This window comes from Algoriphagus sp. 4150 (assembly GCF_031457395.1).
Taxonomy (GTDB): domain Bacteria; phylum Bacteroidota; class Bacteroidia; order Cytophagales; family Cyclobacteriaceae; genus Algoriphagus.
In genome coordinates, this window is sequence record NZ_JAVDWS010000026.1 from 1 (window position 1) to 57671 (window position 57671).

Here is a 57671-nt window from a genome sequence, read left to right on the forward strand (position 1 = left end):
CCGATTGATTTTTACGAGAAGGATTGATGCTGGGATATAATCATTCCCCTGTGTGTCGTCCGCCCGTCATGGGTATTTCATCTGTTTATATTTTGTTTTAAGAGGTCAGATAGCCTGTCCCGTCCGCCGCGGCGGACGGGAGAATCTCGCAAGATCTATAATCATCCCGGTGTGTGATCCCGTAGGTACGGGATCACGCTCGATTTCATGTGTTTATAATTGATCTTATCTCTATTTTTTATTCAATGGTTCCGGTTATTATCGAAGCATTTCACTCCTGCTCCGGCAATAATCGGATGGGTAAGAAGGTTATTGGGTTGGTCGCTCCCGAATTCTTTAGACCTTAATGCAGGTCTTAAAATATTACCGGAAGCTAAAGGAGATTTTGGAAGAATACGTAGTATTCCCGGGATGGTTTTCTCTACCATCCCAACTCCCTATAATCGGGCTAGATTTGGAGATGGACAGTTCTTTTGCCAATTCCCCTGAAAACGACAGATTTGAGAATCCGGCAAATCCAAAATTGCAATCCAAACGGGATCGTGATGTCCCGGTGCTTTGGCAAATTTTGCCATTTCTTGTTTCCCGCCGGTGAAATAATCGGTTTTGATAATGCTTGGCATATTTTGTCAAAATTCTATGGGCGCAAACATACGAACATAGAATCAAAACAAGTCATTCATCGCACTAATTATCAGGGTTCGGAAGTACTTTGGCAACAAGCGGCTGCTCCCTTAAGCAAGTCAAGTAAAATGTCTTGGGTCAGCAAAGGAAACAAACTTACTTAAAAAGCATACGATCAAAGGAAAAGTATCAAATACAAAGTTGCCTTTCGGCAGATTAGTACCCACTCTTTTTAGGGTTAATCAAGTCCGTCAAATCACAAAAATTAATTATGAACTTAACTAAACTAATCTTATTTTAGGAGTGTCATACCCCATCGGAATAGGTATAATCGGACAGCTATGAAGCTTGAATCAGTTGAAAAACACGATGAAAGCCCACGCTTGGAAAACCAGCTCGCCAACAACCTAAATCACATACAGCTTGACCATATAAAACCCCGAATGCGAACATAAAACAGTAGTAACAATATAATTTTAACTTAATAGGAAATGAGAAAAGAATCGATTCATTTAATCTTAGCGACATTATTTTTATGCTCCTTTTTTACGCTTAATAAAGCTGTCGCTTGTACGAGGGTTGTTTATCAGGGTCCCAATGGAACCACAATTACCGCCCGATCCATGGACTGGAAAGATGATATTCCTGCAAATCTATGGGTTTTCCCCAGAGGTATGGAAAGAAACGGTGAGGTAGGCACCACTTCAGTAAACTGGAAATCAAAATATGGAAGTGTAATTACCAGCTCTTGGGACATTGCCTCTTCGGATGGTATGAATGAAATGGGGCTTGTTGCCAATATACTTTGGCTGGTAGAATCACAATACCCGGAATTCGAAAAAGACAAAAGCACGCCTGGCGTGTCCATATCACTTTGGCTGCAGTATGTATTGGACAATTTTTCAACGGTGGAAGAAGCCGTTGCAGAATTGGGCAAGGAAGAGTTTGTCATTGTCTCTTCCACTATCCCGGGTACGGACAAATTCACCACCGTTCATTTAGCTATTTCTGATAAAACAGGAGACAATGCAATTTTCGAATACATAGACGGAAAGCTGGTTATTCATCACGATATGTCCTATGCGACAATGACGAATTCACCAATTTTTGAAGAACAGTTAGCCATCAACTCTTACTGGAAAGGAATTCCGGGGACAATTATGCTGCCCGGTACAAATAGAGCTGCGGATAGATTTGTACGCGCATCCTACTACATCGATGCCATACCGAAAACTGACAATACAAGGATTGCTATTCCCAGCGTTTTCAGCGTTATCAGAAACTGTTCTGTTCCATTGGGAATTTCTTCCGCTACAGAGCCAAACATTTCCTCCACCAGATGGAGAACGGTAGCCGACCAGAAAAATCTAGTTTACTACTTCGACAATGTTCTGAATCCCAATGTAGTATGGGTTGAATTCAGTAAACTTGACTTTAGCGAAAATGGCGAAGTCAGAAAACTCAGTTTAGACAAAGACGAGAACTATTCAGGCGAATCGTCGATGAATTTTAAAAGCAGCCAACCTTTCAAATTTGTAGGATTGGAATAGACGAACTATTCATTCTCTGATTGATTTAACACTCGCGGCGATAAGGCCTCTACGGTAGCACACTAGATCCCAAGGAAGAATTTACGGTAGCCATCAGGAGTGCTTTGATCCCTTCTCTCCCGAACCTAGAAAGCCTGATCCAAGTTAAATGCACAGAAAGTAGCCAGCCACTACCCTTTTTCCTTTTCTGAATCTCTCCAACTACCGGTAAGAGCCGGATCATAAGAACCCACATATTATACCCCAAGCAAACTAAACTATAACTAACCAATAAAAACAATTCCAAAAAATGGAACGAATTGAACAAATCAACTACATCAAAACCCCTATTTCGACAGTTTACGAAGCTCTTACTTCAGAAGATGGATTAGGGAACGTCTGGACAAAGAAACTGAAGGTAAAAGCTGAGCTGGGTTTTATCAATGAATTTGACTTTGATGAAGGATATCTCACCAAGATGAAAATCACTGAATTGCAGGAAAACAGCAAAATAGTCTGGGAGTGCATAGCATCTGATAAAGAATGGATAGGGACGGGAATTTCTTTTGAACTCTCAGAGAAAGACAATATCACAACCGTAGTTCTCAGACACTTTAATTGGAGAGAATTAACCGACTTTTATCGTTGGTGCAGCTATAACTGGGCAATGTTCTTATATAGCCTAAAGACCTACTGCGAAAATCAACAAGGCCTTCCGTATCAGGACAGGAAATTCTAATTGTAGGCAAAAGCCAAAATCAACTAATAAGAGGCTTTATCGGTCTATTCTTCCTTTCAAAAGGAAGAATAGACCGATACTGTTATTGACGGAAAATGAAACTTACTCCAATTTCAAAACAGATTCTACGGCAGCACAAAGAGTCAAAACAAGTTGTTACACTTCCTCCTCCAATTCCAGCAGTCTTTCCTTTACGAATTCGGAATGAGCCATCCCCCAGCTGTCAATCTGAGCTAGAATAGGAAGTAAACTTTTGCCAAGCGCTGTAAGTTCATATTCAGATTTTTTGGGATAGACGTCTTCCGAGCATTTGTCCACCACTCCAAAAAACAACAATTCTGCCAGCTGTATTTCTATAACCCGCAGCGAGGAGTCAGGAATATTTTTGTGAATTTCCACTGGACGGACGATGCCTTTATTAATCGCATCGATGATACAAAGTTTCCATTTGCCTCCAAAAATTTTTAGAGCTACGCGGATACCGCAGTCCAAATCTTCATCAATTTTTCTTGTGTACATGCTTTCCCAATCTTTTAGCTTAAACCCGAAATATGCATTAGCAATTCTATTACAGCCATTAATTGCTTCAAAATCAGCCATTACATTGCTGTTTTCAACTTCACCATAGCGGTGCTATGCCTCAGTCTCCAAACAGCCTGATTTTCTTGCAATTAATGCCCTCATAACGAAACCTAATGCATAATCCAGGTTAAAAATAACCAAAAAAACAATGAGTTTGTCGGTAATCGACATACCGAATCTTTTTTCGGTTATTGGCAGCCTTATTTGCTTGTAGGAACTTTGTAGCAGAAAATTTAAACAACTATAAACTATGAAAACTACAGACAAGCCAATCAAAATATCCATACTTGGACTGGGGCAAATGGGCAAAAAATTAGCTCAACTTTATGTTGATGCAGGTTTTGAAGTTACTGTATGGAATCGCTCGATTAGCAAGGCATTAGATTTGGAAAATGTGAAAATTGCCAATACCCCACTAGAGGCGATCTCAGAAAGTGCATTTAATGTGATTTGCGTTTCTGACAACAATGCTGTTCTCCAGATAATCAATAGCTTAAGTAAAGAAACATTTGCGGGAAAAACACTTCTCAATCTCACTACGGGAAGTCCAAAAGAAGCAGGCAAAATAGAAGCAATAATCCACCAACAAGGCGGCAACTACATCAATGGGGCTTTACAGGTTGCTCCGGATCAAATGGGGCTCGAAGGCACTACAGTTTTACTTTCTGGACTCCGGGAAGCTTATTTGCAAAACAAATCCTATTTGGATATTCTGGGAGGAAACTTAAAGTACTTGGGTGAAAGTGCCTCTGCATCATCCGCTATGGATCTGGCTACTTTGACCTGGCTCTATGGTTCTTATATTGGCCTAATATATGGGGTGAAATTATCCCAAGAATATGGTTTGCAGCTGGAAGACTTCAGTGAAATTGTGGGAGAGATCACTCCGGGATACACCGAGTTTTTCAAGCATGAAATCGATGTTATCAATCGTGGTGACTTTGGTATTTCACAAAGTCCATTGCCTATTAGTGTATCAGCAACCAAAAGAATCGCTGAAAGCTTCGGTGAGCTTAATGTCATCCAAGAATATCCAAACCTTCTTGCAAAAATTTTGGCTGAAGCCGATCAAAAAGGATTGCACAATGAGGAATTGGCAGCAATCATTAAGGTCATAGGAAAGCAAATTACCTAATAGTGCTATTGCGAGTGAGGTACGCCCGTCATCGGCTCAATGCAAGAGGACAATTGGGATAAAACAGTGGTTCGAGCTGTGCCCAAGCTGCGATGTTGGCATGTGAAAACAAAAATTCAATGTCTTCTTCTAGTCCGGCTCCATTGACAGCACTCATTTTATAGAAACGAGGCTGTCTCATAACTCATAATTGTCACATTGAGCAGCCAGTCTGCCGAAGGCATGAAAGTCGAAATGGGCTTAATTAGCACATAAAAGGCTTCGACTTCGCTCAGCCTGACAAGAAAACATGATAATGAGACAGCCTCTTTTTAATAGTAAATCTTGTCCTGACTAATCAGAACTAGGATAATAACTTATTTATCAGAAGCATAAGTCTTAGCCAGATAGGATTTCAGATCAGTTGGCCGTCTGCCCAGTAAAGCCTCCAAATCAGATTTCTCCGTTTCAAATTCACCTTGCTTGATCGCTTCGGCAAAACTGACAAACATCCCGATATACTCTGCAGGAACACCTGCTTTTGTAAGGGTGTCTGAATAGACTTCGCTGCTTGGACTTACATAGGCAATGTCCTTGCCTGTCAATTCAGCCAATTCATCCGCAATGGTTTGGAAAGTATAGTTCTCGTCATTGCTCATTGTATATTCCCTGTTCTCATGCCCAGCACCGAGGAGCACGTTGGCAGCTGCTTCAGCGAGATTGTCACGGTCAGCAAATGCAACTTTCCCTTCTCCGGCAGGGAAAAAGATACCGCTGTCCAAAACCTGCTCGCCTACAAACATCGGGATTACTTCCAAGTAGAGGTTGTTTCTGAAAATGGTATAATTCAAGCCGCTTGCCTTCAGGGCTTGATCAGTTTCTATATGTGATTGGCCCAAAAAAGCCATAGGAGAATCAGCACCTTCATTTTTGCGCTCAAAGCTCGTGTACAGTACATGTGCTACTCCGGCTTCTTTAGCAGCATTGATTACATTTTTGTGTTGGGCAGAGCGGTTTGCCAGATCAGTCCCTGAGATCAGCAAGACTTTTTCAGCCCCCTGAAAAGCAGCCACCAATGAGTCATAGTTATCATAATCCCCTATTTTGATGCTGACCCCTTGTGCGGTAAGGTCTTTTGCCTTAGACTCATCTCTTACCAAACCTGTAATTTCAGACGCTTTAACTCCCTTTTCGATAAGGAAGTCAACGGTGGCTTTCCCGAATTGGCCCGAAGCCCCGGTGATTGTTATTTTGCTCATGATTCTATAGTTTAAATTGTAATGTTGATTACTTTAAGAATTTAAGTTACTTTTGGTAACTCAAAGGTACTATCAAACCAATAGCCACACAAGAAGGCACGGCAGAGTCACTCAGTTACCTTTAGGTAATTAATACTGAAAATCAATGAGATAAAATGGGAAAAATATTAGAATTATATCAAAATACATTAGACTGCCCGGTCCGTACGGTGTTGGATCGCATCGGTGACAAATGGTCCATGTTGGCAATTCTAATTCTGGGAGAGGAAGAAACGATGAGATTCAATGAATTACAAAAATCCATGAAAGATATTTCCCAGAAAATGTTGACCGTAACGCTGAGAAAGCTTGAATCGGATGGGCTGGTGAATCGGACAATTTTCCCGGAGATTCCTCCCCGGGTAGAATACAATCTTACCGAGAGAGGTCATTCACTTTTGCCCCATATACATGGTCTGTCTACATGGGCCAATGAAAATATTGCAGGAATTAAAGAATCAAGGGAAAAGGCTACAAACTAAAAAGCTCTATTTTACGTTTGCTGTAATCAAGTATACTTGAAAACAGAAAATGAGCAAATTAAATCACTCTCGGTCTACTGAGAAATCACACATTCTCTTTTCCTATCTAACCCCTAGCTTTCAGCAGTGAAAAAATTCATTATACCGGCTATTGCCACCCTTATTTTTATTGGAGGACTTGTGTCGATGGTGCTGCCATTTGTGCCTCTGGGTTGGCTTCTGATATCGCTTGCATCCTTACTAATGGCACCTTACCTCAAATTCATGCGAAAGTTCATCGCTTGGCTCGCAAAAAAAGACACCACTGGTTTTGTGGAAAAAGCAGGTGAGAAAGCCTCCAAATTATATGAATGGGCAGGTGATCATAAAAGAGCGGAGAAACTGGAATCAATTATCGAAAACAGCAATAATCCCGAAGACTCAAAAAACACAGAGGATAAAAAGTAATGTGATTATCCGCAATGATGCCAGTAGCTATATTTTCTTTGCTTTGCCGGACGGAAGACCCGACGCAGCGGGCAGGCTGAAGTGGCCTTTACGCCAGTGTTTTCCAAATCCTATGATGCTTTTTTGTTTTACCGGCAGAAAAGCGGATATACCTAAAAAGTGATTGAGTCACAAAGTGGTTTTATTCCACCTTTATACCATATTTTTTTCTGAAAGTCTTTTTTAATCGCTGAGGGCACGGTAGTTCGGCAAGCTTACCAACCTAGGCTTTCACAGAGCTCACGGTTTAGAATTAATTTTCTGACGATGTCGAAATTTGTCAGACTGAGTAAGAAAAATTTAAGATTTACAAATGAATAATGACGGAAAGTGATGTAGAAATAAAGTTGGGTCACCCTGAGCACCTGACCGACGAGAGTCGGGAAGTACGAAGGGTCCTCGACTCCGCTCGGACTGACACAACATTTGCACGCTTTTTTGAATTCCGTCATTGGTAGCGTCCACTTCCGGAGACAGGAAGTCGAAGCCTTATTTCCCAAACACACTTTCATTCCCTCTTGTGCTTGCTGTATGTATGGCCAGCCTCAATAATTGACAGAAAGACTCAAATCACAAAAGTCTTTTTCATGGAAGATGCAGGGTAAGGTTTTAAAGGGTAAACATGTAAATGAGAAACACTACTCGACAGAAGGCATAAATTTAATGCAATATTGTTGCATTTATTGCTGATCCGGACTAATTTCATCTTTTCAAGAATCATCAAAGCCTTACGACATCTGCATCTAAATGCTCTTAACCGGCCCCCTCACAATCGATAAATTTCAACATAAAATGAATCAATCCCTGCTGCTGGGGAGCTGTGGCAAAACAGAGTTTTCTAGAACAAAAGAATAATGGTACCCTTAGGATATCGTCTATTTTTCAACTCAACGAAACCTATTATTTATAAACCATATGCCAAAATATGTACCCTATTTCACGGTGACCTTGTTGTTGCTGTGCATTTATTCTTCCGTTTTCTCCCAGCAAACTCTTAGAGGCATAGTACTGGATGAGAAAAGTCAAAAACCGATTCCCGGAGCTCATTTATCGGTTCGGGGGACGGCTCAGGGTACTGTTTCAGATGAAAATGGAGTCTTTGTCCTTAACGTAAGCAAACAAGATGTCATTCTGACCATCTCATCGGTTGGGTATGAAGTCAAAAATGTATCGGCAAAAGCAGGCGAAAACCTCACTGTGCTATTGAAGAACCTTGAATTAATGCTTAACGAAGTGACTGTCTCCGCTTTTGAGGCTGAAAGAACATTACTGGAAACTCCCGCCTCGGTAGGAAGGATCAGTGCAAGAGACATTTCCAGATTTGGACTGCTATCTCCCCAGCAATCTCTCAGCACAATACCGGGCGTAAAAGTGGAATCCACCACAATCGGAAGATACAGTCTTCGCATCCGGGGAGGAAACCTGGGAGTAGTCGCACATACCGACAATTACAAGTCCTATTGGAACGGTATCCCTATCACATTTGCTGATGGCTTTAGTCCTTTGGCTTATTTTGATTTTGGAAGCGTGAGCAGTGCTTCTATTATCCGTGGACCCTCGGGGAGCATCTACGGAGCCGGACTCAGCGGGGTAGCCCTCTATGAAAATAAGACCCCGGCAAATCTGGAAACCAGTTTACAGACTGAAGCACTTCTTGGTTCTTATGGAGCGTACCGCTATTCCCTGACATTGGCTACAGGCGGAGAGAAAGGCGATCTGCGTCTGCAATATTCCAAAATCCACACAGATGGATATCGGGAGGAATCCGCCTCTGACAACCGGTTTGTCAATCTGTTTGCCAGAGTATTCCCCAGTGAAAAGCAAACCATATCATTTACCGCCAATTACATGGAGAGGGACTATGGCATTCCAGGCAACATCAATGCAGAGCAGGTAGCCGAAAATCCCCGGCAGTCCCGTAATTCCCCGGAGTTCGACAATGGGATCACTGGACACAATTTAATGATTGGTGCAGCCCATGAGTACCGCTGGAATACGCAGTGGGAAAATACCACTTCCTTCAGTTATCAGATGTACGAAGGCACTTTTTTGATCGGTACTCCATTTTTCAAGATAGCAGACCGGGGGATCACGACTACTTTTTCGATGAGATCTGCCACTGCTTATAGCTTCAAAGCCTTCTCAGGGTTTCCCGCCAGATTTGTATTTGGGGGTGAATTTACAAGGGGAATCAATGAGATAAATGACTATTCGGACGGCTTTGAAAGCACGATCTTCAGTTCCAGAGGGACAATTGACCGATCCGCTCTAGCATTTGCCCAACTGGAGATGGAACTTCCCGCGGCCATGACCATGACGTTAGGCGGAAGCTTTAACAATTTCTATGTTTCATTTGAGGAGCGGCTATTGGAGACAGGCATTCCCCGCTTCACCAAGGAAGTCAATGACCTTTCTCCCCGTATTGCCTTGGTCAAGAAGCTGAAGGAAAATCTCTACTTGCAGGGGAACATCAGTAAAGGGTTTAGTCCTCCACCCCGTGGGGCTATAGACAATGACGGATTCAACACCAACGAAAACCTGGAATCAGCGAAAGGACTAAACAAAGAAATCGGAATCAGGGGTACATTCATGGAAAATAGGATTAGCCTCGATTTGGTCTATTATCACTTGGATGAAACGGACGTCATCGTCCCCAGAATCACTTCCAACGCTGACGGATTAGACCGGATTATGAATGAAAACGCGGGAGCTATACGTCGTCAGGGAATAGAGTTGAGTACTGAGTACATGATACAAAATGACCCTTCCAAAGCGCTTTCTTTGGCCAAGATATGGTCAAGCTATACCTACATGGACCATCAGTTTGAAACTTATAACACCATCGTAGTCAATGACAATAATGAGTCGTTCGAAGTGAGCTATAACGGAAAGAATATTCCGGGTATCCATCCACACACTGTGGTATTGGGATTGGACCTTTACAGTCGGATAGGGTTTTACATCAATAACACTTTTAGCTATTACGGATCCATTTATCTCAACAATGCCAATACAGATAAAGATGATGCTTACAACCTCTTGGATATTCGGGCGGGATATCGGCGTGTGTTGCCAAAAAATATGCAGCTAGATATCTATGGAGGAGCAAACAATATCCTCGATGATGATTACAACTCCATGCATGGCCTCAATGCTTCTTTCGGAGCTTATTACGATCCAGCCCCCAAGAGAAATTTCTATGGCGGGGTCAGTGTGAAATACAATTTTAAATGATCCAATCAGGCAAATACGTTATGAAGAACAACCACGCTCATCTATTTCTACTCCTGTACTTACTGGCAACCTTCTCCTGTCGCCAGGCCCAGTCTGATAAAGGACAGCTTGGTTCCTCCGTGAATGAAACATTTGATCCCACGGCTGACTATTTCCCCGACAAAGCGACATTTGAATTTGCCCGGCATGTAGAAGTGGAGTACCATGGACACTACAAGGTGGTAAAAACCTCCTCAGTATTGGCTAGCTGGAGCGGTGGAGAAAGCAAACAACAAAACGATGTCATGGTGCTGGTACAGCGTGGTACACCTGCTCCTGAGCTAAAAGACGGACTGGCTGGGGCTGAAGTCATTCAGATTCCTGTGGAGCGGGTAGCGCTGAATGTGGTCAATGCCGAGAGCTTTCTCCAAAACTTGGAATTGACCAAATATATCGTAGCAATAGGAGGATTGGGATCCTACCAGGACACACTTAGGGATGCCGCATTGACCGGGAAGCTGGGGCAAGTCGGATATAGCTGGCATCAGCCTCCCCAAATGGAAGTCTTGCTGGAGCGTCGTCCAGACGTCTTTCTTATGCAGCTTTCCAACCTCGATTACCAGCAACACCTCCGCAAGTGCCGGGAAATGGGAATACCTACAGCTACAGTATTTGAATGGGCGGAAGAACATTACCTTGGAAGGGCGGAATGGATAAAATATTTTTCTCTCTTCTTTAATGAAGAGGCGAAAGCCAATGAAGTGTTTGATGAAGTGAAGCAGGGTGTTGACATCCTCAAGCAACTAGTACAGACGAGCTCAGGGCAGCCCACTGCCATTTGGGGATATTATGCGGGCAAAGACCGCTGGTGGTTGAATACAAACAATATTGAAGCTCAGCTCCTTCAGGATGCGGGAATTACCAATGTATTTGAAAACAAGAAAATCAGCACCGCAGAGGAAGGTCAGGAATCCGTATCCAGTGAAACCCTACTCCAAAAAGGCCGCGAGGCAGAACACTGGATTATAGGCGATATTCACTCAGTGGCACTCCCTCCCGAAAACTTCATGCAGTCATTCAACGCGTGGAAGAAAAACAAACTCTATCACAATATGAAAAGGAGCAAGATGGAAGTCAATGCATTTGACTGGTACGGCACTGCTATTGTACGTCCTGACTGGGTCTTAGCCGACTTGGTAGGACTTATCCATCCTGAGTTGCTTCCCGGACATAGTCCACGCTTCCTCGACACCTTCGAAAAAAACACAGTTCTACCTATCCTCAGGGATAATTAATTATAAACACATGAAATCGAGCATGACTCAAAAGTCACACACTGGGATGATTATCTGTTATGCGCGATTCCATATGGCCTTTTAAAGACTAATTACAATCATATGAAATCGAGCATGTCGAGAGCGACACACACTGGGATGATTATAAGCCATGCGAGATTCCATCCCGTTTCCTTCGTCACGGGACAGGTTATGACCACTAAAAAACAATTATAAACACATGAAAAGAAGAAATTTCATCCATTTGTCAGCCATTGGTTTAGGAGCATCCATCATCCCATCCCTGAGCCCTCTCCCGGTAAAGGCCTCCGGCATCCCCATTTCCAAAGCATCACCCGAAGTCCTAGTCATCGGAGCAGGTGCATTTGGAGGATGGACAGCTTATCATCTCAGGAAGAAAGGCATCTCAGTGACACTGCTGGATGCTTATGGCCCCGGCAACTCTAGGGCCAGCTCGGGTGGAGAGACTCGCCTGATGCAAGTAGATAACGATAACCATGTATATGTAAAGAGCGGGATCCGGGCTTTTGGCCTATGGAAAGAACTGGAGGAAGTTTCGGGCCAAAAGCTGGTATTGCCTACGGGAAGACTGGCCATGTCTACAGAAGAGTCTTTCAAAGCCTTGGCAATGAGCCGCAAAGAGCAGCTACAAAAGTTTGATATTCTGGACACGGAAATTCTGGATCAGGATGAAATCAGACGAAGATGGCCACAAATCTTTACGGACGACCTTCAGTCTGCCCTATACAACTCCGGCGGTCCTGCAGGAAGCACGCTGATGGCACGCAAAGGATGTCAGACTGTCGCTTCAGAATTCACCAAATTGGGCGGAAAGTTTCAGATCGCCCAAGCGATGCCTCTGATTTCTTCCTCAGGTGAAATAGAAGGGATAAAATTGGCCAATGGAGAGGTGCTTCGTGCGGATCATTATGTCTTTGCCTGTGGCCCTTGGCTAGGGAAGATTTTTCCAGATTTACTGGCAAAAAGGCTGCAGGTACAGCGTCGAGACGTATTGTTTTACGGATTGCCTCCCGGAGACGCACGCTTTGCTTATCCCAATTTCCCGGAGTGGAGTGTACAGGGATCAGGATGGTATGGATTTCCGGACATTGAGAACCGCGGCCTGAAAGCTGCCCCCTACCCTGACCACAATTCAATCGACCCGGATACCGACGAACGGATAGTAACTGCCCAACAGATTAAGCGGGGGCACGATTTTCTCCGTCACCGCTTTCCCACTATGGCCAATATGCCCATCACTGAAACCCGTGTATGTCAAGTCACAAACAGTACCGATTCCAATTTCATCATTGACAAGCATCCGGAAATGGATAAAGTATGGATTGCAGGAGGAGGTTCGGGGCATGGCTTCAAACATGGGCCATCCGTCGGGGAATACGTCTCCCAAAGAGTGCTGGGGGAAGCAACCCCTGAAGATTACGACAATACCTTCAAACTAAAAGAAGAGACGTTTTAGAATGAAAAGTCCACTGCTCCCGGCTTCTTACTGCATCTGGCTTTGTATAGTGGCCGCATGTACTCAAGCACATGAGAAGAATATTTCCGGTGAAAAGGTTGTACAGAATACCCGGGAAGGACGTATCTATCCTAATTACCTTCGAAGCAAACCGGAAGTAGATGCCTGCGAGTGGTATGCCTTCGGTCCTGCCAGACCGGATTGGATCCTTGCTGACCTCATATCCATCATCCACCACCATTTATTGCCGGAGCACCGGCCGGTATTTATGGGAGATTACCAGCCACCTAAACCATAAAACCCATGTCGAATTCTACTGCAATTATTCCAGACACCAATTCATATTCCAGCGTTACAAAAATTAATTGGATACGGATTCTCTGGTTTATTCTGTCCGGATTGACCGTGTTGATTTTGTTTGTTTTGGAATTGAGCATTGGCACAGTCTCACTTACACTATCGGAGATTTTACATGCCTTATTTGCCACTGGAGGACATCAGGATATCAACGAAAAAATCATTTATCAACTACGGCTCCCAAGGGCCCTTGCGGCTATTTTGGGTGGTGCTGCCTTAGGAGCGGCCGGATTACAGTTACAGACACTCTTCCGCAATCCTCTGGCGGATTCCTGGTCCTTGGGTCTGATGGCCGGATCCCAGCTGGGTGTAGCCCTGGTAGTGGCGACTACTACTGTGGTCGGCTCTGCTCTTTTGGAAAAGCTGGCATTTTTGAGCCATTTGGGGATCGTGGCCGGATCCAGTCTGGGTTGTCTATTGATATTGCTCCTCATGATGTCGATCTCCCGCTATGTAAGCACCATCACCTTGCTGATCTTTGGTCTAATGCTCGGATTTTTGGCTCAGGGGCTGATCAGTGTAGTGCTTCATTTCACGAATGTCGCTCAAGGAAAAGTCTTTGCGGGATGGAACGACGGTAGTTTTGCCGGTGTCTACTGGGAGCATTTCCCGGTACTGGTTCCTTTGGTGACTGCAGGTCTGGTATTAAGCATCCTGATGGTCAAACCCCTCAATGCGCTACTCTTGGGAGAACAGTATGCCGGGAGCTTGGGAATGAATGTAAAAAGATCACGCTTGATCATCATGGCTTCAGCCGTCCTATTGGCAGCCCCTGTTACAGCCTACTGCGGGCCGATTCTGTTTCTGGGACTTGTGATTCCCCATCTGTGCCGCGGGCTTTTCAATTCCTCCGACCATAAAATACTTATGCCCGGCGTGATGCTGGTAGGTGCATCCATCGCCATGGCTGCCGACCTGATCATCAATCTCCCCTGGGAACGGCATTTTCTACATCTCAATGCGGTCAATGCCATTATTGGCGCACCGGTAGTGATGTGGGTGATCTTACGCAATAAGAGCATGCGCTCATTTCGGATTTAAAAAAAGTATCAGATGAATTCTATCATACAACTTGAAGCGCTCTCTATAGGATATTCTCTCGAAAAGAATCAGAAGAAAGTGATCGCTGACAATATCAACATTGATCTTTATAAGGGAGAATTGGTATGTCTGCTTGGTCCTAACGGAGCAGGTAAATCTACCCTAATGCGGACGCTTTCAGGCATGCAGTTTCCTTTGGAGGGCAAAGTATTTTTGGGAGGAAAGGATCTTCACAAAATTCCATCTTCCGATCTTGCCAAGCAACTCAGCGTAGTGCTGACTACCCGGGTGGACACAGGTTTGCTTACCGCTTATGAAGTGATCTCTCTGGGAAGATACCCCTATACCAACTGGTCTGGCAAGCTTAGCGCACATGACCATAGTGTAATCCAACGGGCAATAAAAATGACCGGTGCCGGGGAGCTGATCCAACGGCCAATCCATGAACTCAGTGATGGAGAGCGACAAAAAATCATGATGGCCAGAGCTCTGGCCCAAGAGCCCCAAGTGATGATTCTCGATGAGGTCACCGCATTTTTGGATCTTCCCAGAAGGGTTGATTTCATGCAAATGCTAAAGAAAATGGCTAGGGAATCCGATTGTGCCATCCTACTTTCGACCCATGATCTCGACTTGGCCCTAAGGGCTGCGGACCAGATATGGCTGCTCCCCAAAACTGGGGAATTCATCGTAGGATCTCCCGAAAGCCTGGTACTCAACGGAGCCTTCGAAAGAGCATTTGCCAGCGAAGGAGTTCAGTTTGACCGTCAGTCAGGTTCCTTTCATCTCAATACTTCATTCCACGCTGAAGTCCAGATCAATGGGGAGAAAGATGAGCTGGTATTCTGGACACAGCGGGCTTTGGAAAGGTATGGGTTCAAAACAGTCAGTGCCAATGCCGGTTTCAATGTAGAGGTTAAGCATAATCAGGGGAAACCGGTGTGGATATGGCAAGGCCAGGGAGATCCACGATCCTTTGACCATCTGGAAGAAATGATTGCCGTGGCCAGAAAAATCTGTCCTCCCATCACTGATTAGTTCAGGGAACACTAGTATGCTTCGATTATAGATGCCGGCTAAGCCCCCGAAGCCAGAGGTAGAATCTTGCCATCCACGTCTTAGTTAGATAAAACCATCACCACCCTTCTGTTTTTTGCCTTTCCCTCTTCAGTAGAGTTACTTGACATAGGACTAAGTGGACCAATTCCAAAGGCTTTCATCCGTGATTCAGTGACTGAGTGCTTTTCTATAAGAGTTTTGACTACTTCTTGAGCTCTCAGTTCGGATAGTTTTTGATTATGCTCCAAGCTCCCCGTCAGATCTGTATGTCCCACAAAAAAGACTGTATGTTTGGGGTTTGAATTTAGATACCCGGCTATTTCTTTTAGTACAGCCTCAGATTCAGGTTTAATATGGGATTTATCTATGTCAAAGTAGATCCCATAGAAATTCACCTGCCCATCTTCTTCCATTAATTTTTGGATAGTGGCAGCAGTCATAAACACCTCCTGATCAAGTGGAGCTTCTTTGAGCGTAATGACCTCATAGGTTCCGCTATAGTCTGTATTAACCTGAATATAAAAAGTGTACCCACCTTTTTTTAAGTGAAAATTGACCTCCGTATAATTATACAGCACTTCTCCCCCAGCTTGAAGAACAGCATTTTCATAGTTTTTGAAAATCTGCTCCTTGGATGGTCGCTGCTCAAACTCACCCTTCCAGGCATAAGATATCTTGGTATACTCTCCTGATTTGGAATAGCTTTGGGTGTTCCCATTGTCATCTACATATCTAAAATCGTAATTATCAAATGCTTTTTCTTCACAAAAAGAAACCTTATGATTGGAAAGTGGAGAAAAAAGCGCCTTTTCCTCACAAGATGAAAAAAGTGACATAGCATAAGAAGTGGTATATAGAAGGAAAATTGCAAGGAGCGAAAAAATCATTTTTTTCATAAACCGGAGAATTTATAGGTAGCACAATTGACGTACTAAATTAAAGTCTAATTGGACAAAATAGATCTATCCCAATTTAAAATATTTGCATTCGCCAATAGGAGAATTCCAACGGAAGTAAATTGAAACTGAAATAGTGCCTAACTGGAGATTGCCTAACTTCCAGGTAGCAGACCCCTTCTTTCCCTACATTAATGTCGGATAAGACAAATCTAGACTCGTCTCTCCTTTAGGGGATCGGGTCTGCCGGAAGATTATTTCTAGACTGTAGTCTCAGAGTTACCCTCCGTGCCCCCTGTGGTTTTACAGAATTTCAAAAAAAAAAGCAAAAAATTATGTAGCTAAATAACTACACGTATATTTGTAGTCAAATAGCTACATAATGAATTTAAGAAGAGACGTATTTCAGGCAATTGCAGAACCTACCAGAAGGGCGATCCTCCTACTCTTGGCCACCCAATCACTGACAGCAGGAGCTATTGCTTCAAACTTCGACACTGCCAGACCTACTGTATCAAAGCATCTGCAGATCCTCAACGAGTGTGAATTAATCAGGCAAGAACAACAGGGAAGGGAGGTTATCTATCATTTGAACCCTATCAAAATGAAGGAAATAGCTGACTTCCTAGAGCCCTTCCGCATGATGTGGGAGGAGAGATTTGACCGATTGGAGAATATGATGAAGAAGCATAAATAATACATAACCAATGGAACAAAAAACCAGAATAACAGCCTTGGATGGACAACAGGAGTTGTTCATTACCAGAGAATTTGACTTGCCAATAGCGTTGCTTTTCAAAGCCTACGTCGTCCCGGAGCTGGTAGCAGAATGGATGGGGACAAAGGTTTTGAAATTAGAAAGCAAAAGACTTGGCGCTTATCAATTCGAAACTACCGATCCAAAGGGAAATCTTCATCGATTCAATGGAGTCATTCATGAATTCGAAACAGACAAGAAAATCACCCGAACTTTCGAAATGGAAAACACGCCTTTTCCTGTTCAATTGGAATTTCTGGAGTTCACTCCACTGTCAGATAGTAGAAGTAAGCTCACTATGCAAGTCATCTACAAGTCTGTAAAGGATCGGGACGAGCACTTGAAAATGCCATTTGAATACGGTATCAATATGGCCCACAACAGAATTCAAGAAATCTGCAATACGTTAAAAACAATAACTCATGACTAAGCGAAATAAAATTATCTATTGGGTAGCTACCTGCTGGCTAGCCTTGGGAATGGTATCCACAGCAATCGTACAACTGATAAAAATGGAAGAAGAAGTAGAGAAAACAAGCTTGCAACTGGGCTACCCTACTTACTTCCTCAGCATCATCGGCGTATGGAAGTTGCTTGGAGTCATCGCTATCCTTATCCCAAAAAACCCTCTGGTGAAAGAATGGGCCTATGCGGGCTTTGCATTCCTGATGACAGGAGCAATATTTTCCCATTTAGCGGTGGGTGATTCAGCCGCTGAATATTTTGGTCCCGGACTTCTACTTGTGCTGACTGTTGTATCGTGGTATTTCAGGCCGGCAGAAAGAAGGCTTACTACAGTAAATCAGGCCTCGTGAACTAATTGAGGCTAGCTAATATGTTGACAGAAACAAATGGTAAGATAGATGACCATTACTTACATGGACCATACCTTACTCTTTGTTTTTGTCACGCTCTTCATTGTCCACTGTTTCTTCCTGAGCATCATTCTTCTTATCGTTTTCCCGTTCGATTTTCTTAAAATCCTCCTTTTTCGGAGGTTTGGCATCTCCGGAGTCATTCGGTGTTTTTCGGGTAGTTCCTTTGTCTACCGCATCCTTCTTTTTCCCGAAGGAAATGAGAGGAAGTGTAGCAGAAAGATCAATTGATATCTGTAACATGCTAGGCTATTTATAATTCTATCCCTTCAATTTCCTCTATCGGTACGCGCTTGATAAACTCATCGTAATGCTGATTGTCCTCATCGGAATAAGTGCCATAGGCATTTAGAATAAATCCTTTTTCACCCGATTCGCTATGGATCAGGTAGATTATCGCCATATCTGCCGGATCCGATTCCCCTTCGAATCTGTAGGTTTTCACGATTTTGAGCTGCTCTGGCTGATAGAGTGTTTCGGATCCATCAAAGCTGGCTCCAGCACGTTTGATATTCAACTCATTACCATAACCTCTATCAGGAAGCAGGTTCAGTACCTGTGAGTAAGTAGTCATTGATTTGGAAGTGCTCATGGTTTCTTAAGTTTTGGTAAAAAAGCGGAATGCTTCCACTAACCTTCACCATGCAAGTCCAAGACCAATGAGTGTATAACTAGTCAAAAGTTATTATAATCCCTTCACAATTGTATCTAGGAGACATTTTGGCAAAGCCACTACGTTTTGCCGATCCAACGAAATCATTAAAATGCGGTAAACTTGCCCCCAAATGGGCAGTGCCCTAATGATTACCCGTGAAGCCTAAGTATGCTGAAGACTAAAGCAAAGAGCTACATCTTCTCCTTTGTAATCTTATCCACCACCAGCGCAATTGCCCCGTCCCCAGTCACATTGCAAGCTGTGCCGAAGCTGTCCATAGCAATATAAAGTGCAATCATCAAGCCTATCATTTCTTCGCTGAAACCCAGCATAGACTGCAGCACCCCAATCGCCGCCATGATAGCACCCCCAGGCACACCCGGAGCCGCGACCATAGCAATACCCAGCATGAAAATAAATCCCGCAAACATTCCAAAGTCAAAAGGCACCCCTTCCAAAATCATCAAGGCCATGGCACAGGCAGTAATCTTCATAATACTTCCGGAGAGGTGGATGGTGGCACAAAGCGGAATCACAAACCCGGCAATCTTAGGCGAAACACCGTTTTTCTCAGCTTGCTCTAAGGTCACGGGAATCGTAGCGGCAGAAGACTGAGTACCCAATGCCGTAAAATAGGCCGGCATCATATTTCCCAACAGTCGCAAGGGATTCTTCTTCACAAGAGCTCCCGTGATTATATATTGGAGCAACAGCAGGAAAATATGCATGGCGAAAATCACTCCGATGATATTAAGGAATACAGAGAGTATGGAGTATACCTGACCACTGAAAGCCATATTAGCAAAGATTCCCAAGATGAAAATCGGCAATAAAGGAATAATTACATGTTCGATCACCTGCATGATGATGGCCTCAAAATCCTTTACGACCTTCTTCAAGGTGGAATTCTGCTGGAAAGAAAGGCCCAAACCGATTACAAATGCCAAAACTAACGCTGACATCACGTCGATCACCGCAGGTATCGTGATACTGAAATAAGGCACAAGGTCTTTACCACTCTCAGCAATCTCCGCCGATTTATTGATATAGGAAGAAAGAAGGGATGGGAAAATAGCAGCGGATGTGAAGTAGCTCATAAAGCCCGAAAAGAGTGTGGAGCCGTAGGCAATTGCCGCGGTAATCAGCAATAATTTCCCAGCGCCCTTGCCCAAATCGGAAATTGCGGGCATGATCAAGCCCAAAATAATAAGCGGAATAGCGAAGTTGAGGAATTGCCCAAAAAATGCATTGAATGTAGCAAAAATCCTATTGATTGATTCCGGCAAGTAAAGACCGAAGACAATGCCCAAAACAATGGCAATAAATACTTTGAATAGTAGATTGGAGAATAATTGCTTCATTTCTTAGCTATAATTTGGGTTTTAAAGGCAATTTTGCGCTTTGTTAGATTTTAAGATCGCTAAGATATAAGGAATGAAGTCTAAGAGCTTGATGCTTTTGAAAAAAAAGAATATGATTACCTGCTATAATGCCAATTGCCTTAAAAGAAGATAATGAAAACCGGAAAAGCTCTATTAATTATTGACATGCAGAAAGGTTCGTTCACTTCAGAAACACCTAGATTTGATACGGCAGGAGTTGTGCAGCGAATAAATGAACTTTCAAAACTGTTCCGCAAAATGGAAAATCCTGTATTCTATATACAGCACGACGGAACGGGCAGTGGGGAATTTGAAAAAAATTCAGAGGATTGGGAGATTTTGGATGACCTTATAGTAGAATCCACTGATATTAGAACTGATAAGTGTGCAAACGATGCCTTCTATAAAACTGACCTACATTCAAAACTGATTCAATTAAATGTAAATGAGCTATTTATTACGGGCTGTGCAACGGATTTCTGTGTAGAATCAACTATTCAATCGGCATTGACGAAGGAATATCAAATTACAGTTGTGGAAGATGGACATACAACAGGGGAAAGGCCAAATCTAAAAGCAAAACAAGTTATTGACCATTACAATTGGGTCTGGAAAAATATGATACCGATAAATGGACAAATCAAGGTTGAAAAAACCAAGCATATAAAAACGATTTTCCAGCACAGCATATAATCTTATAACTATAGAAAATGTTGGATTAGCGTTTCATCTTAACCCCGAAGAGCCTGTCCTTTGAATTTGTAGGTGAAATAATCTCAAATGCGGTTTCCCTCTACCTACCAAGGAAGTATAGAAGGGATTTAGTCTCCCCGGCGGCGTAAGCTACGGCTAAGCCTAAAAAACAAATTCAAACCGGTGTGCTCTGCGCAACCGGCTGCAATCTTTGTGGCTAAAGCAGACTTTCATAAAAAAATAGAGACTGTCTCATAACTCATAATTGTCACATTGAGCGAAGTCGAAATGGGCTTAATTAGCACATAAAAGGCTTCGACTTCGCTCAGCCTGACAAGAAAACCTACTTATGAGACAGTCTCTTCATATAGGCATGGGTCTATGAAAGTACAGACCACAAACATAGTTACTGCCAGGGAAATCGCTTTTAGGCTTAAAAACCCTTCGAGGGTTTAGGGATTAATAAAATGAAATTGGAAAATCAGTTAAATATGTTTTAAAGAGACCAACCCTCGAAGGGTTTTCCATTTCCAGATTGTTAAAAGCGATTTCCCTGAGTTACTGCCTCATTTTTTTATAAGCATTGATCAGCCCATTGGTAGATCCATCGTGGGCGGTGATTTCTTCATTGCCACGCAGCTCAGGCAGGATGCCGTTTGCCAAGACTTTGCCTAGCTCTACTCCCCACTGGTCAAAGCTGAAAATATCCCAAATCACTCCCTGTACAAAGATTTTGTGCTCATACATCGCGATCAATGCGCCAAGCGTATAAGGCGTGATTTCCTTTACCAAAATGGAGTTGGTTGGTCTGTTGCCTTCAAAAACCCGGTGCGGAGCTATTTTTTCAATCTCCTCATCGGACTTGCCGGCAGCTTTCATTTCAGTCTTCACCTCTTCCAGAGACTTCCCTTTCATCAAGGCTTCGGTCTGTGCGAAGAAATTGGACAGCAACTTCTGATGATGATCTCCGATAGGATTATGCGATATCGCAGGAGCGATAAAATCACAAGGTATCAAATGCGTGCCCTGATGGATCAACTGGTAGAATGCATGCTGACCATTGGTCCCTGGCTCTCCCCAGATAATCGGTCCTGTAGTATAGTTTACTTTTTCTCCTGAGCGACTTACATATTTACCGTTACTTTCCATATTTCCCTGCTGGAAATAGGCCGCAAACCGGTGCATATATTGATCGTAAGGCAAAATTGCCTCAGAGCTCGCTCCAAGGAAATTGGTGTTCCAGATACCTATCAGTGCGAGAACCACAGGGATATTTCGATCAAACTGCGCATGACGGAAATGCTTATCCATCGCATGGGCACCGGCAAGCAATTTCTCGAAATTGTCGAAACCTATGGTACAGGCTATAGGCAAACCTATCGCTGACCAAAGCGAGTATCTTCCGCCAACCCAATCCCAGAATTCAAACATGTTGTCCGTATCAATGCCAAATTCGGAAACAGACTTGGCATTCGTGGAAAGTGCCACGAAATGCTTTGCAACCGCCGTGTCTATTTTGGCATGCTCCAAAAACCAAGCTCTGGCAGTATGCGCATTGGTCATGGTCTCCTGAGTGGTAAAAGTCTTGGATGCGATAAAGAAAAGCGTGGTCTCAGGATCTACTTTTTTGAGCGTTTCGGCGATATGGGTTCCATCTACATTCGATACGAAAAAGCACTCAATATCCGGATTCTGATAAGGCTTCAATGCTTCCGTCACCATCACAGGACCAAGATCAGATCCTCCTATACCTATATTCACCAGAGATTTGATAGGCTTACCGGTGTAGCCAAGCCATTCTTTGTTCTGGATTTTGTCAGCAAAGGACTTCATCTTTTTCAAGACAGCCGTGACATCTTCTGTAATATTGTCTCCATCCAGAAATGCTGCTTCATCAGCCGGATTTCTCAGTGCAGTATGCAATACCGCTCTTCCTTCTGTTACGTTGATTGGCTTGCCGGAAAACATGTCTTCCACAGCTACATGGAGTTTGCACTCTCGCGCCAGATCAAAAAGTGCATCCAGTATATCCTGATTTAGCCTATTTTTAGAATAATCAACAAGGATATCTTCCAGAGAAAGACTCAACCGATCAAAGCGTTCTCTTTCGTCGAATTGAGAAAGAATAGTCATGTCTTTATGATCTTCGGCAAGTTTCTGTAACCTTGCCCAAGCCGGGGTTGTGGTAGGATTGATTGCGTTCATTGGTTTGTTTGATAGGAATGAGCCACAAAAATAAGGTTTATCTTGAGGGATAAAAGTTAATATGATTATTCACATCCGAGAGTTCTTGGATGATGCCGGCAGACATGGAAGACCGCTACTTCGACTTCGCTCAGCACAAGTGACGGATGACCGAAGTGGACCTTGCCGTCTCTCATGTTTTTTTTTAAAATTCCAACCAGCTAAAAAGCGGATGTACATTTAATTAACCATCATTATATAATGCCCCAGAATGAAAGAGGACAAAAAATTAAATCAATATGAACTAAGGAGATTAATAGTTAAACAGCGAGAGCGATCAAGGAAAAATGAATCAATTGCTTTAACTATTCTTACGGTTGCTTCCCTAATACTAGTAATTCTATGGGGCATACTACGGACTCAATAATTTCAAGCGAAACAAATAGCAAAACCCGCCATCTCTGACGGGTTTTGTGTAGTTAAAAAACCGACACGATAGGCAATGAGATTGCTTCGTGCCTCGCAATGACGTCACCACACCTCAACTTCACTCGTAGCCCGCATCGGTCACCCGGCACTAAACATCCAACTTCTTATTCCTTCAAGAAATCCCTCAATACATAATTCAAAATTCCTCCGTGCTTGTAATAAGCGATTTCAACCTCAGAATCCAATCTGGAAAGAACTTCGATTTTCTTCTCCTGTGATTCAGTTTTCACTAGCACTTCGAATCTCTGAGACGGACTTAAACCTGATTCAATTCCCACAATACTGAATTCTTCTCTGCCTGATAAGCCCAAGCTTTCAGCATTTTGGCCAGGCAAATACTGTAGTGGAAGTACTCCCATTCCCACCAGATTACTCCGGTGAATACGCTCATAGCTCTCAGCCAGCACCGCTTTGATCCCAAGTAGATTGGTTCCCTTTGCGGCCCAATCACGGGAAGATCCCGATCCGTATTCCTTTCCTGCCAATACTACCAAAGGCACATTTGCAGCCTGATATTTCTCAGAAGCTTCAAATACGCTCATTTCTTCATTACCGGGTATATAGGTCGTAAAACCACCTTCCTGTGTACTGAGCTGGTTTTTGATCCGCACGTTGGCAAAGGTCCCCCGCACCATCACCTCATCATTTCCTCTTCTGGAACCGTAGGAATTGAAGTTGGGTCGCTGCACCCCTCTTCCATTCAGGTATTTACCGGCAGGTGTATCCGGTCTGAAAGATCCCGCAGGCGATATATGGTCTGTTGTGATGGAATCGCCGAGTTTCAAAAGAACTCTGGCATTTGTAATATCTTTAGGCTCGGGAACTTCAATAGAAATCCCTTTAAAAAACGGAGCCTCTTTGATATACGTACTGCTCTCATCCCATGGGTAGATCTCCCCTTCACCGGATTGGAGTTCTTTCCAGATGTCATTTCCTTCAAAGATCTCCCCGTAGCTTTTCTGATAGTCGTCCGGAGTAAGGACTTTTCTCGCTACTTCTGCTATTTCCTCATTGGTGGGCCAAATGTCCTTCATATAAACGGGCTCCAGATTCGGATCATAACCCACCGGCTCATTATACAAATCCACATCCACACGCCCCACAAGAGCATAAACTACCACAAGCATCGGTGACATAAGGTAATTCATTTTCACCTGTGGGTGTACCCGCGCTTCAAAATTTCTGTTTCCTGAAAGCACCGAAGCCACTACCAAGTCATTGTCTTCTACCGCCTGAGCGATGTGTCTGGGAAGAGGTCCGGAGTTACCTATACAGGATGTACATCCATAACCTACTGTGTGGAACTTCAAGGCTTCCAGATCTTCCAGCAAATTGGATTTCTCCAAGTAATCTGTCACCACTTTCGAGCCCGGCGCCAAGGAAGTCTTCACCCATGGCTTCACGTCCAGACCACGCTCACGGGCTTTTTTGGCTACCAGTCCCGCCCCGAGCATCACTGAAGGATTGGATGTGTTGGTACAGGAAGTAATTGCTGCTATAACTATAGAACCATCGTACAGTTCAAATTTTTCATTGTGAAGACTTACCGAAACGGTTTTTAAGCCATTTTTAATTCTAGTCTTGATCTCAGTCTCAGCAGGGGCTTTTGCATCAGACTGATCCTCCGTCTGTCCTCCACCTTCTTCCATAAATCTGGAAATTTCCTCCCTTTTGTCAATCGGAATATATTCCCGTCCATGGACAGACTGAAGCAACTGCTCAAACTTAGGCTTGAAATCTCTCACCAAGATCTTGTCCTGAGGGCGCTTCGGCCCCGAAACGGTCGCTTCCACAGTACCCAAATCCAATTCTACCACAGAACTGTACTGGATCAAGTCCTCATCTTTCCTCCATAGCAAGTTTGCTTTGCAATACTCCTCCACGAGTTTGATTTGATCTGTAGAACGGTTGGTTTTTCCCATGTAGTCCAGTGTGCGGTCATCTATTGGAAAATAGGAAACAGTACATCCAAACTCCGGAGACATATTGGAAATCGTAGCGCGGTCAGGCACAGACAAGTGATCCAATCCCGGTCCAAAGACCTCTACAAACTTACCCACTACGCCATGCCTTCTTAGCAGCTCGGTAATAGTCAAAACCATATCAGTAGCAGTAGTGCCTGCGGGCAATTTCCCCGTCAGTTTCAGCCCCACCACCTCCGGCATAATAAAATAAATCGGCTGACCGAGAATCGCTGCTTCCGCTTCAATTCCCCCCACACCCCAGCCAATGACACCGATCCCATTCACCATCGGCGTATGGGAATCCGTACCTACCAGCGTATCGGGAAAAACCGACCCATCGCGTCTGATCACGCCTTGAGCCAAATATTCAAGGTTTACCTGATGGCAAATACCCATTCCCGGAGGAACTACGGAAAAATTATCAAAAGTCTTTTGAGCCCACTTCAAGAATTTATAGCGCTCTGAGTTCCGCTCGTATTCCACTTCCACATTCCTCTGATAGCTATAGTTGGTCCCAAAGTAATCCACCTGCACAGAGTGATCTATCACCAAATCCACGGGAATCAGCGGGTTGATCGCACTTGGATTTTTGCCTTTTCTCTGGGCTTCAGATCTCAACGAAGCTATATCCACTACTGCCGGCACTCCTGTAAAATCCTGCATCAGAACTCTTGCCGGTTTGAACGGCACATCCTTATCTGAGGGTTTTGGAGACCAGCCTATCAATGTTTCCAAATGGTCTTTGGTAATAGCAAAGTCATCGAAATTCCTTAAGGCATTTTCCAATAAGATTCTGATCGAGAAAGGTAAATGCTTTACGGGGTGACCGTTGGCTTCAAGCTTCTCCAAACTCCAATACGTATGGTCGCCGGATGAAGTTTTTAGCGTAGTTTTGATTCGGTATGGGTCTTGACTCATAATTAAATAGGGTCTTTGGTTAAAAAAAGATTCAGGGATATAACTCAAAATCCCTGTTTAGAATTCCATCTTTGCGGATTGATTGGCGAAGTACAGCCACATGCAGAGATATTATTCTGCATTAATTTAACTTAAGAAAATCAAATTCTTATATGGTTTACATTCTACTTCGCCTATTCAGTGCCTTTTTCCTATTTGCCACATTTTTTCCAGTGGTCAAGTTAGACTACTGGTGGGTACGGGTGTTCGATTATCCAAGGCTTCAAAAACTAGTTATCTTGATTGCATTGATTTGCTGCTGGTTATTTGATGTCAGCATAGAAGCTAATCTTGAATCCTATCTCTGGGTTTCCGCCTTGGCAATAGCCTCCATATACCTGATCACCAAAGTATGGCCTTTCACACCGCTAGGGAAAAAGATGATAGACACTGTTCCTTATTCCGATGAAGAAGGGATCCATATCCTTGTAGGAAATGTGTACCAATACAACGATAAATACGGAAAAGCGGTAGCCCTTGCCAAAGCAATTAACCCAGATTTGATATTTTTTGTAGAAACGGACAAAGCCTGGGAAAAGGGCTTATCTGAAATAGAAAAACAATATCCTACCCAAATAAAAATCCCATTGGACAACACCTATGGCCTCCTGCTATATAGCAGAATGGAAATTGTCCGTCAGGAAGTAAATTATCTGGTCGATGATGAAATACCTTCTTTGGAAATAGATGTGAAACTAAGGAATGGGGAAATAATTACTATTTATGCAATTCACCCCACCCCTCCTGTTCCCGGTGAAAACACAGAAAGCACGGAAAGAGATGCAGAAATTTTAATTGTGGGAAAAAAAGCCAAAAACAATCCTAAACCTTCTCTGGTAATAGGCGATCTAAACGATGTAGCATGGAGTTATACTACGGAGTTATTTTTGAAAAACTCAGAAATGGCTGATCCGCGCAGAGGCAGAGGTCTTTTCAATACCTTCCATGCCAAGGTGCCTTTATTCCGATGGCCTTTGGACCATATTTTCCTCAGCAAGCACTTTGGGCTGGCTGCGCTCAAAGTAGAAAAGGACATAGGTTCTGATCATTTCCCTATATCCTTAAAGGCTGTACTCACCAAGAGTGACACTACCGAGACGATGAGAGCCAATGGTGAAGAAAAAAAAGAAGCCCACGAAAAAATAAATCGCGGGCTTAGTGGTATTGAGTGAGATTTATCTTTTTGTGATTATCCTCTTTTCTGCCAGTAAAGAGACTAAAGCATTATAGGATTTAGTCAATAATAGCACTGAGGCCACTTCGGTCTCCCGTCTTCGGTCATCCAACCGCGTGAGCAAAGAAATTTTGGCCACTGGCATCATTGCGAATAATCATATATCTTTTAATTGTTTCCCTTCGCTTCAGCTTTTTTCTTACGTTTGAAGCCTTTGTTGAACGGCCAGGTATATTCCAAAGCATCCATGCCACGGTTCAAGTTATAAGTAGCCGAATCAGCATTTTGAAGTGTACTTCTCAAACTCTCAGCAAATTCAGGGTCGTTCAAAAGCATCCCCACGGAGTTGTCCGTAGAGTTGAATTTCTCTGATACAGCACTGAGCTCTGAGGTCATCTTCTGGGCTTCTGCAGCGGCTGTATTCAAGCTTTCCATAGTCTGCTTCAGATCACTGACCATTGTGGTATCAGTGACCAGATCGTTGAATAAGTTACCTTCCTTATTCAGTTTTGCGGTAAAACTCTGAAGCTCTGAAATCATCCTATTGCTGTTAATGGAAGCTTTATTCAAGTTTTCTACAATAGCCTTAAAGTTCTCGCCAATCAGGGAATCTGTCAAAGCTGCTCCTACCATACCCTCTCCTTCAGCCAATTTGTTTGTGAGGTTCTTTAGATTTCCCGTGATTTCCACGAGATTTTCATTATTCACCTGTAGTGTTTCCATCATCTTATCGGTATCCAAAGGCATTACTGATTCCAGCCTATCCCCATCCTGAACAGGTGGAGCTAAAGTAGTTCCCCCGTATATGACTATAATTTTATTGCCTATTAGTCCGTCGGAGCTGATTGTAGCCTTAGAATCCTTTCTGATAAAGTCTACTACTCCTTTTTCCACGTTCATTTCTATTTCCACCTGTGAATCTCCGTAAAAGTTGATTTTACGTACTGTTCCTATTTTCACACCGGAAAACCAGATGTTGTTTCCGGTCTGGAGTCCTCCGATATCATCGAATACCGCCTTGAGCTGTATCGCTTTCACAAATTTTTTCTGCTGGCCGCCTAGTGTCAATACACCTGCCACCAGGATTGCTATGCCTACGAAGACAAATATGCCTACTATGACTGATCTTTTATTTTCCCCTCTCATGAGTTGATGAAATTATAATCGTAAAATGATTTTATACGTTTGTCTTCTGCGTGAGGAAAAACTTCCTCAAAAGTTCCGACAGCGTCAAACTGTCCGTCCAACAACACTGCCATCCGATCTCCCGTGTCTTTGGCACAGGTCAAGTCGTGTGTAATGACGATGGATGAAGTATTGTACTCTTCCCGTACTTGCTTTATGAGTGTATTGATCTCTCCGCAGGTAATAGGATCCAGTCCTGCCGTAGGTTCATCGTAGAGCATTATCTCAGGCTCCAAAATCAACGTACGCGCAACACCGATTCTTTTCTTCTGGCCTCCAGAAAGCTCAGAAGGCATCTGATTGATAGACTGAGGTAATCCCACGCTATCCAACAAACCTTCTATTTTCATGGTAATTTCCTTTTTGGTGAGATTCTTAACATTTCTCACCAAAGGGAATTCCATGTTCTCCCTGACCGTCATACTATCGTAAAGGGCAGAGTTTTGGAAGGAAAATCCAATTCTCAACCGTAATTCATTCAATTCTCTCGTTCTGAGTGTGGAAACTTCTTTACCCAAAACCTTCATTGATCCGGAGTCTTGCTTCAGAAGCCCAACCATAATTTTGATCAGTACCGACTTCCCTGACCCTGATTTACCCAATACAACCAGATTTTCTCCTTTGTAAAGATCAAGATCTACACCTTTCAATACATCCAAGTCTCCAAAAGATTTCTCCAAACCGCGAATTTCTACAACCTTCTCTTCCATGATTAAAATGCTCTGATTGCGTTAACGATCTGAAGAACCAAAAGCTCCTCGATAAATATCAAGAACATAGCCATAACCACCGCAGCATTTGCCGCCCGTCCTACGCCTTCAGTTCCCTTGGATGAATTGTATCCCTTATAACAGCCTACTATGCCAATAGTAAAGCCAAACAACAGGGCTTTAAGTACTGAGGAAATAATATCCAAGAAACTTATCGCTCCAAAAACCTCTACAAAGAAGGTTACTATACTTACATTCTCATTTGCATTCACACTGAGAAAGGACCCCATCAATGCCACAAAATCCGTGAACATAACCAACACGGGGATCATAAATGTAGTCGCCAAAACCCGGGTAACTACCAAGAATTTGAAAGGATTGGTAGCCGATACTTCCATAGCATCGATCTGCTCGGTCACCTTCATAGAACCTATCTCCGCCCCTATACTGGATCCTACCTTACCTGCTGCTATCAAAGCCGTGACCAAAGGCCCCATGGCTCGAACTACAGCTATAGAGATAAGGGAAGGAAGCCAAGAAGTAGCTCCGAAGTTGGCCAGAGAGGGTCTGGATTGGTTGGTAAAAACGATCCCCACGATGAAGCCCGTCAATGCTATCAACGGCAATGACTCCACGCCAATCCTATAGCACTGATGAATAACTTCTTTAAATTCATACGGCGGCACAAATACTTCTTTGAAGAATCGCCTAACAAAATTCCAAGCGTCTGCCAGTCCCGTAAAAAACTTGTCTATTTTCTTTGAAAGCAGGGGCTTTCTGTCTTCTGCTTTTTCAGTCATACATTCTTTCTGATGGCTCGAAATTAATTAAATTATTCCAAAGGATAGTTCTAATATACTTCAAAGTCCAAGGATTGATCTCAGGTCGGATTCACTTAATGGCTTTTCAAAAATTCCACTGATTCTTTTATGCGCATTCACCCGAAGAATTTCTTCGTCTTCCACTGCTCCCGACTGCAAAACTACGATCGAATTTGGACTCACTTTTTCTACCTCATCTGCAAATTCCCAACCGCTCATTTCCGGCAAATTCAAATCTACCAAAAGCAAATCTACCGATTCATATTTTAGAAATTCCAATGCCCTACCCGGTGTATCGAAGTAAACAAAACCGACACCGGAATCAATTTTCAACAGTCTTTTTTCTACTAGGATTCTTTGGATTTTGTCATCGTCAAGAAGGAGGACTTTTTTGATGCCTGAAGATTTCATGTTGAGAATTTTGAGACTTGAGATCATAAGTAAGCTCTGCTAAGATTGGAAAATTCTGACTCATAAACTCAATTTTCTCCAAACATAACTCAGCTCAGTTCTCTTGGAGATAGGGGTAAATATTGGATACTAACGATAAAATTATTTTTGGATATGTTGGAGTACCCAAATCAGCCTTGGCAGAAGATTTCCATTATAATTACATTTTTTAGATAAGGCTAATCTTTTTAGCCTAACCAAATTACGAGAACACTAAACCATACATAACAACCATTTAATCAGATAATTAAATTAAAAACTATAAAGTAAGACTTACTAACTGTTACCCTGCTTTGATAGAGGAAAGAATGGTTACTGAAAAGGTCCTAATTACGATCACCATAGATTATTCTGCAACTAAAATAGGCTTGTCCCCTCTTAAATGAGATGTGATTTTTAGTTATTTTGCCGTGATTTATTTTTCAATCAAATATGGAAGAGCCAAAAGTCAGGAAGAAATACAGCAATCAATTCATTCGATTTCTTTTGTATATCCGGGATCGATTTGATCTACAAGAGGGAAAAGAAGACGAGCTGGAAACGATAGAGTACATCAGCAAAAATGTGGAATTCAAAGGCGCAAATCTTTGGATTTTAATCTTTGCGATTTTTGTGGCTTCGGTGGGATTGAACGTAAATTCCACCGCAGTGATAATCGGAGCGATGCTCATATCGCCCCTGATGGGTCCCATTATGGGGATCGGGATGGCGGCTGGAATCAATGATTTTGATTTACTGAAACGCTCCTTGAGAAACCTGGGAGTGGCCGTGTTTATAGCCATTCTTACCTCTTCGATTTACTTTTCTTTTACCCCACTTGATGATGCCCAATCGGAGCTCTTGGCCAGAACCGAACCCACCATTTGGGATGTGTTGATTGCGCTCTTCGGAGGACTTGCCGGGATCATCGCGGGTTCCCGAAAAGAGAAGAGCAACGCCATACCCGGAGTAGCTATTGCCACTGCCTTGATGCCTCCCCTATGTACTGCCGGATATGGCTTGGCTACGATGAATATGTACTACTTCTTTGGTGCATTTTATCTCTTCTTCATCAACTCGGTATTCATCTCACTTTCTACTTACCTTATCGTCCGCTTCATGAAATATCCCAAGAAGGAGTTTCTGGATGAAAAGAAAGAAAAGAGGGTACAAACCTACATTACCTTATTTACCATTCTTACGATAGTGCCTAGCGTTTACCTCGCCTATGGTATAGTCATGCGATCCATATGGGAAGAGCAGGCAAAGACATTTGTACAAACAGAAATGATCTATCCCCGCACCCAAGTTCTCTCTACCGAATTGTCTTACAACACTGATCCCCGACTCATCAAGATCAATCTAATCGGGGACCGATTGGCGGATACTGAGATTGAATTACTGGATACACGGGCTGCAGCTGTGCTAGACAACACAAGCCTTCAGATCAATCAAAGCGGGGGCATGGAAACGGATATGAATCTACTCCGATCGGATATTCTAAAAGATTTGTATAACCGAAATGAGCTGCTGATCAAAAACAAGGACGAAAAGATAGCCCTTCTGGAAAATGAAGTGGCAAATTATGGACAGATAAGAGTGCTGGGTAACGAAATAGCCAATGAAGCCAAAATAAACCATCCCGGACTTCAGAAATTCACGCTCAACAGATCAATGGTCAATGATCTTGAAAACAAGACTACTGATACCTTACTGGTAGCCTATGCGAAATTCAGAACTAAACCAAACGCAACAGAAACTGATAAATTGATGCAGTGGCTAAAACTTAGAACCAAATCTGACACCGTTGCGGTAATCCTGTATTAATCACTCCTACTGTATGAAAAAGCTATTCTCCCTGTTGATCATCACGTTATTCGCTACCTCTTATTCTCTTGCACAAAATGAAGGCTATGACGAAACGCTGGCCAAGGAACTTGGGGCGGATGATTATGGAATGAAAAAATACGTCATCGCATTCCTGTACCGGGGAGAGCAGGCCCGTGAATACACTGATGAGCAGAGAAAAGACATACAGGCAGGACATATGGCAAACATCAATCAGTTGGCTAAAGCAGGTCAACTAGTCATGGCCGGCCCATTCTTCGGGAATGAGGATTTGCGGGGTCTATTTATTTTTGCCGTGGAAAATCTGGAAGAAGCTGAAAAACTCACCGCAACGGATCCGGCTGTAAAGGCAGGTGTACTCAGAATGGAGCTGAAAGAATGGTATGGATCGGCAGCCTTGATGCTGATGAAAGATTTACATTCGAAAGTAGCAAAGGTTGAGATCTAGAGACTGATGTTTTTCCCATGATAGTATGAAGTTAGTTCCCGCAGATTCTGCCAGAAAAGGCGCAGATTCCCGCTGATCTTAGTTCAGGATAAAAATTCTTCTTTCATGTGTTTATAATTGATTTTTGTTCGTCACATAGCCTGTCCCGAACTTGATTCGGGAGAATCTCGCATGGCTGATAATCATCCCAGTGTGTGACTTTTGAGTCATGCTCGATTTCATCTACGATTGTGGAGTTAACTTCAGAAGCGTCTTGGCTAGAATAAGGAAAACGCCAATTTATCGGTCAAAAGCTCCAAAGCTCTAATTGCTTTGACGGAATTCCCTTTATCATTCAGCTCAGGACTCCATACAGCTACACTAAACTTATGGGGCATAACAGCAGCCACTCCTCCACCTACGCCACTTTTTCCGGGTAAACCAACCTTAAATGCGAACTCCCCTGCCTCATCATAAAATCCGCAAGTCAACATCAGGGCGTTGACACGTCGGGCATGGCTTTCTGATAAAATCTCCCTATTCGCAAAAATTGAAAAGCCGTCATTTGCCAGAAAAGAGAAGGATTTGGCTAGATCCACACAACTCATTTCCATCGCACAGTGGGAAAAATAAACTTCAAGTACTTCATCTATGGGGTTGCTAAAGTTCTTGAAGGATTTTAGAAAATAGGCTAAGGCTGTGTTGCGCTCCCCATGGTTCATTTCTGAATTCTTAACTTCAGGGTTGATTTGTACGCAGGTCGCTCCAGCCAGCTCATTGATAAAAGCCGATATTTGATCGATAGGATTTTCAAATTTGCTGCACAGTGCATCGGTAATCACCAAAGCCCCAGCATTGATAAAAGGATTTCTAGGAATTCCCTTCTCGTACTCCAGTTGTGCGATAGAGTTGAAAGGATCTCCGCTTGGCTCCACATTCACCCTGGTCCAAAGCTTGGAATTGAACACATTAAAAACCATGGTAAGAGTATAAACCTTGCTGATACTTTGGATAGAAAATGGCACTTGGTGATCTCCTACCCCGTACACATTCCCTTTTAGATCCACCAATGCTATCCCAAATTGGTTTGGGTTTACAGAGGCAATTTCGGGAATGTAAGTGGCTACTTTCCCTTTTAGATTCTCTTCCTGTACCTCTTGGTACACTTCTTCAATCAGTTGCTGATAGTCCATCGCAGAAAATTGTGGAAATTTGGTAGAGATTAAAAGTTTTTTCAAGAATTAATGAATAGACACAGGAATGTATGCCGGTTGATTTATTTATAGGAAGACGGGAGACCGAAGACGGAAGCGCACTTCGGTCTCCCGTCTTCGGTCTTCCAGTGAACCCCAAATTCCCAGACTATTTATCAGTTACCAATTCGATTTTACCGCCCTTTCTAAACAAGTCATGGCCCACGTAATACCCTTTCAAGGTTTTACCGTTGACCTTAATCCCTGTTAAAATTCTACCCCGATTTGGATTGACGATCACCAGATCATTTCCATTGTCCACTTTCCAGTTTACCTCTTCAAATAATGGTACCGTCACCAAGTAATCAGCATCCGCAGGCGAGATGGGATATAAACCTACAGCCGCACATACAAACCACGAGGACATCTCCCCTGCATCGTCCATACCCGATAGGGCTAGGCCTTCCGGACCGATCCCGTAAAGTTCATTCATGATCTTATCCAGAATCGCTTGAGATTTCTCAGGTTTCCCTACATAATAATACGCAAACGGCGCTTCGTGATCAGGCTGATTTCCTTGACAATACTGCCCGATAAATGTAGATATATTTCGGGCGATGTGCTTTGGATTCCACGGCTTGGTAAAAAACTCATCCAGTTTTGCCTCGAATTTATCTGCTCCACCGTACAGCTTTACCAATCCCGGCATATCGTGAGGCACATAAAAAGATACCTGCCAAGCATTGGCTTCGCGAAACATGTATTCGTAATAAGGATATTCTGGATCAAAAGGCGTGATCCAATCGCCGTTTGCCAATCTGCCCCGCATAAAGTTGGCTGAAGGATCGAATACATTTTTATAGTTCTTCGAGCGTTTCATCAAGTCCTTATAGTTTTCCTGATCACCTAACGTATCCGCCAAAACAGCAAGCGAATAATCATCATAAGCATATTCCAATGTTTTGGACACGCCGGCCCTTCCTTTCGTCTCCACATGGGGGTTCTTCACATCCGGGTCTGAGATATAGCCTTTCTCAATGTATTCATCCACAAAAGCTCTTGGACTTTCGCTATTGTAGGCATTATTCAGCAGATAAGCATACGCTTTTCTCACATCGAAATTCCGAATACCTCTTTTATACGAACCTGCGATAAATGGCGCGCCATGATCTCCATGGAAAAATGTCGGCACAAATCCCGTGATCTCAGCTCTACTGATCAGGGAAGAAATCACATCTCCGGTCACTTCAGGGGAAAGAATACTCAAGAGCACCAGTTTATTTCTATAGGTATCCCATAGTGATGGGATCGTATAATACTTGAAGTTTTGACGCTGGGTCTTTCCGGCCTCATCGGTAAACTCCCCATTCACATCGCTGCGCAAAGCAGGCCAAAGGAAAGTTCTGTACATTGAGGTATAAAACATTTCCTTATCCCTTTTAGAATCGCTTTTCACAGAAATCTTCGAAAGCAATTTATTCCATTCCGATACAGCCGACTGCCGGATTTCCTCAAAAGACACTCCAGAAGACTCCCTCTGCAGATTATCTTCAGCATTGGCAATGCTTACATAGGAAATCCCAATTTTCATTGTCACAGGTCCCGGATCCTGATCAGAAAGAGAAAGAATCGCATATCCGTCTTTCTCTCCTTTGTTTTCCAACTTCAAATCGGTCACCTCATGACTCAACTCCGCATAAAAATGGACCTTGTCCCTTCCCACCTGCTGGAATCCACTTACAGAGTTCTTACTTACATTTTCGATCACCCAATCCGAGACATCATTATTTGCCTTTCCCAAGCCAAATAAGATTCTTCGTCCCGTTGGATTGTCATAGTTATACTCATGGATTCCTGTTCTCAAGGTCGAAGTCAACTTCACCTTCACCTTATACTGCTCCAAGTACACGTCGTAGTATCCTGGGGAAGCATTTTCCTTGGTATGGGAAAAAGAAGATTGGAAGGGAGCTGTGGCTCCTGCCGAGATTGGAAGCACAGGAAGATTACATAGATTCCAGTGTCCTTTATTCGTATGGGCAAAACCCAGAATTGCCGTATCCTCATATTCATAGCCAGCTCCCGACCCCCATTTAGTGATCGGGCTCAGCTGTACCATAGCATTTGGCAATGCACTCCCCGGAAAAGTCAAGCCCGCCCAAACCCGCCAATCTTGAGGAGGAGTATAACCTATCACCAAGGGATCTGTCAAAGGTGCAGTTCCGATAAACGGATTTACCAGATCGACCGGATTTTCTTGGGAAAAGGAATTATGAAATGAGAATGCGAATAGAAGAAGGAAAAAGAATCTCAGAATCAATTTCATATGATTATAATTTGTTTTTTAAAGGCCACCCCGAATAGTCGGGGCAGGCTATGGAATCTCGCATGCATTAAATCATCCCTCCGTGTGTTCCTGTAGGTACGGGATCATGCCTGTCTGCCTCAGGCAGGCTCGATTTCATAAGGTATGGGACTTGATAGTTAAAATACTCACCATTCCGATGAATGGTGAACAGCAAAATGTAATTGCAATGCTAACCAAAGTATTCCCTTGTTCAAATGGGAAAATGATTAATGGATCCTTTATTTGACAATGAAAAATCATCTCCCCCGCATTAACACCCTATAATTCAGGCAAACTTCACAGGCAGATAACCTTACTCCAAAATTTTATTTGTACTTTTGCGCCTTCAATCAGGCAAACAATGCAGAATATTCGGAATATCGCGATTATCGCACACGTTGACCACGGCAAAACTACACTCGTGGACAAAATCATTCACGCTTCTCAGATTTTCAGAGAGAACCAGCAGTTTCAGGATTTGATCCTTGACAACAATGACCTGGAACGTGAAAGAGGAATCACCATTCTTTCAAAGAACGTATCCGTTCGCTACAAAGACGCTAAAATCAACATTATCGATACCCCTGGTCACGCCGATTTCGGTGGTGAAGTAGAGCGTGTATTGAAAATGGCTGATGGCGTAATCCTTTTGGTGGATGCTTTCGAAGGCCCTATGCCCCAGACCCGATTTGTATTGGGCAAAGCGTTGGATCTAGGTTTGACTCCTATCGTAGTAGTAAACAAGGTAGATAAAGAAAACTGTCGTCCTGACGAAGTACAAGAGTCAGTTTTTGAATTGATGTTCAACTTGGACGCTACCGAAGAGCAGCTGGAATTCCAGACGCTTTACGGATCAGCTAAGAATAACTGGATGGGTCCTGATTGGAAAAACCCTACAGATACAATCTTCCCTCTTTTGGATGCAATATTGGAACATATCCCTGCTCCAAAAATCGACGAAGGTACACTTCAGATGCAGATCACCTCTCTGGATTATTCCAGCTTTGTGGGTAGAATTGCTATCGGACGTGTGAAGAGAGGAACTATCAAGGAGAATCAGCAAATCGCATTGATGAAAGCTGACGGTTCTATCAAAAAGATGAAAGTAAAAGAACTTCATACGTTTGAAGGTCTTGGTAAACTTAGAGTAACTGAAGTAGGTGCGGGAGATATCTGCGCGGTAACAGGAATCGAAGATTTTGAGATCGGTGATACCATCGCAGATGTGGACAATCCGGAAGCACTTCCGAGAATCTCTATCGATGAGCCTACGATGAACATGCTCTTCACCATCAACAACTCTCCTTTCTTCGGTAAAGAAGGAAAATTTGTGACTTCGCGTCACTTGAGAGATCGTTTGATGAAAGAGACCGAGAAAAACTTGGCACTTCGTGTAGAATCCACTGATTCTGAAGATAAATTCCTTGTCTATGGTCGTGGTATCCTCCACTTGTCAGTATTGATCGAGACAATGAGAAGAGAAGGTTATGAGCTTCAGGTAGGTCAGCCTCAGGTGATCTTCAAAGAAATCGATGGAGTGAAGTGCGAGCCTATCGAGACATTGGTAGTGGATGTACCTCAGGAAACTGCCGGAAAGGTAATCGAACTGGCTACTCAGCGTAAAGGTGAGTTGGTAATCATGGAGCCAAAAGGTGACCTTCAGCACTTGGAGTTCAACATACCTTCCAGAGGCTTGATCGGTTTGAGAAACAACATGCTTACAGCTACACAGGGTGAAGCCATCATGAACCATAGATTTACTTCCTATGAGCCATTTAAGGGCGTTATCCCAGGCCGTACGAACGGTTCGTTGATCTCTATGGAAGGCGGACAGTGTACTGCTTATGCCATCGACAAGCTACAGGATCGAGGTACATTCTTCGTAGATCCGGGAGATGATCTATATGCAGGTCAGGTAATCGGTGAAAATTCCCGTGACAATGATATCGTGGTGAACGTGCAGAAAGGCAAAAAATTAACCAACATGCGTGCTTCCGGTTCCGATGACAACGTAAGAATCGTACCTGCCAAGAAGTTCTCTTTGGAAGAGTCTATGGAATACATCCAAAAAGATGAGTACCTAGAGATCACTCCAAAGTCTATCCGAATGAGAAAAATCTATTTGGACGAAGGTGAAAGAACCAGAATGGCGAAGAAAGACGCTTAATTAGATTGTAGAACCAATAGGCCGAGATTAAAGAGCCAAGATTCTAGAGTCAGGATATATGGAATCCCTCAGATGAAAGTCTGGGGGATTTTTTTTTAGTTATTTGGTAAATTATTCCTTTCACCTTAAGAACCTTCGTTTTTACATTCACGTAATCAAACTAACTTCTCATTTAATATCACGCATAATGAAATATCTACTAGTAGTAGCTTCACTCCTATTTTTAACTTTAGAATCCTCAGTACTAGCCCAATCAAAAAATGATGTGTTATTCTTTGCCGAAGGTTCCAAAGAAGTACAGGTTAAGGAAGTTGGCGCCAACTTGATTAAATACACCTATCCTGAAGAAAGCACGGTTTACTCAGTAAGTAAACATAAGGTCAACAAAATTGTATTTGCAAGCGGACGTGAAGAGTCATTTGAAAGTCCATTTCATCCTGTCAAAGGATTGGAAGATGCAGATAAAGTATACATAACCTATGTTCCCCAAGAAGTAGAAGGACTTGAGGTTAAGGGAGAACTTTTCAGTAAGGCTACAGGTGTCACAGTTTTTTCAAGTATGCATAATGTGAAAAATCGGTCGTTGGACAAAATGAAGGCGGAAGCTTCCATGTTAGGTGCAAACGTGGTGTTGATATCTGATGCACAGTCACGTGGTAATTATTACGGAAACGAATATACACCAAGCCAGTCCACTCAAACTGTTCTTTTCGGCCAAGCGTTTAGTTCCACGCCGATGAACCTAAATGAAATTCAAGAAAAACTGCAAGGATCTGAATATGTATTGTATCAGACATTTACGCTGAACAGAAATGATTTCAGTCCTAAAATGGAAATGTCATTGGAATACGATAAGAGCCGATTACCTATTACAAACCAAATTGAAAATTTGGTAAAAAGGGATGGAAAGCTTTATGTATCTACTTCAGGCATCCGATCAAAAACCAATGAATTGGAAGTGGTCAGTCTCCGCGATGGCATATTGACGCTTTTGGAAAGGCATAAAAACACCGTTTACAACTACATACTGCAGACTCAAGAAAGTGAATTTATGCAAAGCATCAAACCCATAATGAGCAAAAATTAGAATGCTCTGAATATCCTACTAAGAAAAACTTACTACCACAGATCATGGACCTCAGCACGAATATATTTATCGTATATTTTCTTAACCTCAAACATCTGACTACTGGTCAAATCGGGTAATTTCCCGGCTTCTACATTTGCCTCCAGTTGGGATAATTTGGAAGCGCCGGGAATCACCACACTTACCTCCTGATACATAAGGATCCAGCGAAGCGCTATCGCAGCCAAGGAGCCGTCGCCTTTGAAAAGTTCTCTTAATTCTTCCACCGCGGGAAATGCTTTTTCCAGAGGAACTCCCGCAAAGGTTTCTCCCTTATCAAAAGCCTTTCCCTCCCGGTTGAAATACCGATGATCATCTTTGGAAAAAGTAGTGTCCTCTGTAATCTTCCCGGAGAGTAAACCACTTGCCAGAGGTACTCTAATTATTAACCCTACATTTTTTGCAGCCGCTATACTCAGTAGCTCTTCGGCAGGTTTTTGCCTAAACATATTGAAAATCACCTGAACACTGGAAACAACCTCATATTCCATAGCCAGTTTGGCTTCTTCCACCTTCTCCACGCTCACTCCCATGGCAGCTATTTTACCTTCCGACTTCAGCTTTTCAAATAAGGTGAATATTTCGTCTCGCTTGTAAACAGGTGTAGGAGGACAGTGTAGCTGAATCAAATCCAATCTATTCAACCCTGTATTGCGCAAGCTATCCTCTACGTGTCGACGCAGTTTCTCTATAGTATAAGTTTCATGAATATGAGGCTGGATTCTTCTGCCGCACTTAGTCGCCACGTAAATTTTCTCGGATCTTTGCCGTACTACTTCCCCCACTGCTGCTTCACTTAGCCCCGCATCGTAGACGTCAGCAGTATCCACGAAATTCACCCCTTTGTCAAAAGCAGCATGGAGAATCTCCTCAGCCACTTTAAGATTAAAAGGAGATCCCCAACCTCCCCCTACCTGCCAGGTGCCAAGACCAATTTCAGAAATTTTCCAACCGGTTTTTCCTAAAGTTCTGTAATTCATACTGATACTGATTTATGTTCAATTAAGAAGAATAATGGATTAGTAGGATGGCTAAAAATCGCCCGATTATCTAAAAGTAATTTAAATTTTTATCTTTAGAATCACGGATGAAACCGATATTTATCCATTCAAAAAATCCATCAAGCCCTCAAACCTAAAATTATCAAGAATGAAATCAAGAAGACAATTTATCAAAACCATCGGCGTGGCAAGTGCTACTGCTGTCTTACCTATAACCTCAATCGCTAAAGAAATGGCAAAACAAAAAATGATTCACCAAGTTTATTTTTGGCTTCATGATGAAGCAAATACCCAAGAATTCCTCACAGAAGCTGTCCCAATGCTGGGAAAATGCAAGACTGTAGGCAAATTCATCGCAGGCACTCCTGCAGCCACCGAAGCAAGGGATGTAGTCGATCATAGCTTCCAAGTGGCCTGTACCGCCTTCTTTGATAGCTTAGAAGATCAGTTAGTCTATCAGACAGACCCAACGCATTTGGAATTTATCGAAAAGTATTCCCACATGTGGAAAAAAGTCCAAGTATACGATATTGCTATCTAAGCTGATACCCGCATGAATTAAAACCTGTCAGGTCCGCTCCATCCATATTCGAGGAATCATTCGGTTGGAACTGCTCTTATTGCAAAACCTGACAGGTTTATTAGTACTTTTCACCAGTAATATAAGTCTAAAACCTCACCTAATTCGTAATTAACAACAGCTAAGCCAGGTATTTATGAATAAGTCAAAATGGATTTTCGGTTTGTTGGCAGTATTCATCTGGTCATGCGATCCTAAAGATGACATAATCCCTGACCCGCAATCAGAGCAAGTGAGAAGTGCTATTTTTGATTCCATGGAAGAATGGTACTACTGGAACGACCGGCTTCCTGCCACCATCAATACTTCTGCATACAAAAGCAATGAGGAGCTGTTGGATGCGATTATTTACAAACCTCTGGACCGCTTTTCCTACTTGACTACACAGGATGAATTTAACAATGCATTTGTAGGTAGAAATGCCGGTCATGGTTTCGGTTTTGCTTTCGATGCCACTGAAAGACTTTACCTGACTTTTGTGTATGATGAGTCTCCTGCGGGAAAAGATGGCTGGAAGAGAGGTTGGGAAATCACAGAAATCAACGGAAAAGCAATCTCAGCGTACAAAAATGCTTCCGGAGGATACGACTTTCAACTGGGAACTTCAGATCCCGGAATCACAAATTCTTTTACCTTCAAACTACCGGACGGAACCACCACCACAAGGACGAATGCAAAAGCTGAATACCAGTCAAATTCAGTTTTACACCAGGAAATCATTGATCTCCCCGGTAAAAAAGTAGGCTATTGGGTGTATCAGAGTTTCAAGGCGACTGCGGGACAAACCCCTACCAAGAGCTTGGAGGTAGATGAATCCATGTCGTTTTTTGAAACTGCCGGCATAGATGCATTGATCATCGATCTACGATACAATGGAGGAGGCTCCGTAGCAGTAGCAGAGCAAATCAACAATTACTTGATTCAAGCTTCCCACTCAGACAAGCTGATGTACACCAATAAGCTGAATTCACTGAAAACAGATCAGCAACAAAGCATAAACTTCAAAAAGAAAGGGAATTTAAATCTCGAGAACCTAATCTTCATCACTTCGAGAGGAACGGCCTCAGCATCGGAATTGGTAATCAATTCCCTAAATCCCTATGTCAATATTACGTTGATCGGTGACAATACCTATGGCAAGCCTGTAGGCTCTTTTCCACTCTCCAGCTATAACAGAACACTCCGGGAAAATAATGTGGAGTTAGTGCCTATTACTTTCGCGATCGCCAATTCTGAAGGAAAAGCTGAATACTTCGATGGATTTCCCGCTGACCTTTATGTAGGCGACACTCCGCAGTTCAACTGGGGGGATCAGAAAGACCTACGCTTGGCATCAGCAATTATGGTTATCGAAAACGGCTATGCCGGAGGAAGAATTTCCGATTCTTTCTATAGACCCAAATGGGAAATGATTGATCAGTTCAAGGGGTTGAAGCAAGAGTTTCCGGCTTTCTAATGAAAGAGATTTCCTAAGAGCTACTTTTTCTTGTGTCTTTCGATCAGCACTTCCATCACCTCATCCAGTTCATAGCCTTTTGCCTCCAGCAAAACTAAATAATGGTAAAGTAAGTCCGCTGCCTCACCCATAAACAGCTCCTTGTTGTCATCCTTTGCTTCGATCACGATCTCCACTGCTTCCTCACCTACTTTTTGTGCTACTTTATTGATACCTTTGGCAAAAAGTGAAGCGGTATAAGAGGTATCCGTGGGATTGTTTTTACGGTCCTTGATGATCGCCCGCAGCTGGTCGATAAAACCTGTTTTGGAAGTATTATCCTCTTCAAAACAAGTATCAGCGCCCGTATGACACACAGGCCCCTGGGGATTTGCTTTCACCAAAATAGCATCGCCATCACAGTCCGAAGCCATACTTACCAGCTCCATAAAGTTACCCGAAGTCTCACCTTTGGTCCACAGTCTATTTTTACTACGGCTGTAAAAAGTCACCATCCCGGATTCCTTGGTTTTAGCAACTGCCTCTTCGTTCATGTAGCCCTGCATCAAGACTTTCCCACTTAGCGCATCCTGCACTATTGCCGGTACCAAACCATCCATTTTTTTAAAATCTATGTTCATGTCTTTTTACCCTTTGGGGTTTCCAAAACCCCGAAGGTTTTGATTATTACTTACTATTTTATTTCCCTAATAAGTTCAAAAATCCTTTTAGAAAACTATCACTAATTATTCAATATAGTTATCCTCTTTTCTACCACTAAAGATATTAAAGCATCAAAGGATGTGGTGAACTTTATCATTTAGGCTACTTCGGTCATCCGTCATCGGCCTGCCTCGCCGTGGCGGGTCTTCTAGCCAGTAAACCAAAGAATTATAGCCACTGGCATCATTGCGGATAATCATGTTTTTTAAACCTTCCTAATACTCACCCCTTCATTTCCCAAATACCCTTTCAACTCGGGAATCCCTATTTCCTTAAAGTGGAAAATGCTTGCTGCCAATGCAGCATCCGCTTTGCCAAAGGTAAACACATCTTTGAAATGTGCCATTGTGCCCGCTCCACCAGAGGCAATCACCGGAATGGAGAGTACCGATGAAATCTCCGCAAGCAATTCATTGGAGAAACCTGACTTCGTACCGTCATGGTCCATGGAAGTCAGCAGGATCTCGCCTGCTCCCCGATCACATACCTCCTGAGCCCAAGCCTGAGTTTTCAGCAAAGTTGCTTTTCTTCCCCCATGCGTATGTACAAAATCAATCCCATCCACATTTCTTGTATCAATGGCAACTACAATACACTGAGAACCAAATTCAGCAGCCATTTCATTGATGATCTGTGGATTATGGACAGCAGCCGAATTGATGGAAATCTTATCCGCGCCTGCATTCAGCAGAACTTTCACATCCTCGATGGTAGAAATTCCCCCGCCCACGGTGAAAGGAATGTTGATGGTCTTAGCCACTTTAGTCACCAGCTCGGCCAGTGTCTTACGCTTGTCCACCGTAGCCGTGATATCCAAAAACACCAGTTCGTCAGCTCCTTCGTCAGAGTAGATTTTTGCCAACTCCACCGGATCTCCGGCATCCCGAAGTTCTACAAAGTTTACGCCTTTGACAGTACGGCCTTCTTTGATATCCAGACAGGGAATAATTCTCTTCGTTAGCATTTTATAGTATTCAAAACTTCAAAATTCATTATTCGGCGTTTTTCATTCGAACTTAAAATTTTTGATTTACGAGTTACGATTTACGAGCTCAATTTTAGTGTTTAGCAGTATCCCAATGGTTAACCCTTCAGGATGGTCAGAATTGGAGATGATGATAGAGGTTCAGTTCTATCTCGTAAATCCAAAATCGTAATTCGTAAATACACTAGTAAATCAAACAAACACTGCCAGCTCCTCCAGCGTCACCCTACCCTCATAATACGCTTTCCCTACGATTGTACCATAGACACCGATTTTCTCCAATTCTTCCAGATCTTGGACTGAGGAAACTCCCCCACTGGCGATCAATTTCACACCGGGGATTTCTTCAAGAATCTCCTTGTACAAATCAACAGAAGGCCCTTGTAGCAAACCATCTTTCGCCACATCAGTGCAGATTACATAGCTGATTCCTTTGGCTACATAGTCTTTGATAAAAGGAATCAAGTCAACGGTAGTAGTCTCCTCCCAGCCTCCCACAGCGATTTTTTTATTCTTGGCATCTGCTCCAAGAATAATTTTCTCAGAACCATATTTAATAATCCAGGCTTCAAACAGTGCAGTATTCTTCACAGCAATACTTCCTCCTGTTACCTGTTTGGCTCCCAATTCAAAAGCTTTCTCAATTTCCTCATCCGCTTGGATACCTCCACCAAAATCCACCTGCAAACTTGTACCGGCACTGATCCGCTGCAAAACTTCCGCATTCACAATCTTCTTTGCTTTGGCACCATCGAGATCCACTAAATGTAGACGACGGATCCCCACTCCTTCAAAGCGCTTGGCCATTTCCAAGGGATCGTCATGGTATTCTTTTTTGCTGCTGTAATCGCCCTGACTTAGCCGGACACATTTGCCTCCGATGAGGTCGATAGCTGGGATAATTTGCATTTTTTGAGATATTAGAAGCAAGATTCAAGAATCAAGACTCCATTATTTAAGGTTTGAGGTAATTTTAAAATGGTCTCGACTCCGCTCGACCTGACATAAGCTTTAGTCACCCTGAGCAGCTTGTCTCGCCATGGCGGGAAGTCGAAGTATTTTTACAATATTTTTAAAGAGAAAGAAAGTTCTCCAACAGCTTCTCGCCCACCAACCCGCTTTTCTCAGGATGAGCCTGAATGGCATAGTAATTATCCCGATGGAGAATCGCTGAGAAATCATGGATGTAATGTGTCTGGGCAATCGTCAACTCGCTCAACTCAGCATAGAAGCTATGCACATAGTACACAAATGGCTCAGCGGGTAGATCTTTCAAGAGTGGAGTCTCTGCCAAGTTTTCCAGCTCATTCCAACCCACATGCGGCACCTTGAATTCCATGGAATTTTCCGGTACGAACCGCTTTACTTTCACCGGGAAAATCCCCAAACACGCTGTGTCATTTTCTTCTGAATGCTCACAAAGCAATTGCAATCCCAGACAAACGCCCAAAAACGGCTGCTTGATTTCAGAAATCACCTGATCGAGTTTCCGCTCTTTCAAGTATCTCATCGCAGTGCTTGCCTCTCCCTGACCGGGAAAGATCACTTTATCGGCAGCCCGGATTTTATCCGGATTATCAGTCAGTTCAGCTTCCACTCCCAATCGCTCCAGTGCATAGAGCACCGACTGCACATTGCCAGAATTATATTTTATTACTGCTATTTTCATTCTTCGAAGACCAAAGACGGAAGACAGGAGAGGGAAGTACTATTCTTCGGTCTTCTGTCTTTGATCGTGTTATTTATTATATTTCACCACTGACACATTTACTACTTCCCGCTTCGGTCTTCGGTCTCCCTACTTCCCAACATCTCCTCCAGCACTCTCTCGATCTCGGGAAGCGATTCATAAAGCTGCTCATAACTCTCGATCACAAAGTATTTATCCTGAAAGCGATCTTTCCAGTATTCCTGATTCAAAATCCTTCGCACATCGTAAGCAAGATGGGCAGGTTCATTTGAAAGGCTGAATTTAGTCTCTCCTGCCGAACTTAAGATGCCCGCACCGTATATTTTTAACTCTCCACCCTCTTTTATCAGTCCAAACTCGATCGTAAACCAGTAAATCCTACTCAACAACTGGATCGCCCATGGATTGTCTATATGTTTCAAGGCTATCCCGGAGAGCTTTTCCAGAAAGTCCACATAGGGCTGATTTGTGAGCAGCGGCATATGTGCAAAAGCATCGTGAAACATATCAGGTTCTTCCAGATAATCCAGCTGCTCCATTGTACGCAGCCAAGTGGAAGAAGGAAAACGCCTGTTATTCAACAACCCAAAGAACAAGTCATCATCGATCAGCCCGGGTACTACATGAACTTCCCAGCCGGTGCTTTTTGCCAAAACCTGATTCAACTCTTCAAAGTTGGCGATTTTGTCCGCCGTGAACTTCACCTGCTCCACTCCTTCGAGATAAGCTTTGGAAGCGGCTTTGGGCAGATTCGGCATTTGACGCTCGAAGAGAATCTTCCAGACTTTAAAATCCTCCTCCGTGTACAATTCATACTCCTGCCTTAGCTTTTGGAGTCTTGGGTCACTAAAGACCCAGTTTTTTTGTTTTGCATTCATGCTCATAGTATTTGGGTATATTCTGTATTATTTGCTATTCTGTTTCTGTTGCTCTGTCCCCCACGCCGTGGTTTGTGTCTCCACAAACCACTCAGTTGTCCTGTTTCTCCAGAAGCAGGACTTTCAAACTGCCTGCTGCTTCTGGAGAAGCAGCATAGCTATCAAAGACAGCAAAATAAAAAAGGCCCATTCCACAGGGAATAGGCCTCTATCTATTTTTTTACCAAAAATCCATAGTCATCCTACCCCTTCATCGAAGATGGTGGTAAGAATGATGCACGAAAGTTCTTGGTGTTGGATTCACTTGTGTTTTCTAATTTTAATTATTTTTAGTGGTCAAATGGGATAATCAAACTCATTTCACGTCACTAATTTACGGAATGTAAATTCATAAACAATTTATTTCAAACGGTCATGCCTATTTCCCCTCCAAAAATCATCTATTCTTTACCAAGCTTTCTAAAAGCACATCTCGAATTAGAACTTCACAAGAAACAGTGGCCGGATTTACCTTAGACTCCTGTGATGCAGGAAAATCAGTCAAAGGAGACTAACTTTAAGTTGTGCTCTTTATGTCATGCACTGTGTCCATCATGGTTAAACCAGCCTTTCGGAAAAAAACGGAGCCCCCGAACGCTCGGAGGCTCCTGCAAGCAAAGAGTGAAGATTAAATTTATACCCAAAATTACCATTTCCGCCGAATGATAAAAATCCTCCAGGCAATATTCACCATTTACTCCATTGTGCTTTTTTTCACTGCTCCTGATTTTGGGACTGTTTATAGTCATCCCCGTGAGCATCAGCCCTGCGGGTGGAAAACTGTCTTTTTTATTTATTCGGATTTGGGCTAGAATTTGGTCTTTCGGCTCGGGAATACGCTACGAGTTTCATGGCAGGGAAATCATCCAAAGTTGAGGAGTTAGGTGAGATTTATGTGAGCTGATCAATTCAATAAAGGGTATTACTTCAGATTTTGTCGCAAAACTTATGCAGTGACTTAGAAATGTCGTCGTGTGGTTAGATTTTTTTTTGTGGTGGTATTTTTAGAGCCTGTTATACCCAGACTAGAGCAGATGGATATTATAATTAGCGCCATGTATAAATTAATTCATAACTGGCAATTATACGTACAAATTATCGTATATTAGTTACCTTAATTACAAGTTATGGGAAACAGTAAACCAATAATATTACCAAAGTTACAGTTACTCCTGGATCAGGTCGGTGAGCAAATCAGACTTGCACGGCTTCGCAGGAAACTGAGTGCGGATCAACTGGCAGAAAGGACTGGGATAAGCAGAAGGACTATTTATAGCATAGAAAAAGGTTCATCAAGCGTAAGCATTGGATATTATCTAAATGTGCTCAAAGTCTTAGGACTTGAAAAAGATATCCTGAAATTAGCTAAGGATGATGAGCTGGGTAGAAAGCTACAGGATGCAGGATTGGCAACAAAAAACAGGGCTCCTAAAAGACACTAGTTGTGGCAACAAGAGAAATACATGTATATGCCGATTGGCATCAACTCGGTGCTCCTAAGTTAATGGGAACTCTTATGACCGACCAATCAAAAGGCAAAGAGGTTTTTTCATTTAGCTATGATAAAACATGGCTGGCATCTGGGTTTGCCTTAATCCTTGATCCTGACTTACAATTCTATGATGGCCCTCAATATTTGGCTAGTAGTGAAAAACCCAATTTTGGGATGTTCCTGGATTCATCACCTGATAGATGGGGGAGAATACTAATGCGGAGAAGGGAGGCAGCGGAAGCGAGACTAAATGATAGAAAAGAAAACAAGCTATTTGAAACAGACTTTCTTCTCGGGGTTTATGATGGTCACCGCATGGGAGGACTCAGGTTCAAAACCGATCATAAGGGACCATTCTTAAGTAATAATGAGAGATTGGCCAGCCCGCCATGGACATCTATTCGAGAGCTTGAGCAAATAAGTCTAAGACTGGAAGATGATGATGTAATAGATGATCCTGAATATCTGGACTGGCTAAATATGTTAGTTGCTCCCGGATCTTCTCTGGGAGGAGCAAGACCTAAAGCCAGTGTTCTAGATCCTAATGGGAATTTGTGGATTGCCAAATTCCCCAGTAAAAATGACAATGAGGATATAGGAGCTTGGGAAATGGTAACCCATGAAATGGCGGTAAGTGCCGGTATTGATATGGCGGAGTCTCAAGCCCGCAAATTTTCAAGTGACAGACACACGTTTTTAACTAAAAGGTTTGACAGGGGTAACGACGGTGAGCGCATTCATTTTTCCTCTGCCATGACACAGCTTGGCTATAATGACGGAGAACATGCTGCTGAAGGCGTAAGCTATTTGGAGCTTGTGGATTTTATAAGTACACATGGGGGCCGTGTAAAGAATGATCTTAAGGAACTTTGGAGAAGAATCGTTTTCAGCATATGTGTATCCAATACGGATGACCACCTAAGAAACCATGGCTTCTTACTGACTACTGAAGGTTGGGTTCTTTCTCCAGCCTATGATATCAATCCTGTTGAAACAGGGCGTGGACTGAAACTCAATATTTCCGAAAATGACAACTCTCTAGACCTAGGACTGGCCATGGAGGTTCACGGGTTCTTTAGGTTGAACAAAAGCGAAGCTGAGGAAATAATAAACACAGTCAAAACCTCTGTAAGAAACTGGCGTGATTTGGCCAATCGTCATGGAATCCCAAGAGTTCAACAAGAACTGAAGGCCTTGGCTTTTAGTCAATCCGAGAATTGAATTCTATGAAACTACCCAATCTACATAGTATCAGATAATCGGAAAAATCCCGATTTTATACTCATTTATTAACAACACTGTGATATACTTTTTCTCAATCATACATGAATTTCCACATATATTTCGATAGCAGGCTCTTGGTCACTAGCACATAGCCCTGAGAAAGTCCCTAATTTTCACCAACAATCAAAAAAACGGAGCCCCCGAACGCTCGGAGGCTCCTGCAAGCAAAGAGTGAAGATTAAATTTATACCCAAAATTACCCTTTCCGCCGAATGATAAAAATCCTCCAGGCAATATTCACCATTTACTCCATTGTGCTTTTCTTCACACTGCTCCTGATTTTGGGACTGTTTATAGTAATTCCTGTGAGCATCAGCCCTGCGGGAGGAAAACTGTCTTTTTTGTTTATCCGGATTTGGGCTAGAATTTGGTCTTTCGGTTCGGGAATACGCTACGAGTTTCACGGCAGGGAAATCATTGACCGCGACGAGCCATACATCTATATTTTCAACCATCGTTCATTTTTGGATGCGGCGATAATCCCCCTTGCTATCCCCCAGCAAGTAAGAGCATTGGGGAAGAAGGAATTGTCCAAAATTCCATTCTTTGGCTGGGTGGTGGGCAAAGTAGCCATCTGGGTGGACAGAACAGATGCCGAATCCAGAAGGAAAAGCATAGCTCGATTGGTCACTTTTCTTAATAAGGGGATCTCTGCCGTAGTGGCTCCGGAAGGCACACGAAATGACAGTGAAGCCACTCTTTTACCATTTAAGTATGGCGCATTTCGTCTTTCGGTAGAAACGGGTATTCCTATCCTTCCCATTGCAGTGATCGACGCAAATAAAATCATGCGAAAAGGATCGCTTTTGATCAGACCCGGTAAGGTGAAAATCTACTATTCCAAACCCATTTATCCTCCTGCACCTTCCGAAACTGCTGTCGACGAACTCTCCGGGAAATGCCGATCAAGACTGGAAGCCATGCTTCTCACACATGAGTAATTTCTGATACTTTTTCCTCCTCACTAAATACATCGCGGGTTAGGTCCTCGAAAATCACATAAATCACCATAAAGCTTACCGGCAGTGACACGCAAATCCACAATGCGAATATCACTCCTCCACTTGGGAACAGAAATGGCAAGCCCGCCGGAACAACATTCACCAACACTAAAATCACTGCCAGCACAAAGAATTGCCAAAAATTACGGGAGACCAGCTTTCTGCTATATTCAAGGGAGTTCCAAAAATTGAAGCCTCCAAAAATCCCGAACAACACCGCAAACATATAGGAAACTGCCAGATAAACCCCGGGAACAATAAACAGAATAAGTCCGAGTGAAACCAAAACCTGACCTATAAGCCAGATACTAAACATAAGCATCCAGTAGTTAAACCCCATAAAATAATCCCCATAAGTGACTTTCTCTCCTCCACTCATCTTATTTGCCACCAAGAAAAACCCTGTATAAAGTGGTGGGGCAAGGACAAGACTGTACACGAGTGTGAATTGGGGAGCGTAGAGCACAACCATGCCCTGAAGCGAGAGCAATAGGAGCATGAATGAGAAATTCATCAACGCTTGGCTCTTATACATTTCCCAAGCTCTTGAAAAGACTGCTTTAAGATCAAACTCAATATCGGCTGATGCAATCAGACTATCTAATTTTTTATTCTGCATGGAGGGATAGCCTACTTGGTGAAAGCCTCCAATATATCATGCTTGGTGATGATGTGGATTTGATTCTGCACATCACGTACAAGCACCGCTTTTTCTTTTTCCACCATAGAGGAAAGCACATCCAGTGTACTATCCAATGCTACAAAATGCATGGAATCCTCCATTACATCAGCTACTGAAGCATCCTTCAAGGATGGATTATCGATAATTCTGGCAAGCAATTTATTGTCTGTCAAACTACCTACTACTTCCCCATTCTCCATCACGGGAATCTGGGACACACTGGTTTTGTTCATCAAACCAATCGCTTCTCGAACGGAATCTGTTTTCAACGAAGAAACCAGAGTATAAGCGCCGTTCCGCTGCGCTATGATATCTCTGGCAGTGGAGAAAGTCCTGTCTTCCAAGAAACCGTGATTTCTCATCCACTCATCGTTGTACACTTTGCCCAGATAGCGGGTACCGTGATCAGGAAGAATAATCACCAGCTGATCCCCTTCTTTCAAATTATCCTTTGCCCACTCCAAAGCTCCATGCACAGCCGATCCACAGGACCAACCTACAAATAAGCCTTCTTCCCTAGCCAATCGTCGGGTCATGACCGCAGAATCTTTATCCGTCACTTTGATAAAATGGTCTATCATATCGAAGTTCACATTCTTTGGGAGAATGTCCTCGCCAATGCCTTCAGTCAGGTAGGGATAAACCTCCTTCTCATCAAATATGCCTGTTTCCTTGTACTTCTTGAATACGGAACCGTAGGTATCAATGCCGACGGTTACAATATTGGGATTTTGTTCCTTGAGGTATTGGGCTGTTCCACACATGGAGCCTCCTGTCCCTACACCTGCTGCATAGTGGGTGATTTTCCCGTCGGTATCCTTCCATATCTCAGGTCCGGTCGTCTCGTAGTGAGCGGCGGTATTGGACAGGTTATCGTATTGATTTGGGTAAAAGGAATTCGGAATATCCTGATTTAATTTCCTTGCAATGGAATAATAGGACCGAGGATCTTCCGGCGAGACATTTGTCGGACAGACGATCACTTCAGCTCCTACAGCTTTTAAAATATCGATTTTCTCTTTGGACTGCTTATCCGCCATGGTGAAAATACACTTGTAGCCTTTTGCCACTGCTGCCAGCGCCAAGCCCATTCCCGTATTCCCACTTGTTCCTTCTATGATGGTTCCTCCCGGTTTTAGCAAACCTGCTTTCTCAGCATCTTCCACCATTTTGATCGCCATACGATCCTTCATGGAATTACCCGGGTTGAAGTATTCCACCTTCACCAAAACTTCCCCTTTAATGTGCTTGGCAAGCTTATTCAGACGGATCATCGGTGTATTTCCGATAGTATCGATTATTGAGTTGTAGATCATAGCCTGTTAGATTTGGTAACTTAAACCTGAAATACGCATTAGAAAATCTACTCCGGCTTCAATCTGCTTCAAAATCAGCCGCACTTTTCTCCCGATAGCCATCGGGGTCCAAAGTGACTGATTTTCTTGCTCTTTGAAACCTTCCCGAAAAGAATCGGGACATGCTTCTACGAATCCTAATGCGTAATCCAGGTTAAAATTACAGGAATTTTCTTGCTGAATCGATTCCTAGAAAGTTAAAACAGAATAAAATTCGGCTTATCACAACTGGGACTGAGGACTGAACACTGCAAACCGCGACTGAATACTGTCAACTAGGACTCACTTTTCAGGTTTATTCACTACCGCCGTTCGTGCCTGCCCTCCGGTAGGTGGGTCATCACGACCGGCATCTTCAATTTCTTATTTCCATGAGTGAGGCTCTTATGGAGTCTTTAAATTGAATCCAGCTTCCGGAGAAGCAGGATAACGGACTATAGAATAGAAGATCCAGCTTCTGGAGAAGCGGGATAACATAGAGTAACAGGAAATTGAATTGGAGATTGCTTCTTCTCTCGTACCTCGTTCATCGCAATGACGCAGCAAAAGAGGGGGCTTTTCCTACGGAGGCAGGTACTCAGCATACACATTACCACTAAACTGTGCCCTCTGCGTAAAAGCTCCGTGCACTTTGTGGTTCAAAAAAACATCACCTTCTATTACACCTCCTTAAATTCCAACCGCTTCAATACATCCAGCGTCACATGCATCAAAATAGCCGCAACAAAAAACATCCCAAAGGTACCTCCAAAAAGCGCCCAGACGAATTGCTTAGAAGCTATAAAAGCGAGAATACTGAATGCCAAAGAAGGAATAAAACCAAACAGCACTATTCCACCTATCATAAATGGCTTAATCAGCTTCCTATCCCAACCCTCGTCCAAAGATATCTGCGGAATTATATTGATCCCAAAACCAACCAAATACACTTCTATTGTTGCGAATAGAAATAGTGGAATGATATACCAATTTAATCCTGCGATCAAGACAGAAGGTATAATCAGTGCTAAGCAAAACAAGGCAATCTGCAAAATATCCAACTTAATCATATTCCAAAATTTGGATGCCCAGGAAGCAGGAACCAATATGAAAAAGGGCTTTTTCAGGTCACCTACATTGGCTCTTCCTATTCCGGCAAAAAAATAGATAAACAACATCATGAATAAATACACATACAGGAAATTATGTGAAAACCATTCGAATAAAGAAAGTACTGCCAGCACTATTCCTATCCCGACCATAATCAGAGAATACAACCCAAAAAGCGGATGGAAATCCTGACGGGAGCTATGTACATAGTTTCTCCAGTAAAATGCCTTTGCTCCTGTTCCAAAATCAGGAAGCGCAAGTTTCTTTTTGGTGTTGAGGCTGTAAGAACTCTCTCCGACTTGTTTTTTCCCTTTTACTTTTTCAAGCTTTTCTTCATTCGACTTGGTTGCCTCCAGCACATCCTCGTAATAATATCCTGCAAACTGGATGACGAGTTTTAAAATAACAAAGTAGGCGATGCCATAAAGGACTATAAATCCAATCGACAAAATCGCATTCTCATGAGCTAGATAACTTGCGATCCCACGACTCCACCCCACAATCGGAAAGAAATCAAACCATGGAGAACCAATCCATGCAAACATCCCCTGCCAAAACTTCTCCGCCAGCATACCCGGAACAACAATCATCCCTGAGAGAATTATCGCCAATGCGATCACTCCCGTACGGATATACTCCATCACATCGTACTTGGTATTCAGCGTGTAAACCAGGAATTTGATGGGAGAAACAATAAAAAAGAAAAGTGCTACCGCCAAGATCAGGAAAATGAAATTCGCAACATTCAAATCATATGTATCGATAGCTTGACTCGATGCATACCCCACAAAAATGATCGCTCCGCCTAAGGAAGGCAAAATTGATCTACCCATGTAGTAAATGAGGATATTCTCCGGCTTTACGGGTGAGGTAAAAAGCAGGTTTACATCAGCCATTTTGAAAAAACTGACATTGTTTTTAGTAGCTCTGAAGAGTTGGTAAATCAGAAAGGCTAGAGCCAGAACTGTCACCCCCCCAATGATATTTTGCATCGCAAAATTCACTTCCGGAATGCTATTCATGTCCAGTTCAGGCATTTCTTGAGTCTGCATATCCTCCCCTCTATTTCTGAGACGGAGGTAATACATAAAGAAGATATACCCCGCAATCCCCGCGTACGGTAAGAGTCGAAGCGGATTTCTGAGTATTAGCTTGAGATTATTGATCAGGATGAGAATATCCTTCCTGAGTAGCAGTAGGATTTCATTCATCTTTGGTCATTTCTAAAAACAAGTCTTCCAGAGTAGTTCCTTCTTCCTGTACAAACTGCTGTTTAAGATTTGATATGGTGTCATTTCCTACTATGCTGCCGTTTTTCAGAATCATCACCCTATCTGCGATAGACTCCACACTGTCGATCAAGTGTGTACTGACCAAGATTGTCTTCCCGGCTTCTTTTAACTCTCTAAAAATCTTTTTTGTGTTTTTGATTGCCTTAGGATCCAAACCAATCATCGGTTCGTCAAAGAACAACACCTGGGGATCCGGAAGAAGCGCACAGCAAATAGACACCTTTTGGCGCATGCCTTTGGACAAGTCCCGTCCTAGTTTGTCTCTTTTGTCTGCCAACTCAAACAACTCCAAATACTCGTCGGCTTTTTCTCTCCACTCTTTCACTCCATACGCTTGCGCCACAAACTGCATGTGTTCATGAACGGTGAGTAGGTCATAGACATAAGGCGTCTCGGGGATATAGCTAAATAGGCGCTTCGCTTCCACACTTAAATGATCGTATCCTCCCAGGGTAATTTCCCCGGAGGTTTTGCGCAGTAGGCCAACAATACATTTCATCGTGGTACTTTTCCCCGCACCATTTGGCCCCAGTAATCCTACTACTTCCCCACCTTGAAGTTCAAAGGAGATATCATTGACAGCATTCTGCTTGTCATAGGTTTTTACCAGATTGGTTACGCTTAGCATAAAAGTGAGTTTGAGATTTAACGGTAAAACAATTTCAAATTTGAAACATCAAATCTCAAATTATTTCACCCTTTTGTTCCTGCAAGTAAATAGAGTACAGCCATTCTTACCGCAACTCCGTTTTGTACCTGCTCCAGAATGATCGAATGATCCGAATCAGCCACATCTGAGCTCAGTTCCACTCCTCTATTGATGGGACCGGGATGCATGATGACGATTTCCTTATCCAGCTGACTCAGCAGCTTCTTATTGATGCCGTAATAAAGTGAATATTCTCTTAGACTCGGAAAATACTTGATCTGCTGCCGTTCGAGTTGGATTCTAAGGACGTTTGCCACATCGCACCATTGCAGTGCTTTTTTCACATCCAGTTCTACTTTCACTCCGAGACTTGCTATATACTTTGGCAGCAGGGTAATCGGTCCGCAGACCATCACTTCTGCACCAAGTTTCTGAAGGCAAAAAATATTGGAAAGGGCTACCCTCGAATGCAGAATATCACCTATGATTGCGACTTTTTTTCCTGCCACATCTCCCAGTTTTTCTTTGATGGAAAAGGAATCCAGCAAAGCCTGTGTAGGATGCTCGTGTGTCCCATCCCCTGCATTGACGATGTTCGCTTTTACATTTCTGGCAAGGAAATGCGGTGCTCCGGGGCTGGAATGTCTCATGACCACCATATCCACTTTCATGGAAAGTATATTGTTCACAGTGTCCACCAGTGTCTCCCCTTTCTTCACCGAACTATTGGCAGAGGAAAAATTCACTACATCGGCAGAAAGTCTTTTTTCAGCCAATTCGAAAGAGAGTCTGGTTCGGGTAGAATTCTCGAAAAAGACATTTGCAATGGTGATATCACGCAGAGAAGGTACTTTTTTGATCGGGCGATTGATTACTTCTTTGAAATTTGTCGCCGTGTCAAGAATAAGCTGAAGATCATCCTCTGTAAGGTTTTTGATTCCAAGTAGGTGTTTCGTACTGAGTTGCGACATGGTTAAGGGTTAACTTTCTCTGTGATCCAAATTGCGTCTTTTTCATTTCCCTGATCGGCCCATTCCACCAGCACATGTTGGCTTTCCAAGGTATGCACGCGAACGCCGTAATAATCAGGCATAATAGGATAATCTCTTGTGAGTTTGCGGTCTACCAGCACCATGAGTTCTACTTTTTGCGGTCTGCCAAAAGCAATCATAGCATCCATAGCGGCGCGAACAGACCTGCCTTTGTACAGCACATCATCGACCAAGATTACTTTCTTGCCTTCGACCAGAAAATTGATTTTGGTCTCATTTGCCTTGAGGGGTAAGTCTCTTCTCCGAAAATCATCTCTGTGAAAAGTAGCATCGAGGTATCCTGAAGGAACCTTCACTCCTGAAATTTCTTCCAGAAGTTTGACTATTTTGTCCAATAGAATCGGTCCTCTAGGCTGTAAACCCAAAAGTACGGTATTGTCAAAATCATCGTGATTTTCGATCAGTTGATGACAGAATCGTCTGAGTATGATCTCAATCTGTTCTTCGTCTAAGACTAGCCTTTTTTGCATGGGGTAGATTTGCGGGTAAATATAAAAATAAAATCTAGTCCGGGAGTTGTTCGGGCTGATACATATCCCCATCCACCACTATTTTGGTAAGAAAATAAGCCTCTCTGCTCTGGTCAGTGCCTGCTTCATTCAGGTATCGAATACGCTGTGTCCCCGACAGCAAGTAGTACCTATCGTACCAATGTATCAATCTCAAACTCTCCTGATTAGTATCTCGGATACGCTCATTTTCATTGATCAATTTCGGCTCGAATTCCAGGTTTTCGAAAATTTTCTCTCCATTCCTAAAAAAACTCAGCTTTATGGCTTGATTTTCCACAAACATGTGATACATATCCTCTCCCACCACTGCCACTTCCCCAAATGCCTCGGGAAAGCCCGTCACCAAGTCATTATACGAAA

General features: G+C 43.0%; 53 protein-coding genes (1 of these 53 running past the window's edge). 26 read left to right on the plus strand and 27 right to left on the minus strand.

The annotated features are described in order from the left end of the window. Window positions 1-346: 346 nt before the first annotated feature. From J2X69_RS21885 to J2X69_RS21895, 3 genes are all read left to right on the plus strand, one after another. The gene (locus J2X69_RS21885; protein WP_310108138.1) at window positions 347-595 is read left to right on the plus strand and encodes a hypothetical protein; all 249 of its coding nucleotides are present in this window, start codon (window positions 347-349) and stop codon (window positions 593-595) included. Window positions 596-1115: 520 nt separating this feature from the next. After that, window positions 1116-2174, plus strand: coding sequence for a linear amide C-N hydrolase (locus J2X69_RS21890; RefSeq protein ID WP_310108140.1), 1059 nt, complete (start codon window positions 1116-1118; stop codon window positions 2172-2174). Window positions 2175-2463: 289 nt separating this feature from the next. Beyond that, complete coding sequence (locus J2X69_RS21895; RefSeq protein ID WP_310108142.1) at window positions 2464-2892, plus strand: SRPBCC domain-containing protein; 429 nt, start codon at window positions 2464-2466, stop codon at window positions 2890-2892. A gap of 156 nt (window positions 2893-3048) precedes the next feature. On the opposite strand, the gene J2X69_RS21900 is transcribed toward J2X69_RS21895, so the two are convergent. Continuing rightward, on the minus strand, window positions 3049-3492 hold the full coding sequence (locus J2X69_RS21900; protein WP_310108144.1) for a helix-turn-helix domain-containing protein: 444 nt from the start codon (window positions 3490-3492) through the stop codon (window positions 3049-3051). A gap of 232 nt (window positions 3493-3724) precedes the next feature. On the opposite strand from J2X69_RS21900, the gene J2X69_RS21905 reads away from it, so the two are divergent. Beyond that, entirely contained in the window at window positions 3725-4609 is an 885-nt protein-coding gene (locus tag J2X69_RS21905; protein WP_310108147.1) for an NAD(P)-binding domain-containing protein, read from the plus strand. Window positions 4610-4965: 356 nt separating this feature from the next. Here the strand turns inward: J2X69_RS21905 and J2X69_RS21910 are convergent, their stop codons facing one another. Beyond that, entirely contained in the window at window positions 4966-5847 is an 882-nt protein-coding gene (locus J2X69_RS21910; protein ID WP_310108149.1) for an SDR family oxidoreductase, read from the minus strand. A gap of 155 nt (window positions 5848-6002) precedes the next feature. Between J2X69_RS21910 and J2X69_RS21915 the strand changes: the two genes are divergently transcribed. The 8 genes from J2X69_RS21915 to J2X69_RS21950 all read left to right on the plus strand — a co-directional run bounded on the left by J2X69_RS21915 (window position 6003) and on the right by J2X69_RS21950 (window position 15275). Then, window positions 6003-6368, plus strand: coding sequence for a helix-turn-helix domain-containing protein (locus tag J2X69_RS21915; protein ID WP_310108151.1), 366 nt, complete (start codon window positions 6003-6005; stop codon window positions 6366-6368). Window positions 6369-6494: 126 nt separating this feature from the next. Further along, a complete protein-coding gene (locus J2X69_RS21920; RefSeq protein WP_310108154.1) occupies window positions 6495-6815 on the plus strand; it encodes a hypothetical protein in 321 nt (106 codons plus the stop codon). Window positions 6816-7769: 954 nt separating this feature from the next. After that, the gene (locus J2X69_RS21925) at window positions 7770-10088 is read left to right on the plus strand and encodes a TonB-dependent receptor (protein ID WP_310108156.1); all 2319 of its coding nucleotides are present in this window, start codon (window positions 7770-7772) and stop codon (window positions 10086-10088) included. A 20-nt stretch (window positions 10089-10108) separates the two neighbouring features. After that, complete coding sequence (locus J2X69_RS21930) at window positions 10109-11362, plus strand: ABC transporter substrate-binding protein (RefSeq protein ID WP_310108158.1); 1254 nt, start codon at window positions 10109-10111, stop codon at window positions 11360-11362. A 220-nt stretch (window positions 11363-11582) separates the two neighbouring features. Beyond that, the gene (locus tag J2X69_RS21935) at window positions 11583-12839 is read left to right on the plus strand and encodes an FAD-dependent oxidoreductase (protein WP_310108160.1); all 1257 of its coding nucleotides are present in this window, start codon (window positions 11583-11585) and stop codon (window positions 12837-12839) included. A 1-nt stretch (window position 12840) separates the two neighbouring features. Then, window positions 12841-13137, plus strand: coding sequence for a hypothetical protein (locus J2X69_RS21940; RefSeq protein WP_310108163.1), 297 nt, complete (start codon window positions 12841-12843; stop codon window positions 13135-13137). A 5-nt stretch (window positions 13138-13142) separates the two neighbouring features. After that, the gene (locus J2X69_RS21945) at window positions 13143-14237 is read left to right on the plus strand and encodes an iron ABC transporter permease (RefSeq protein WP_310108165.1); all 1095 of its coding nucleotides are present in this window, start codon (window positions 13143-13145) and stop codon (window positions 14235-14237) included. 12 nt (window positions 14238-14249) lie between these two features. Next, the gene (locus J2X69_RS21950) at window positions 14250-15275 is read left to right on the plus strand and encodes an ABC transporter ATP-binding protein (RefSeq protein WP_310108167.1); all 1026 of its coding nucleotides are present in this window, start codon (window positions 14250-14252) and stop codon (window positions 15273-15275) included. Window positions 15276-15355: 80 nt separating this feature from the next. Here the strand turns inward: J2X69_RS21950 and J2X69_RS21955 are convergent, their stop codons facing one another. Continuing rightward, window positions 15356-16192, minus strand: a complete 837-nt coding sequence (locus tag J2X69_RS21955; RefSeq protein ID WP_310108169.1) for an OmpA family protein — start codon at window positions 16190-16192, stop codon at window positions 15356-15358. A 382-nt stretch (window positions 16193-16574) separates the two neighbouring features. Here J2X69_RS21955 and J2X69_RS21960 point away from each other — a divergent pair, with 382 nt between their 5' ends. From J2X69_RS21960 to J2X69_RS21970, 3 genes are read left to right on the plus strand one after another with little or no spacing between them, the layout of a single operon-like run. Next, the gene (locus J2X69_RS21960; RefSeq protein WP_310108171.1) at window positions 16575-16889 is read left to right on the plus strand and encodes a metalloregulator ArsR/SmtB family transcription factor; all 315 of its coding nucleotides are present in this window, start codon (window positions 16575-16577) and stop codon (window positions 16887-16889) included. Window positions 16890-16899: 10 nt separating this feature from the next. Next, a complete protein-coding gene (locus J2X69_RS21965; RefSeq protein ID WP_310108173.1) occupies window positions 16900-17379 on the plus strand; it encodes an SRPBCC domain-containing protein in 480 nt (159 codons plus the stop codon). Beyond that, window positions 17372-17764: a DoxX family protein gene (locus tag J2X69_RS21970; protein WP_310108176.1), complete on the plus strand. Its 393-nt coding sequence runs from the start codon at window positions 17372-17374 to the stop codon at window positions 17762-17764. The genes J2X69_RS21965 and J2X69_RS21970 overlap by 8 nt, the downstream gene beginning before the upstream one ends. A gap of 75 nt (window positions 17765-17839) precedes the next feature. Here J2X69_RS21970 and J2X69_RS21975 read toward each other — a convergent pair whose 3' ends face one another. The 3 genes from J2X69_RS21975 to J2X69_RS21985 form a co-directional block, all read right to left on the minus strand. Next, window positions 17840-18067, minus strand: a complete 228-nt coding sequence (locus tag J2X69_RS21975; RefSeq protein WP_310108178.1) for a hypothetical protein — start codon at window positions 18065-18067, stop codon at window positions 17840-17842. A gap of 10 nt (window positions 18068-18077) precedes the next feature. Beyond that, window positions 18078-18416 carry a hypothetical protein gene (locus J2X69_RS21980; protein WP_310108180.1) on the minus strand — a complete coding sequence of 113 codons (339 nt, stop codon included), beginning with the start codon at window positions 18414-18416 and terminating at the stop codon, window positions 18078-18080. A 254-nt stretch (window positions 18417-18670) separates the two neighbouring features. Then, window positions 18671-19840 (minus strand): dicarboxylate/amino acid:cation symporter, encoded by a 1170-nt coding sequence (locus tag J2X69_RS21985; RefSeq protein WP_310108182.1) that lies wholly within the window; start codon window positions 19838-19840, stop codon window positions 18671-18673. Between the two features lie 153 nt (window positions 19841-19993). Here J2X69_RS21985 and J2X69_RS21990 point away from each other — a divergent pair, with 153 nt between their 5' ends. Beyond that, entirely contained in the window at window positions 19994-20554 is a 561-nt protein-coding gene (locus J2X69_RS21990) for a cysteine hydrolase family protein (RefSeq protein ID WP_310108184.1), read from the plus strand. Window positions 20555-21112: 558 nt separating this feature from the next. Here the strand turns inward: J2X69_RS21990 and pgi are convergent. Then, window positions 21113-22759 (minus strand): glucose-6-phosphate isomerase, encoded by a 1647-nt coding sequence (pgi, locus tag J2X69_RS21995; protein WP_310108185.1) that lies wholly within the window; start codon window positions 22757-22759, stop codon window positions 21113-21115. A 572-nt stretch (window positions 22760-23331) separates the two neighbouring features. Continuing rightward, window positions 23332-26109 (minus strand): aconitate hydratase AcnA, encoded by a 2778-nt coding sequence (gene acnA, locus J2X69_RS22000; protein WP_310108187.1) that lies wholly within the window; start codon window positions 26107-26109, stop codon window positions 23332-23334. A gap of 152 nt (window positions 26110-26261) precedes the next feature. Between acnA and J2X69_RS22005 the strand changes: the two genes are divergently transcribed. Next, the gene (locus tag J2X69_RS22005) at window positions 26262-27320 is read left to right on the plus strand and encodes an endonuclease/exonuclease/phosphatase family protein (RefSeq protein WP_310108189.1); all 1059 of its coding nucleotides are present in this window, start codon (window positions 26262-26264) and stop codon (window positions 27318-27320) included. Between the two features lie 170 nt (window positions 27321-27490). On the opposite strand, the gene J2X69_RS22010 is transcribed toward J2X69_RS22005, so the two are convergent. The 4 genes from J2X69_RS22010 to J2X69_RS22025 are packed head-to-tail and all read right to left on the minus strand — an operon-like array spanning window position 27491 to window position 30449. After that, a complete protein-coding gene (locus J2X69_RS22010) occupies window positions 27491-28468 on the minus strand; it encodes an MlaD family protein (protein ID WP_310108191.1) in 978 nt (325 codons plus the stop codon). Then, entirely contained in the window at window positions 28465-29217 is a 753-nt protein-coding gene (locus J2X69_RS22015) for an ATP-binding cassette domain-containing protein (protein WP_310108193.1), read from the minus strand. The genes J2X69_RS22010 and J2X69_RS22015 overlap by 4 nt, the downstream gene beginning before the upstream one ends. 2 nt (window positions 29218-29219) lie before the next feature. After that, the gene (locus tag J2X69_RS22020) at window positions 29220-30017 is read right to left on the minus strand and encodes an ABC transporter permease (RefSeq protein ID WP_192348920.1); all 798 of its coding nucleotides are present in this window, start codon (window positions 30015-30017) and stop codon (window positions 29220-29222) included. A gap of 60 nt (window positions 30018-30077) precedes the next feature. Then, the gene (locus tag J2X69_RS22025) at window positions 30078-30449 is read right to left on the minus strand and encodes a response regulator (RefSeq protein ID WP_310108196.1); all 372 of its coding nucleotides are present in this window, start codon (window positions 30447-30449) and stop codon (window positions 30078-30080) included. Window positions 30450-30920: 471 nt separating this feature from the next. Here J2X69_RS22025 and J2X69_RS22030 point away from each other — a divergent pair, with 471 nt between their 5' ends. Next, complete coding sequence (locus J2X69_RS22030) at window positions 30921-32294, plus strand: TIGR00341 family protein (protein ID WP_310108198.1); 1374 nt, start codon at window positions 30921-30923, stop codon at window positions 32292-32294. Between the two features lie 13 nt (window positions 32295-32307). Then, window positions 32308-32763, plus strand: a complete 456-nt coding sequence (locus tag J2X69_RS22035) for a YciI family protein (RefSeq protein WP_310108200.1) — start codon at window positions 32308-32310, stop codon at window positions 32761-32763. A gap of 257 nt (window positions 32764-33020) precedes the next feature. Here J2X69_RS22035 and J2X69_RS22040 read toward each other — a convergent pair whose 3' ends face one another. Together J2X69_RS22040 and J2X69_RS22045 are read right to left on the minus strand one after the other, a co-directional pair. Beyond that, entirely contained in the window at window positions 33021-33935 is a 915-nt protein-coding gene (locus tag J2X69_RS22040; protein WP_310108240.1) for a glutaminase, read from the minus strand. 169 nt (window positions 33936-34104) lie between these two features. Further along, a complete protein-coding gene (locus J2X69_RS22045) occupies window positions 34105-36258 on the minus strand; it encodes a GH92 family glycosyl hydrolase (RefSeq protein ID WP_310108201.1) in 2154 nt (717 codons plus the stop codon). Between the two features lie 382 nt (window positions 36259-36640). Here J2X69_RS22045 and typA point away from each other — a divergent pair, with 382 nt between their 5' ends. Further along, on the plus strand, window positions 36641-38446 hold the full coding sequence (gene typA, locus J2X69_RS22050) for a translational GTPase TypA (protein ID WP_310108203.1): 1806 nt from the start codon (window positions 36641-36643) through the stop codon (window positions 38444-38446). 187 nt (window positions 38447-38633) lie between these two features. After that, window positions 38634-39533 carry a hypothetical protein gene (locus tag J2X69_RS22055; protein WP_310108205.1) on the plus strand — a complete coding sequence of 300 codons (900 nt, stop codon included), beginning with the start codon at window positions 38634-38636 and terminating at the stop codon, window positions 39531-39533. 32 nt (window positions 39534-39565) lie between these two features. Here J2X69_RS22055 and J2X69_RS22060 read toward each other — a convergent pair whose 3' ends face one another. Further along, window positions 39566-40552, minus strand: a complete 987-nt coding sequence (locus J2X69_RS22060) for an aldo/keto reductase (RefSeq protein WP_310108207.1) — start codon at window positions 40550-40552, stop codon at window positions 39566-39568. Between the two features lie 169 nt (window positions 40553-40721). On the opposite strand from J2X69_RS22060, the gene J2X69_RS22065 reads away from it, so the two are divergent. Together J2X69_RS22065 and J2X69_RS22070 are read left to right on the plus strand one after the other, a co-directional pair. Then, the gene (locus J2X69_RS22065; RefSeq protein WP_310108209.1) at window positions 40722-41114 is read left to right on the plus strand and encodes a Dabb family protein; all 393 of its coding nucleotides are present in this window, start codon (window positions 40722-40724) and stop codon (window positions 41112-41114) included. 175 nt (window positions 41115-41289) lie between these two features. After that, window positions 41290-42609, plus strand: coding sequence for a S41 family peptidase (locus J2X69_RS22070; protein WP_310108210.1), 1320 nt, complete (start codon window positions 41290-41292; stop codon window positions 42607-42609). Window positions 42610-42629: 20 nt separating this feature from the next. Here the strand turns inward: J2X69_RS22070 and hisIE are convergent, their stop codons facing one another. From hisIE to J2X69_RS22095, 5 genes are all read right to left on the minus strand, one after another. Continuing rightward, window positions 42630-43229 carry a bifunctional phosphoribosyl-AMP cyclohydrolase/phosphoribosyl-ATP diphosphatase HisIE gene (gene hisIE, locus J2X69_RS22075; RefSeq protein WP_310108211.1) on the minus strand — a complete coding sequence of 200 codons (600 nt, stop codon included), beginning with the start codon at window positions 43227-43229 and terminating at the stop codon, window positions 42630-42632. Window positions 43230-43516: 287 nt separating this feature from the next. Next, the gene (gene hisF, locus J2X69_RS22080) at window positions 43517-44275 is read right to left on the minus strand and encodes an imidazole glycerol phosphate synthase subunit HisF (RefSeq protein WP_310108213.1); all 759 of its coding nucleotides are present in this window, start codon (window positions 44273-44275) and stop codon (window positions 43517-43519) included. A gap of 213 nt (window positions 44276-44488) precedes the next feature. Further along, on the minus strand, window positions 44489-45205 hold the full coding sequence (gene hisA, locus J2X69_RS22085) for a 1-(5-phosphoribosyl)-5-[(5-phosphoribosylamino)methylideneamino]imidazole-4-carboxamide isomerase (protein ID WP_310108215.1): 717 nt from the start codon (window positions 45203-45205) through the stop codon (window positions 44489-44491). A 163-nt stretch (window positions 45206-45368) separates the two neighbouring features. Next, the gene (gene hisH, locus J2X69_RS22090; RefSeq protein WP_310108216.1) at window positions 45369-45965 is read right to left on the minus strand and encodes an imidazole glycerol phosphate synthase subunit HisH; all 597 of its coding nucleotides are present in this window, start codon (window positions 45963-45965) and stop codon (window positions 45369-45371) included. Between the two features lie 101 nt (window positions 45966-46066). Continuing rightward, on the minus strand, window positions 46067-46864 hold the full coding sequence (locus J2X69_RS22095; protein ID WP_310108218.1) for a phenylalanine 4-monooxygenase: 798 nt from the start codon (window positions 46862-46864) through the stop codon (window positions 46067-46069). 1166 nt (window positions 46865-48030) lie between these two features. On the opposite strand from J2X69_RS22095, the gene J2X69_RS22100 reads away from it, so the two are divergent. From J2X69_RS22100 to J2X69_RS22110, 3 genes are all read left to right on the plus strand, one after another. Further along, window positions 48031-48345 (plus strand): helix-turn-helix transcriptional regulator, encoded by a 315-nt coding sequence (locus tag J2X69_RS22100; protein WP_310108220.1) that lies wholly within the window; start codon window positions 48031-48033, stop codon window positions 48343-48345. A 2-nt stretch (window positions 48346-48347) separates the two neighbouring features. Then, entirely contained in the window at window positions 48348-49616 is a 1269-nt protein-coding gene (locus J2X69_RS22105; RefSeq protein WP_310108222.1) for a HipA domain-containing protein, read from the plus strand. 275 nt (window positions 49617-49891) lie between these two features. Beyond that, entirely contained in the window at window positions 49892-50620 is a 729-nt protein-coding gene (locus J2X69_RS22110; protein WP_310108224.1) for a lysophospholipid acyltransferase family protein, read from the plus strand. Here the strand turns inward: J2X69_RS22110 and J2X69_RS22115 are convergent. The 7 genes from J2X69_RS22115 to J2X69_RS22145 form a co-directional block, all read right to left on the minus strand. Beyond that, complete coding sequence (locus J2X69_RS22115) at window positions 50607-51299, minus strand: hypothetical protein (RefSeq protein WP_310108226.1); 693 nt, start codon at window positions 51297-51299, stop codon at window positions 50607-50609. The genes J2X69_RS22110 and J2X69_RS22115 overlap by 14 nt on opposite strands. Before the next feature lie 11 nt (window positions 51300-51310). Further along, a complete protein-coding gene (locus J2X69_RS22120; RefSeq protein ID WP_310108228.1) occupies window positions 51311-52678 on the minus strand; it encodes a pyridoxal-phosphate dependent enzyme in 1368 nt (455 codons plus the stop codon). 698 nt (window positions 52679-53376) lie between these two features. Continuing rightward, window positions 53377-55017: a putative ABC exporter domain-containing protein gene (locus J2X69_RS22125; protein ID WP_310108230.1), complete on the minus strand. Its 1641-nt coding sequence runs from the start codon at window positions 55015-55017 to the stop codon at window positions 53377-53379. Beyond that, a complete protein-coding gene (locus J2X69_RS22130; RefSeq protein ID WP_310108232.1) occupies window positions 55010-55726 on the minus strand; it encodes an ABC transporter ATP-binding protein in 717 nt (238 codons plus the stop codon). The genes J2X69_RS22125 and J2X69_RS22130 overlap by 8 nt, the downstream gene beginning before the upstream one ends. A 65-nt stretch (window positions 55727-55791) precedes the next feature. Next, window positions 55792-56718 (minus strand): aspartate carbamoyltransferase catalytic subunit, encoded by a 927-nt coding sequence (locus J2X69_RS22135; protein WP_310108234.1) that lies wholly within the window; start codon window positions 56716-56718, stop codon window positions 55792-55794. A 2-nt stretch (window positions 56719-56720) separates the two neighbouring features. After that, window positions 56721-57269 (minus strand): bifunctional pyr operon transcriptional regulator/uracil phosphoribosyltransferase PyrR, encoded by a 549-nt coding sequence (pyrR, locus tag J2X69_RS22140; protein ID WP_310108236.1) that lies wholly within the window; start codon window positions 57267-57269, stop codon window positions 56721-56723. 34 nt (window positions 57270-57303) lie between these two features. Beyond that, window positions 57304-57671, minus strand: the 3' end of a protein-coding gene (locus J2X69_RS22145; RefSeq protein WP_310108238.1) for a transcriptional regulator. It continues 1252 nt past the right edge of the window; only the last 368 of its 1620 coding nucleotides appear in the window; its start codon lies beyond the right edge, outside the window — the gene reads right to left on this strand; the stop codon is at window positions 57304-57306.

What these genes read in the sequence shown, in the direction of transcription:
- J2X69_RS21885 (WP_310108138.1), top strand. Translation starts at nt 347, where the DNA reads ATGCAGGTCTTAAAATATTACCGGAAGCTAAAGGAGATTTTGGAAGAA.
- J2X69_RS21890 (WP_310108140.1), top strand. Translation starts at nt 1,116, where the DNA reads ATGAGAAAAGAATCGATTCATTTAATCTTAGCGACATTATTTTTATGC.
- J2X69_RS21895 (WP_310108142.1), top strand. Translation starts at nt 2,464, where the DNA reads ATGGAACGAATTGAACAAATCAACTACATCAAAACCCCTATTTCGACA.
- J2X69_RS21900 (WP_310108144.1), bottom strand. Translation starts at nt 3,492, where the DNA reads ATGGCTGATTTTGAAGCAATTAATGGCTGTAATAGAATTGCTAATGCA.
- J2X69_RS21905 (WP_310108147.1), top strand. Translation starts at nt 3,725, where the DNA reads ATGAAAACTACAGACAAGCCAATCAAAATATCCATACTTGGACTGGGG.
- J2X69_RS21910 (WP_310108149.1), bottom strand. Translation starts at nt 5,847, where the DNA reads ATGAGCAAAATAACAATCACCGGGGCTTCGGGCCAATTCGGGAAAGCC.
- J2X69_RS21915 (WP_310108151.1), top strand. Translation starts at nt 6,003, where the DNA reads ATGGGAAAAATATTAGAATTATATCAAAATACATTAGACTGCCCGGTC.
- J2X69_RS21925 (WP_310108156.1), top strand. Translation starts at nt 7,770, where the DNA reads ATGCCAAAATATGTACCCTATTTCACGGTGACCTTGTTGTTGCTGTGC.
- J2X69_RS21930 (WP_310108158.1), top strand. Translation starts at nt 10,109, where the DNA reads ATGAAGAACAACCACGCTCATCTATTTCTACTCCTGTACTTACTGGCA.
- J2X69_RS21935 (WP_310108160.1), top strand. Translation starts at nt 11,583, where the DNA reads ATGAAAAGAAGAAATTTCATCCATTTGTCAGCCATTGGTTTAGGAGCA.
- J2X69_RS21940 (WP_310108163.1), top strand. Translation starts at nt 12,841, where the DNA reads ATGAAAAGTCCACTGCTCCCGGCTTCTTACTGCATCTGGCTTTGTATA.
- J2X69_RS21945 (WP_310108165.1), top strand. Translation starts at nt 13,143, where the DNA reads ATGTCGAATTCTACTGCAATTATTCCAGACACCAATTCATATTCCAGC.
- J2X69_RS21950 (WP_310108167.1), top strand. Translation starts at nt 14,250, where the DNA reads ATGAATTCTATCATACAACTTGAAGCGCTCTCTATAGGATATTCTCTC.
- J2X69_RS21955 (WP_310108169.1), bottom strand. Translation starts at nt 16,192, where the DNA reads ATGAAAAAAATGATTTTTTCGCTCCTTGCAATTTTCCTTCTATATACC.
- J2X69_RS21960 (WP_310108171.1), top strand. Translation starts at nt 16,575, where the DNA reads ATGAATTTAAGAAGAGACGTATTTCAGGCAATTGCAGAACCTACCAGA.
- J2X69_RS21965 (WP_310108173.1), top strand. Translation starts at nt 16,900, where the DNA reads ATGGAACAAAAAACCAGAATAACAGCCTTGGATGGACAACAGGAGTTG.
- J2X69_RS21970 (WP_310108176.1), top strand. Translation starts at nt 17,372, where the DNA reads ATGACTAAGCGAAATAAAATTATCTATTGGGTAGCTACCTGCTGGCTA.
- J2X69_RS21975 (WP_310108178.1), bottom strand. Translation starts at nt 18,067, where the DNA reads ATGTTACAGATATCAATTGATCTTTCTGCTACACTTCCTCTCATTTCC.
- J2X69_RS21980 (WP_310108180.1), bottom strand. Translation starts at nt 18,416, where the DNA reads ATGAGCACTTCCAAATCAATGACTACTTACTCACAGGTACTGAACCTG.
- J2X69_RS21985 (WP_310108182.1), bottom strand. Translation starts at nt 19,840, where the DNA reads ATGAAGCAATTATTCTCCAATCTACTATTCAAAGTATTTATTGCCATT.
- J2X69_RS21990 (WP_310108184.1), top strand. Translation starts at nt 19,994, where the DNA reads ATGAAAACCGGAAAAGCTCTATTAATTATTGACATGCAGAAAGGTTCG.
- pgi (WP_310108185.1), bottom strand. Translation starts at nt 22,759, where the DNA reads ATGAACGCAATCAATCCTACCACAACCCCGGCTTGGGCAAGGTTACAG.
- acnA (WP_310108187.1), bottom strand. Translation starts at nt 26,109, where the DNA reads ATGAGTCAAGACCCATACCGAATCAAAACTACGCTAAAAACTTCATCC.
- J2X69_RS22005 (WP_310108189.1), top strand. Translation starts at nt 26,262, where the DNA reads ATGGTTTACATTCTACTTCGCCTATTCAGTGCCTTTTTCCTATTTGCC.
- J2X69_RS22010 (WP_310108191.1), bottom strand. Translation starts at nt 28,468, where the DNA reads ATGAGAGGGGAAAATAAAAGATCAGTCATAGTAGGCATATTTGTCTTC.
- J2X69_RS22015 (WP_310108193.1), bottom strand. Translation starts at nt 29,217, where the DNA reads ATGGAAGAGAAGGTTGTAGAAATTCGCGGTTTGGAGAAATCTTTTGGA.
- J2X69_RS22020 (WP_192348920.1), bottom strand. Translation starts at nt 30,017, where the DNA reads ATGACTGAAAAAGCAGAAGACAGAAAGCCCCTGCTTTCAAAGAAAATA.
- J2X69_RS22025 (WP_310108196.1), bottom strand. Translation starts at nt 30,449, where the DNA reads ATGAAATCTTCAGGCATCAAAAAAGTCCTCCTTCTTGACGATGACAAA.
- J2X69_RS22030 (WP_310108198.1), top strand. Translation starts at nt 30,921, where the DNA reads ATGGAAGAGCCAAAAGTCAGGAAGAAATACAGCAATCAATTCATTCGA.
- J2X69_RS22035 (WP_310108200.1), top strand. Translation starts at nt 32,308, where the DNA reads ATGAAAAAGCTATTCTCCCTGTTGATCATCACGTTATTCGCTACCTCT.
- J2X69_RS22040 (WP_310108240.1), bottom strand. Translation starts at nt 33,935, where the DNA reads ATGGACTATCAGCAACTGATTGAAGAAGTGTACCAAGAGGTACAGGAA.
- J2X69_RS22045 (WP_310108201.1), bottom strand. Translation starts at nt 36,258, where the DNA reads ATGAAATTGATTCTGAGATTCTTTTTCCTTCTTCTATTCGCATTCTCA.
- typA (WP_310108203.1), top strand. Translation starts at nt 36,641, where the DNA reads ATGCAGAATATTCGGAATATCGCGATTATCGCACACGTTGACCACGGC.
- J2X69_RS22055 (WP_310108205.1), top strand. Translation starts at nt 38,634, where the DNA reads ATGAAATATCTACTAGTAGTAGCTTCACTCCTATTTTTAACTTTAGAA.
- J2X69_RS22060 (WP_310108207.1), bottom strand. Translation starts at nt 40,552, where the DNA reads ATGAATTACAGAACTTTAGGAAAAACCGGTTGGAAAATTTCTGAAATT.
- J2X69_RS22065 (WP_310108209.1), top strand. Translation starts at nt 40,722, where the DNA reads ATGAAATCAAGAAGACAATTTATCAAAACCATCGGCGTGGCAAGTGCT.
- J2X69_RS22070 (WP_310108210.1), top strand. Translation starts at nt 41,290, where the DNA reads ATGAATAAGTCAAAATGGATTTTCGGTTTGTTGGCAGTATTCATCTGG.
- hisIE (WP_310108211.1), bottom strand. Translation starts at nt 43,229, where the DNA reads ATGAACATAGATTTTAAAAAAATGGATGGTTTGGTACCGGCAATAGTG.
- hisF (WP_310108213.1), bottom strand. Translation starts at nt 44,275, where the DNA reads ATGCTAACGAAGAGAATTATTCCCTGTCTGGATATCAAAGAAGGCCGT.
- hisA (WP_310108215.1), bottom strand. Translation starts at nt 45,205, where the DNA reads ATGCAAATTATCCCAGCTATCGACCTCATCGGAGGCAAATGTGTCCGG.
- hisH (WP_310108216.1), bottom strand. Translation starts at nt 45,965, where the DNA reads ATGAAAATAGCAGTAATAAAATATAATTCTGGCAATGTGCAGTCGGTG.
- J2X69_RS22095 (WP_310108218.1), bottom strand. Translation starts at nt 46,864, where the DNA reads ATGAATGCAAAACAAAAAAACTGGGTCTTTAGTGACCCAAGACTCCAA.
- J2X69_RS22100 (WP_310108220.1), top strand. Translation starts at nt 48,031, where the DNA reads ATGGGAAACAGTAAACCAATAATATTACCAAAGTTACAGTTACTCCTG.
- J2X69_RS22110 (WP_310108224.1), top strand. Translation starts at nt 49,892, where the DNA reads ATGATAAAAATCCTCCAGGCAATATTCACCATTTACTCCATTGTGCTT.
- J2X69_RS22115 (WP_310108226.1), bottom strand. Translation starts at nt 51,299, where the DNA reads ATGCAGAATAAAAAATTAGATAGTCTGATTGCATCAGCCGATATTGAG.
- J2X69_RS22120 (WP_310108228.1), bottom strand. Translation starts at nt 52,678, where the DNA reads ATGATCTACAACTCAATAATCGATACTATCGGAAATACACCGATGATC.
- J2X69_RS22125 (WP_310108230.1), bottom strand. Translation starts at nt 55,017, where the DNA reads ATGAATGAAATCCTACTGCTACTCAGGAAGGATATTCTCATCCTGATC.
- J2X69_RS22130 (WP_310108232.1), bottom strand. Translation starts at nt 55,726, where the DNA reads ATGCTAAGCGTAACCAATCTGGTAAAAACCTATGACAAGCAGAATGCT.
- J2X69_RS22135 (WP_310108234.1), bottom strand. Translation starts at nt 56,718, where the DNA reads ATGTCGCAACTCAGTACGAAACACCTACTTGGAATCAAAAACCTTACA.
- pyrR (WP_310108236.1), bottom strand. Translation starts at nt 57,269, where the DNA reads ATGCAAAAAAGGCTAGTCTTAGACGAAGAACAGATTGAGATCATACTC.